Source organism: Brevibacillus sp. (genome assembly GCF_003521185.1).
In the GTDB taxonomy this organism is placed as follows: domain Bacteria; phylum Bacillota; class Bacilli; order Brevibacillales; family Brevibacillaceae; genus Brevibacillus; species Brevibacillus parabrevis.
Map to the genome: position 1 here is coordinate 55,406 of NZ_DOTK01000045.1, position 43,881 is coordinate 99,286.

General features: G+C 52.7%; 47 protein-coding genes and 2 riboswitches (1 of these 49 running past the window's edge). Of the genes, 18 read left to right on the forward strand and 29 right to left on the reverse strand.

Features of this window, described 5'->3' with window-relative positions:
* On the reverse strand, positions 1-171 hold the 5' portion of the coding sequence (locus tag DEP07_RS13545) for an ATP-binding protein (protein WP_287102603.1). 2,058 nt of this gene lie to the left of the window's left edge; only the first 171 of its 2,229 coding nucleotides appear in the window; its start codon is at positions 169-171; the stop codon falls past the left edge of the window.
* Positions 168-1,292 carry a metallophosphoesterase family protein gene (locus DEP07_RS13550; protein ID WP_287102604.1) on the reverse strand — a complete coding sequence of 375 codons (1,125 nt, stop codon included), beginning with the start codon at positions 1,290-1,292 and terminating at the stop codon, positions 168-170. The genes DEP07_RS13545 and DEP07_RS13550 overlap by 4 nt, the downstream gene beginning before the upstream one ends.
* A 132-nt stretch (positions 1,293-1,424) precedes the next feature.
* Between DEP07_RS13550 and DEP07_RS13555 the strand changes: the two genes are divergently transcribed.
* Positions 1,425-2,186 (forward strand): LarC family nickel insertion protein, encoded by a 762-nt coding sequence (locus tag DEP07_RS13555; protein ID WP_173596746.1) that lies wholly within the window; start codon positions 1,425-1,427, stop codon positions 2,184-2,186.
* A gap of 74 nt (positions 2,187-2,260) precedes the next feature.
* On the opposite strand, the gene DEP07_RS13560 is transcribed toward DEP07_RS13555, so the two are convergent.
* On the reverse strand, positions 2,261-2,812 hold the full coding sequence (locus DEP07_RS13560) for a DJ-1/PfpI family protein (RefSeq protein ID WP_063227367.1): 552 nt from the start codon (positions 2,810-2,812) through the stop codon (positions 2,261-2,263).
* A gap of 47 nt (positions 2,813-2,859) precedes the next feature.
* On the reverse strand, positions 2,860-3,894 hold the full coding sequence (larC, locus tag DEP07_RS13565; RefSeq protein WP_287102605.1) for a nickel insertion protein: 1,035 nt from the start codon (positions 3,892-3,894) through the stop codon (positions 2,860-2,862).
* Between the two features lie 160 nt (positions 3,895-4,054).
* On the opposite strand from larC, the gene DEP07_RS13570 reads away from it, so the two are divergent.
* From DEP07_RS13570 to DEP07_RS13580, 3 genes are all read left to right on the forward strand, one after another.
* Positions 4,055-5,062, forward strand: coding sequence for a M23 family metallopeptidase (locus DEP07_RS13570; protein WP_122964495.1), 1,008 nt, complete (start codon positions 4,055-4,057; stop codon positions 5,060-5,062).
* Positions 5,063-5,171: 109 nt separating this feature from the next.
* Entirely contained in the window at positions 5,172-5,795 is a 624-nt protein-coding gene (locus tag DEP07_RS13575) for a TetR/AcrR family transcriptional regulator (RefSeq protein WP_281869667.1), read from the forward strand.
* Positions 5,796-5,810: 15 nt separating this feature from the next.
* A complete protein-coding gene (locus DEP07_RS13580) occupies positions 5,811-7,340 on the forward strand; it encodes an aldehyde dehydrogenase family protein (protein WP_429827490.1) in 1,530 nt (509 codons plus the stop codon).
* A gap of 15 nt (positions 7,341-7,355) precedes the next feature.
* Here the strand turns inward: DEP07_RS13580 and DEP07_RS13585 are convergent, their stop codons facing one another.
* From DEP07_RS13585 to DEP07_RS13620, 8 genes are all read right to left on the reverse strand, one after another.
* Complete coding sequence (locus tag DEP07_RS13585) at positions 7,356-8,477, reverse strand: Ger(x)C family spore germination protein (protein WP_274874335.1); 1,122 nt, start codon at positions 8,475-8,477, stop codon at positions 7,356-7,358.
* Positions 8,474-9,562: a GerAB/ArcD/ProY family transporter gene (locus tag DEP07_RS13590; protein ID WP_287102607.1), complete on the reverse strand. Its 1,089-nt coding sequence runs from the start codon at positions 9,560-9,562 to the stop codon at positions 8,474-8,476. Before DEP07_RS13590 ends, DEP07_RS13585 begins: the two co-directional genes overlap by 4 nt.
* Positions 9,563-9,566: 4 nt before the next feature.
* On the reverse strand, positions 9,567-11,066 hold the full coding sequence (locus DEP07_RS13595) for a spore germination protein (RefSeq protein WP_274874337.1): 1,500 nt from the start codon (positions 11,064-11,066) through the stop codon (positions 9,567-9,569).
* A 142-nt stretch (positions 11,067-11,208) separates the two neighbouring features.
* Entirely contained in the window at positions 11,209-11,673 is a 465-nt protein-coding gene (gene ribH / locus DEP07_RS13600; RefSeq protein WP_122964489.1) for a 6,7-dimethyl-8-ribityllumazine synthase, read from the reverse strand.
* Positions 11,674-11,693: 20 nt separating this feature from the next.
* Positions 11,694-12,887: a bifunctional 3,4-dihydroxy-2-butanone-4-phosphate synthase/GTP cyclohydrolase II gene (locus tag DEP07_RS13605; protein ID WP_280648566.1), complete on the reverse strand. Its 1,194-nt coding sequence runs from the start codon at positions 12,885-12,887 to the stop codon at positions 11,694-11,696.
* A 17-nt stretch (positions 12,888-12,904) separates the two neighbouring features.
* Positions 12,905-13,567, reverse strand: coding sequence for a riboflavin synthase (locus tag DEP07_RS13610; RefSeq protein ID WP_287102608.1), 663 nt, complete (start codon positions 13,565-13,567; stop codon positions 12,905-12,907).
* Between the two features lie 97 nt (positions 13,568-13,664).
* Positions 13,665-14,762, reverse strand: a complete 1,098-nt coding sequence (gene ribD / locus DEP07_RS13615) for a bifunctional diaminohydroxyphosphoribosylaminopyrimidine deaminase/5-amino-6-(5-phosphoribosylamino)uracil reductase RibD (RefSeq protein WP_287102609.1) — start codon at positions 14,760-14,762, stop codon at positions 13,665-13,667.
* 129 nt (positions 14,763-14,891) lie between these two features.
* Positions 14,892-15,039, reverse strand: a riboswitch (FMN riboswitch).
* 113 nt (positions 15,040-15,152) lie between these two features.
* Positions 15,153-15,299, reverse strand: a riboswitch (FMN riboswitch).
* Positions 15,300-15,388: 89 nt separating this feature from the next.
* A complete protein-coding gene (locus DEP07_RS13620) occupies positions 15,389-16,039 on the reverse strand; it encodes an HAD family hydrolase (protein ID WP_122964485.1) in 651 nt (216 codons plus the stop codon).
* A gap of 112 nt (positions 16,040-16,151) precedes the next feature.
* Between DEP07_RS13620 and DEP07_RS13625 the strand changes: the two genes are divergently transcribed.
* On the forward strand, positions 16,152-16,286 hold the full coding sequence (locus DEP07_RS13625; RefSeq protein ID WP_256436777.1) for a hypothetical protein: 135 nt from the start codon (positions 16,152-16,154) through the stop codon (positions 16,284-16,286).
* A 98-nt stretch (positions 16,287-16,384) separates the two neighbouring features.
* On the opposite strand, the gene yunB is transcribed toward DEP07_RS13625, so the two are convergent.
* Positions 16,385-17,110 carry a sporulation protein YunB gene (yunB, locus tag DEP07_RS13630; RefSeq protein ID WP_122964484.1) on the reverse strand — a complete coding sequence of 242 codons (726 nt, stop codon included), beginning with the start codon at positions 17,108-17,110 and terminating at the stop codon, positions 16,385-16,387.
* A gap of 45 nt (positions 17,111-17,155) precedes the next feature.
* Positions 17,156-18,340, reverse strand: a complete 1,185-nt coding sequence (locus DEP07_RS13635; protein WP_173596736.1) for an MFS transporter — start codon at positions 18,338-18,340, stop codon at positions 17,156-17,158.
* A 334-nt stretch (positions 18,341-18,674) separates the two neighbouring features.
* Here DEP07_RS13635 and DEP07_RS13640 point away from each other — a divergent pair, with 334 nt between their 5' ends.
* Positions 18,675-19,154 (forward strand): cysteine dioxygenase, encoded by a 480-nt coding sequence (locus DEP07_RS13640; RefSeq protein WP_173596735.1) that lies wholly within the window; start codon positions 18,675-18,677, stop codon positions 19,152-19,154.
* A 64-nt stretch (positions 19,155-19,218) separates the two neighbouring features.
* On the opposite strand, the gene DEP07_RS13645 is transcribed toward DEP07_RS13640, so the two are convergent.
* The gene (locus DEP07_RS13645; protein ID WP_122964481.1) at positions 19,219-20,535 is read right to left on the reverse strand and encodes a globin-coupled sensor protein; all 1,317 of its coding nucleotides are present in this window, start codon (positions 20,533-20,535) and stop codon (positions 19,219-19,221) included.
* Positions 20,536-20,716: 181 nt separating this feature from the next.
* Positions 20,717-21,505: a hypothetical protein gene (locus tag DEP07_RS13650; protein WP_280648568.1), complete on the reverse strand. Its 789-nt coding sequence runs from the start codon at positions 21,503-21,505 to the stop codon at positions 20,717-20,719.
* A 216-nt stretch (positions 21,506-21,721) separates the two neighbouring features.
* Here DEP07_RS13650 and DEP07_RS13655 point away from each other — a divergent pair, with 216 nt between their 5' ends.
* Both DEP07_RS13655 and corA read left to right on the forward strand, forming a co-directional pair.
* Positions 21,722-21,907 (forward strand): hypothetical protein, encoded by a 186-nt coding sequence (locus tag DEP07_RS13655; RefSeq protein ID WP_141254221.1) that lies wholly within the window; start codon positions 21,722-21,724, stop codon positions 21,905-21,907.
* Positions 21,861-22,796 carry a magnesium/cobalt transporter CorA gene (gene corA / locus DEP07_RS13660; RefSeq protein ID WP_122964480.1) on the forward strand — a complete coding sequence of 312 codons (936 nt, stop codon included), beginning with the start codon at positions 21,861-21,863 and terminating at the stop codon, positions 22,794-22,796. The genes DEP07_RS13655 and corA overlap by 47 nt, the downstream gene beginning before the upstream one ends.
* A 9-nt stretch (positions 22,797-22,805) precedes the next feature.
* On the opposite strand, the gene DEP07_RS13665 is transcribed toward corA, so the two are convergent.
* Both DEP07_RS13665 and DEP07_RS13670 read right to left on the reverse strand, forming a co-directional pair.
* Positions 22,806-23,900, reverse strand: a complete 1,095-nt coding sequence (locus DEP07_RS13665; RefSeq protein ID WP_122964479.1) for an HD-GYP domain-containing protein — start codon at positions 23,898-23,900, stop codon at positions 22,806-22,808.
* A gap of 947 nt (positions 23,901-24,847) precedes the next feature.
* Positions 24,848-25,759, reverse strand: coding sequence for a LysR family transcriptional regulator (locus DEP07_RS13670; RefSeq protein ID WP_173599641.1), 912 nt, complete (start codon positions 25,757-25,759; stop codon positions 24,848-24,850).
* A gap of 208 nt (positions 25,760-25,967) precedes the next feature.
* Between DEP07_RS13670 and DEP07_RS13675 the strand changes: the two genes are divergently transcribed.
* Positions 25,968-26,432 carry a DinB family protein gene (locus DEP07_RS13675; protein ID WP_287102610.1) on the forward strand — a complete coding sequence of 155 codons (465 nt, stop codon included), beginning with the start codon at positions 25,968-25,970 and terminating at the stop codon, positions 26,430-26,432.
* Positions 26,433-26,490: 58 nt separating this feature from the next.
* Positions 26,491-26,880, forward strand: a complete 390-nt coding sequence (locus DEP07_RS13680) for a nuclear transport factor 2 family protein (RefSeq protein ID WP_370641083.1) — start codon at positions 26,491-26,493, stop codon at positions 26,878-26,880.
* A gap of 168 nt (positions 26,881-27,048) precedes the next feature.
* On the opposite strand, the gene DEP07_RS13685 is transcribed toward DEP07_RS13680, so the two are convergent.
* The 5 genes from DEP07_RS13685 to DEP07_RS13705 all read right to left on the reverse strand — a co-directional run bounded on the left by DEP07_RS13685 (position 27,049) and on the right by DEP07_RS13705 (position 30,863).
* Positions 27,049-27,351, reverse strand: coding sequence for a YunC family protein (locus DEP07_RS13685; protein WP_063227347.1), 303 nt, complete (start codon positions 27,349-27,351; stop codon positions 27,049-27,051).
* 70 nt (positions 27,352-27,421) lie between these two features.
* Entirely contained in the window at positions 27,422-27,661 is a 240-nt protein-coding gene (locus DEP07_RS13690) for a DUF6154 family protein (protein WP_122964475.1), read from the reverse strand.
* A 17-nt stretch (positions 27,662-27,678) separates the two neighbouring features.
* Positions 27,679-29,136 (reverse strand): bifunctional metallophosphatase/5'-nucleotidase, encoded by a 1,458-nt coding sequence (locus tag DEP07_RS13695; protein ID WP_287102611.1) that lies wholly within the window; start codon positions 29,134-29,136, stop codon positions 27,679-27,681.
* Between the two features lie 28 nt (positions 29,137-29,164).
* Entirely contained in the window at positions 29,165-29,989 is an 825-nt protein-coding gene (locus tag DEP07_RS13700) for a sulfite exporter TauE/SafE family protein (RefSeq protein ID WP_122964473.1), read from the reverse strand.
* 22 nt (positions 29,990-30,011) lie between these two features.
* Complete coding sequence (locus tag DEP07_RS13705) at positions 30,012-30,863, reverse strand: DUF72 domain-containing protein (protein ID WP_242774449.1); 852 nt, start codon at positions 30,861-30,863, stop codon at positions 30,012-30,014.
* Positions 30,864-30,973: 110 nt separating this feature from the next.
* Here DEP07_RS13705 and DEP07_RS13710 point away from each other — a divergent pair, with 110 nt between their 5' ends.
* A complete protein-coding gene (locus tag DEP07_RS13710) occupies positions 30,974-31,420 on the forward strand; it encodes a M67 family metallopeptidase (protein WP_287102612.1) in 447 nt (148 codons plus the stop codon).
* Here the strand turns inward: DEP07_RS13710 and DEP07_RS13715 are convergent.
* Complete coding sequence (locus DEP07_RS13715; RefSeq protein ID WP_287102613.1) at positions 31,342-32,754, reverse strand: aspartate kinase; 1,413 nt, start codon at positions 32,752-32,754, stop codon at positions 31,342-31,344. The two genes, DEP07_RS13710 and DEP07_RS13715, sit on opposite strands and share 79 nt — an antisense overlap.
* Before the next feature lie 175 nt (positions 32,755-32,929).
* On the opposite strand from DEP07_RS13715, the gene DEP07_RS13720 reads away from it, so the two are divergent.
* Positions 32,930-33,685, forward strand: a complete 756-nt coding sequence (locus DEP07_RS13720; RefSeq protein ID WP_287102614.1) for a polysaccharide deacetylase family protein — start codon at positions 32,930-32,932, stop codon at positions 33,683-33,685.
* 55 nt (positions 33,686-33,740) lie between these two features.
* On the opposite strand, the gene DEP07_RS13725 is transcribed toward DEP07_RS13720, so the two are convergent.
* From DEP07_RS13725 to DEP07_RS13735, 3 genes are all read right to left on the reverse strand, one after another.
* On the reverse strand, positions 33,741-35,327 hold the full coding sequence (locus DEP07_RS13725; protein ID WP_122964468.1) for a flotillin family protein: 1,587 nt from the start codon (positions 35,325-35,327) through the stop codon (positions 33,741-33,743).
* Positions 35,328-35,346: 19 nt separating this feature from the next.
* Positions 35,347-35,868 (reverse strand): serine protease, encoded by a 522-nt coding sequence (locus DEP07_RS13730; protein ID WP_287102615.1) that lies wholly within the window; start codon positions 35,866-35,868, stop codon positions 35,347-35,349.
* A 109-nt stretch (positions 35,869-35,977) separates the two neighbouring features.
* Positions 35,978-37,333, reverse strand: a complete 1,356-nt coding sequence (locus DEP07_RS13735; RefSeq protein WP_122964466.1) for an Nramp family divalent metal transporter — start codon at positions 37,331-37,333, stop codon at positions 35,978-35,980.
* 214 nt (positions 37,334-37,547) lie between these two features.
* Between DEP07_RS13735 and DEP07_RS13740 the strand changes: the two genes are divergently transcribed.
* The 5 genes from DEP07_RS13740 (at position 37,548) to DEP07_RS13760 (ending at position 40,955) form a co-directional block, all read left to right on the forward strand.
* A complete protein-coding gene (locus DEP07_RS13740) occupies positions 37,548-37,697 on the forward strand; it encodes a hypothetical protein (protein ID WP_173599649.1) in 150 nt (49 codons plus the stop codon).
* A gap of 112 nt (positions 37,698-37,809) precedes the next feature.
* Positions 37,810-39,219 carry a helix-turn-helix domain-containing protein gene (locus tag DEP07_RS13745; RefSeq protein ID WP_287102616.1) on the forward strand — a complete coding sequence of 470 codons (1,410 nt, stop codon included), beginning with the start codon at positions 37,810-37,812 and terminating at the stop codon, positions 39,217-39,219.
* Positions 39,220-39,387: 168 nt separating this feature from the next.
* Positions 39,388-39,723, forward strand: a complete 336-nt coding sequence (locus DEP07_RS13750) for an aspartyl-phosphate phosphatase Spo0E family protein (RefSeq protein ID WP_217365631.1) — start codon at positions 39,388-39,390, stop codon at positions 39,721-39,723.
* Between the two features lie 75 nt (positions 39,724-39,798).
* On the forward strand, positions 39,799-40,428 hold the full coding sequence (locus tag DEP07_RS13755; protein ID WP_287102617.1) for a hypothetical protein: 630 nt from the start codon (positions 39,799-39,801) through the stop codon (positions 40,426-40,428).
* Positions 40,425-40,955: a hypothetical protein gene (locus DEP07_RS13760; RefSeq protein WP_173598502.1), complete on the forward strand. Its 531-nt coding sequence runs from the start codon at positions 40,425-40,427 to the stop codon at positions 40,953-40,955. The genes DEP07_RS13755 and DEP07_RS13760 overlap by 4 nt, the downstream gene beginning before the upstream one ends.
* A gap of 68 nt (positions 40,956-41,023) precedes the next feature.
* On the opposite strand, the gene DEP07_RS13765 is transcribed toward DEP07_RS13760, so the two are convergent.
* Both DEP07_RS13765 and DEP07_RS13770 read right to left on the reverse strand, forming a co-directional pair.
* Positions 41,024-41,215, reverse strand: coding sequence for a hypothetical protein (locus DEP07_RS13765; RefSeq protein WP_287102618.1), 192 nt, complete (start codon positions 41,213-41,215; stop codon positions 41,024-41,026).
* Between the two features lie 59 nt (positions 41,216-41,274).
* The gene (locus DEP07_RS13770; RefSeq protein ID WP_287102619.1) at positions 41,275-42,711 is read right to left on the reverse strand and encodes an aminotransferase-like domain-containing protein; all 1,437 of its coding nucleotides are present in this window, start codon (positions 42,709-42,711) and stop codon (positions 41,275-41,277) included.
* A 235-nt stretch (positions 42,712-42,946) separates the two neighbouring features.
* On the opposite strand from DEP07_RS13770, the gene DEP07_RS13775 reads away from it, so the two are divergent.
* Positions 42,947-43,846 carry a DMT family transporter gene (locus DEP07_RS13775; RefSeq protein ID WP_173596772.1) on the forward strand — a complete coding sequence of 300 codons (900 nt, stop codon included), beginning with the start codon at positions 42,947-42,949 and terminating at the stop codon, positions 43,844-43,846.
* The last annotated feature ends 35 nt before the right edge of the window (positions 43,847-43,881 follow it).

The window sequence follows — 43,881 nt, forward strand, 5'->3', positions numbered from 1 at the left end:
CGTCTTCACGTAGTCGCGCTTCATCCCGTACAGGGCGGCGAAAATCGCTTGCAGCAGCGTGGACTTTCCCGCTTCGTTGGGGGCGTAAAACAAATTCAGCCCGGGAGCGAAGCGAAAAGCAGCTCCTTGCCATTTTCCGAACCCGGTTACGGTCAGCTCCTCGATTCTCATCGCATGCTCCCCCCAATCCGCGCAAGCGCTTCTTGCTTCGCCAGTCTCGCTATTTCCCGCTCTTCTTCGCTGCGGGCATTCGCCTCGATCTGCGCCAGCTTGGCGAGCCATTTTCCCCAAATGCTGTCCTCGGCCATCAGCTTCTGCGCATCGATGTCCGGCCACGTCTCATCCGTAATTGCAAACAGAAAAAACCGCGAAAATCGCTGCTCCAGAACGGGAATCGAGGGAACAAAATGCGCCGCTCTCTCTCCTGTCAAAGTCACATACACGAGATCACGGTCGGCGATCCTGCCAAGCTGTGCCTCCATCCCTGCGATTAGCTGTTCCGCCGTTTCCGCTCCTTGCGCGTGAATGGTCAGTTTATGAATCTGCCGCTGACTGACCGGGATCGCTTGCAAGGTCAATTTTCCCGCGTCGTCCAGCTCGCCGTGCAACACGCAGCGCTCTCCCGTTTCCTTATTGGTCAATCCTTCCGGCGAACCGGGATAGGCGGCAAGCGGCTGCTTTTTGAGCGGATGCACGAATTGTTCCGGCTTGTGGATGTGCCCGAGAGCGACGTAGTCTACATCCGCCTGGACAAGCTCCTGCAAGCTCATAGGTGCGTAAGGCTGGTGCTCGTCTTTCGTCGCGTTCAAGATCGTGCCGTGCAGAACCATCAGGTGATGCCGATAGCCATCCAGCTTGCCCGGAAAAGTCGCAAGCGGCGATTCGTAGACGTGCGGCTGTCCAAAGCCCCAGCCGTAGATGACACACGACTTTTCCGGAAATTCGTATACGCCCCATTCCGGGGTAAACCAGTAGACGTTGCCAGGCCAGTCCATCGTCTGGTAAAACGAATCCGCGCGCCACGGATCGTGGTTGCCCGGCGCGATGCAAACGGGAATCGGAGCGACACTTTCGAACAGATCGCGCAAAAATACAGCCGTCGCTCTTCTGCCCCCGTGGTATTCCAGCAAATCTCCGGCGATCAGCCAAAAGTCGACCTGTCTGGACACGACCAGGTCGCGAATCGTTTGCAGCGTGCGGCGAACATCATCCTGCCTAAGCTCGTAACGATCCGCCAGCATATGTAAAGGCGCGTCCAGATGGACGTCCGCCGTATGAATGAATGACAACACGAAGCGCTCAACTCCTTGCATGACAAACTGAATCGGCAAATGGTACACTTTGGACAAACAATCGCCAATCAGACGAACATACTTTCCCTATATGATACAGAGGAAATCATTGGTTGAAAAGGAGTGTTTCTTGTGCGCATCGCGTATTTGGACTGTTTTTCGGGGATCAGCGGAGACATGCTGCTCGCCGCATTGGTGGACGCAGGAGCCAATCGCGAGCGGATCGAACAGGAGTTGCGCAAGCTGTCTCCGGGAGATTTTCGCCTGGAGTGGAGAACCGTCGTCAAAGCTGGCGTTTCCGCTTTGAAGCTGGACGTCATCGATGAAAGCCACGCTCCCTCGCTGCCGCAGAAGCCTTTGAAAGTGCTGGGAAACGACCACACACACCGCAGCCACAAAGACATTGTGGCGATGATCCAGGCTGCCGGACTGGCGCCGCGCGTAACTCGCCGCTCTCTGGCTATTTTTGAAAAAATCGCGATCGCCGAAGCGAAAATTCACAATGTCCCTGTGGATACGGTCCATTTTCATGAGGTAGGCGCACTCGATTCCATCGTCGATATCGTCGGGATCGCTTTAGGACTGGAAGAGCTGGACATCGAGCAGCTTTACTGCGGGCCGATCCCGACCGGAAACGGCTACGTGCGCTGCGCTCACGGACTGTACCCGGTTCCCGCTCCGGCGACCATGGAGCTGTTGCTCGGCATACCGCTGCGCGAGACGAGCATCCAAAAGGAATTGACCACCCCTACCGGAGCAGGAGTGGCTGCCGCCCTAGTCGAACAGTTCGGTTCGTTGCCGTCGATGACCGTGGAGTCCATCGGCTACGGCGCAGGCACACGCGACCTGCCCGATCAGCCAAACGTGTTGCGGCTGTTGGTCGGACACAAGTAAACGAAAAAAACTTCCGCCGCTGTGCTTTGTCGGCGGAAGTTTTTATTTAGGCAAGGGCAAAGGCTAGGATAGGCTTATCGCAGCAGACGCAAAAACTCGCGCATAAAGCCGGGCAAATCCGGCCACGCATGACCAGAAACCAGGTTGCCGTCTACGTGAAGGGTTTCTTTTTCGTAAATCGCACCCATCGCCTCGACGTCTGGTCTGCATGCCTGATAGGCCGTCAGCGTACGGCCAGCGAGATGCTCGGAGACGATTGCCAGCACCTGTGAACCGTGGCAGATCGCGGCAACAGGCTTGTTCGCTTCAAAAAAGTGCGAGACGATCGGCTTCAAGTTTTCGTTCAGCCTGATGTACTCGGGTGCTCTACCGCCCGGAATGATCAAGGCGTCGAACGCTTCCGGATTGATGTCGGCAAAAGCGGCGTGCGCAGGCAGCTGATAAGCCGGCTTTTCCGTATACGTCTCGCTGTGTGCTTCAAAATCGTGGCAAACGGTGTGCAGCGTCTTCACGCTGGGCGCAGCAATCACGGCTTCGTAACCCTCTTCCAGCAAACGGTAATACGGGTAGAACACCTCCAAGGCTTCTACGGCATCCCCTGTAACGATCAACACTTTTTTGCTCATCACACAGCCACCTCCATACGGTTTTGGGGTTTGGATACTCCACGTTTTCAATTCTTTGGCGGCTCGGCTTGCTCCTGCTTGTCTGCCCATATTTTTACAGAACTTTTACGGGCGGCCAGTTCCACAGCTTCCTGATAAACTTGCTGCAAAGGTACGCCGTTGGCTCTGGCAAGCTGCGCGCAGTGCTCGTATTCCGGCGCAATCTGCACCCGCTCGCCCCTGTGATAGCCGAGTTTGACCGCAACATCTCCCCAACTCGTCTGGACGGTGATGAATCGCCTTGCCAGACGGTGACACGCTACAGGAAAAGAGCGAATGCCAAACGTCGTCGTCTCCTTGAACAAAATCGTTTTCATCGCCTCAAGCTGGCTCTGATAGCACATGACTTGCACCAGTATCGCGGCTCTGCTCTTTTTCATCGTCACCGGCAAAAAATGCACATCGTTCGCCCCTGCCAAAAAGCATTGCTCCATCAGATAGGAAAGCCACTCCGGGCTTGCGTCATCTATGTTCGCTTGCAATATCACCATGCCTTCGTCGATATGCTCGTCAGCGTGCTGCCTTTGCTCGTACCCGACAGGTATGCCGTCTGCTCGCGCTGTTTCAACGCCTGGCTTCAGCAAAATTGCTGCCACGTTGTTTTCGCCTTCCACCTGCACCAGTTCGCCTGCAAGCCCGCGCATCGGCTTTGCTCCCACTTCCTTCAACCAGAGCACGGCGAGCGGCGAAAAGTCGCGACGCGGCTCCAACTGTTCCGTCTCCCGAATCGCCAGCCCGGACAGAAGCGACAGGGCGGCGAGCGGCAAACCGAACGGGACGGCGATTGTTTCCACATACAGCTTGCCCCGGCACCAGTCAGTCAAAGGGCTTGTCATCAGCTCGCGCAAGGCTGCTGCTTCCCGTTGCCAGCGTTCCTGATCCATGCCCTCCCGATACCACTCCGCCAAATCGTGCATGCACCCGGCGAATTTCGCGGCGGCAGGCTCAGCTGCACCGATCCCTTGCTTGCTCGCAATCCGTTGCAGCGGCTTCACCAATGATTCCAGCATGATCGGACCTTCTGCCCGAATGACCAGCTTCATTTTTTCCCCTCCGAACTTTGCTTGTTTCTTCTTGCATCATACATCAAATGCCCGTGCCTCCGGAGAAAAGTTGCTCGCCTGCTTCCAAAAAGTATCGTGGATAATCCGCTCAGACTGGCAGAAACTACAACGGAAACTACCCTGGCTGGAGGGAGTCGGCATGCGAGTTTTCCGCCTAATCATTCAGATCAGCTTGTGCGTGGCAGCAATCGTTTTGCCGCTGGAATCAGGCTTTGCCAAAGGCTCTGCTGCCAAACAGACAGATCCTCTGCTAAAAGAGCGCCTGCAGCTTTTTTTGCGCATGGAGTCTTTGTACGGCATTCCGTGGAACTATTTGGCCGCGATTGACCAGTACGAGCGCACGATGAAAATACGCAAAAAACAAGCCAATACGCAAGAATCGAACGCGCGGCTCACGGCTGTTGATATCCCGCAGGAGCGCTGGTCAGGCGTGATGAACCCCGATCCGGAAGATACCAACCCGGCATCGATTCAGTTTTTTGACGGGCTGGGAATGGACGGCGACGGAGATGGGATCGCCGACCGCAACAACGATTTGGATGCACTCACTACGCTTATTCATTACCTGTCCGCTTACGGCTTTTCGGCGGATGACTGGCAAATCGGCGTCTGGTCTTACTACCAGCGCGATCGCTCGGTAAAAACGATCCGGCAATTCGCCCAGGTGTACGACAAATACCAGCACCTGCAACTGGACGAGCGTCATTTTCCCATTCCTGCCCGGTACGACTACAGCTACCGCAGCACATGGGGAGACGCTCGCGGCTGGGGAGGACGCCGCATTCACGAAGGCACAGACATTTTCGCCAGCTACGGCACGCCCGTCCTGTCGACCGCCTACGGAGTCATCGAGGTCATTGGCTGGAACCGCTACGGCGGCTGGCGAATCGGCATGCGGGACATGGGCAACGTGTATCATTACTTCGCGCATTTGTCCTCGTTTAAAAAAGGGTTGAAGCCAGGCGACATCGTCGAGCCAGGGCAATTGCTCGGGTATGTCGGCAGCTCCGGCTACGGAAAGCCCGGGACGGCGGGTAAATTTCCGCCCCACTTGCATTACGGCATGTACCGGGAGACAGGGGGAGCCGATTGGGCTTTTGACCCTTATCCGTATCTCAAGCGTTGGGAACGTCAAAGGAAGCGGTGATGCAGCCGCTTCTTTTTGGCATGTTCTCGATTTCCATTGACAGAGCGCACAGCAGCGAATTACAATCAAATCAAAAATTGGACGATCGTCCAAAAACGAGGTGCACAGCATGACTCCCCCTTCCAAAAGCCAAGCGAAAGCAGAGGCGAAACGAGCTTTTCTGATCGAACAGGCAACGGCCTGTCTGGCGGAAAAAGGCTACGCCAACGTGTCTTTGCGCGATATCGCCAAGGAATCCGGCGTCTCGCTCGGCATCCTGCATTACTACTTCGCCAGCAAGGAAGATTTGCTGCTCGCTGTCATCGCAAGCTACAAGGAACGCTTGATCGACGAGTTGGAACGCGAAGTAGTCGCTGCTCCCCTGGACAGTTGGCTCCCCGCACTCGTAACGGTTCTCGGGCGCAGTCTCCAAGAAGACCGCAAGCTGCATCGGCTCTGGTACGATTTGCAAGCGCAGGCTTTGTACACCCCCGTCTTTCTCGAACAAGTCCACCGCATTCGCGCCCGGCTGCACGACTTGATTGTGCGCATGCTCAGACGGCTGCAAGCGGAGCGGCAAGCATCACTCGCAATGGACGAGAACGCTGCCAGCTCGATCGTTTACTCCTTGATTGACGGCATGATCTTGCAAAGCTTGCTGGACGAAGACAAACCCGCAGCCGAAGCTTTGGCCCTTTTCCAGTTTGCAGTGCAGCATTTTCTTGCGTCGCTTTTTCCGCTTGATCAAAAATGAATGAGGTGATCCATGATGTCCGTCCTCTCTTTGCGCAATCCTGCGACTGGCGAAGTTTTTGGTTCGGTAACGGAGGCCAGCCCGGCCGAGGTTGATGCCGCCGTAGCAAAAGCACGGCGCGCCTTTGCTGCCTGGTCCGCTACATCCCTCGCTGAGCGGCTGCGCTATCTCGCTTCCCTGCGTCACTATCTCGTCGAGCACGGCGAGGAGCTGGCGCAAAAAATCAGCCAGGCAACGGGAAAAGTAACGCTTGAGGCGTACATGACCGAGATTTTTGTCACCGCTGATACGATCCGTTTTTACGAAAAGCACGCACAGCAAATGCTGTCTCCCCAGCCTGTTCCCACCCCGCTCGTGCTCTGGCCGAAAAAATCGTACATCCACTACAAGCCGATGGGCGTTGTCGCGGTCATCTCGCCGTGGAACTATCCGTTTCAGCTTGCCATCATTCCGATGCTGTCCGCGCTTGTCGCCGGAAATACCGTCATTCTCAAGCCGTCGGAAGTCACGCCGTCCACTGGCCTGTTGATCGAAGAACTGTTCGAGATTGTCGGACTGCCTGAAGGCGTCGTCACTGTCCTGCACGGCGGGTGGGAGGTCGGCAGTCGGCTTGTATCCGCCCGGCCTGACAAAATCTTTTTCACAGGTTCGGTCGCCACTGGCAAAAAAATCATGGCAGCCGCAGCGGAGCATTTGATCCCCGTAGAATTGGAATTGGGCGGAAAAGACCCGATGATCGTTTTCGACGATGCCCATCTGGAGCGCGCCGCAAACGGAGCCGTCTGGGGTGCTTTCACCAACTCCGGTCAAGTATGCATGTCCGTCGAGCGCCTGTATGTCCACGAGCGCGTGTATTCCGAATTTTTGCGCTTGGTCACCGAAAAAACAAAAGCGCTGCGCCAAGGCTTTCCCGAGCAGGCAGAAGTCGGTTCGATGACGTCGCCGCAGCAAATCGGGATCGTCCGCGCGCACATCGACGACGCGCTCGCCGCGGGAGCCACAGCTGTCACTGGCGGAGCGATCCAAACGGACAGCATGTTCCTTGCCCCGACCATCCTGACAGGCGTCACACCGGAAATGAAAATCATGCGCGAAGAGACATTCGGCCCTGTCCTGCCGATCGTCACCTTTTCCGATGAAGCAGAAGTCATCCGTCTGGTCAATGAATCGCCCTACGGCTTGAATGCCTCTGTCTGGTCAGCCGACAAAGCAAAAGCGCAGCGCGTGGCGGAAAAGCTGTTGAGCGGAAACGTGTGCATCAACGACGTCATCATCAGCTATGCCAATCCGCACCTCCCTTTTGGCGGGGTCAAGGATAGCGGCATCGGCCGTTACCGCGGCCCGGTTGGACTGCAAGCTTTCACCCACAGCATCTCGATCATTCACGATCCCGGCTCGAAAAAGCGCGAGTTCAACTGGTATCCGTACACGCCAGACCAGCAGCTGATGTTTTCCGGGCTGACCCATCTGCTCTACGGAAAAAGGCCAAAATGGAATCTTCCCACGCTGAAAGCCATCTGGCGGGAGCTGAAACGACTGCGTTAGCAAGCCTGCTCCCCCTTATTTGATGGTTCCGTAGCCGAGAATGTCCAGTTTGACCTTGATGTTGAGATCGGCCTTCTTGTAGAGGGCCAATCCTTTTTCCCGCGTCCATTTCCCATGGTATTTCTGCCGGAGGCTTTCCTCCAAGCCAGCCGGATCGACGCCCCATTTTTGATAGTTTTTCAGCATGGTTTTCGTTTCACTTTGAATCCGCTTTTCCATTTGTTTGACCAGCTTGGTGATCTGCGGACGCTTATCCAAGTTTTTCTTTCCATCATAGCCGACGACCACGCCGCGCAGTTCCAGGTCGATATGAATGACCGGCTTTTTCGTATTGCCATTGCTCCGCACTTTTGATTTCGACCAGACGAAGTCGAAAATGATCTCTTCCATGTCGGCGTTCTCCTCCGCAGCGTCCGGGCCGCCAAACCCGAACTTGACGCGGGGGAGCCGCTTGCGTCCCAACAAGCATTGCACCAGCTTCCCTTCGCGCTGCGAGTACAGGCCAATCATCTTGTCCTTTCGCAATAACGCAACTTGGGCAATCTCGATGCTCCCGTCTTGCTTGACCAAATACGGCAAATTCGGATCGCCTATATTGCTGGTCATCATGAAGACAAAATCGTGAATCGTGGAAAAAGACGAAAACGCCGTCTCCACTCTCGGACGCAGCAAGTCGTTCAAATACGTGTTGATTTCCGGCTTGTTCTTGTACTTCCCTCTGATGACATCCTCTACTTTGCCTTTGACGATGGCGATAAACACGTTTTCGCCCACAATCGGATTCCGGTACAAATCGAGCACGACTTTGCCAATCCCGCTTTTTCGGGCAAGTTCCTCGCTGAACAAAATGACGCGCAGCTGCGATAAAGTAATCGTCCGCTCCACTTTGGGAGCCAACGCCAGCATCGCTTCACTGGTCATCGAAGCCTGGGTCGCATAAATTTGCGTCGTTTCCTTGCCTTTTGCCGGAACCGGAATGGAGACCAGCACCTTCATTTGCGTATCATCGACATAGTCGAACCCCATCACGCCGATCATCGCCATGTCTTCAAGCGCCGGACGTTCATATTCGGCGGCACAGCCCGCAAGCGTGCAGGAAAGGAGTGCGATCAAAAAGAGCCAGCTGCCCCATCTCATGACACCTTCTCCCCCTTTCCTCGCCGCAAAGCGTGCAGCATCAGCAAAAAGATCGGCCACAAGATCAAGCCGTACGCGAAGTAAACAGTCAGCTGGTCATACAGGTAGCGTTGCGCTTCCACGGACAGAGGGCCGTGAATCATAAAGTAAGAAATCGCGGACGGCAACAAGAGATGCCATAAGCGACGTTTCCCCGCCAATTGTTCCATCCCCGTACGCGCCATCCACAAGTACGCGGTCGACGTGCTGAGAATGAGAAATACCCACAGACCGATTCCCAAATTTTCTACCCGCTCCAAAAAGGACAGCTCGACAGCCTTGAACAGATTCAAAATCGGGTAGACGAGATTCGCCACCTGCCATTCGGAAAAATACGCCACACTCGTGAGCAGCACCAACACGTAGAAGAAAACGACCGTCCATACGCCGATCAACACATGGCGCCGCGCTCTGTTCTTTTCGATGATAAACGGGTAGTAAATCAACAAAATTTCGTACCCCAGCATACTGCCTGAGGATTGGTTAAGCGCATCAAGCACACTGGCCAGATCGGTATTGAAAAGCGGAAAAATATGCGACAGCCCGCCTTTTTGAAAACCGTAATGCAGCAACACCAGCATCCACCCCGTAAAAAACAGGGCCAGCAGGCAAAACCTCGCTACGAGCTTGATTCCGCCGTTCGTAATGTACATCATGACGAGTGTCAAACCAAGCAACGGCATGGTGATCGTCTGGTTGTTGAGCATCGAGGTTTGCAAAAGCCGGACGTATCCTTCATTCGCTGTCGATGTGTTCAGGATGGCGTAGACGATGACCAGGACGTTCAGGCAGCTACCCAGCCACTTCCCCAGCAACTTTTCATGAATCCCGAACAGCGTATCTCCCGGGTAGCGGCTGCACAGCGCGATCATCGGAAAGACCGTCAGCGTCACAATGATTCCGAGCAAAATCGGCGCCATCCACAAGTTATAGCCCATTTTGCTGGCAAAATGAGAAAGCGACAGCAGGTTGACGCCGACCATTGAATTGATGATCAGCCCGATTACATGGATCGGATTCAGGCTGTGAATCTTTCCTCTGTCCATCTATCTACTCCTCACCAACGGGCCGCGCCTGTTTGCGTTTTGCTCTGGACATGCGGTTGCGATAGACGATGAACTTCATCGGCGCGCGCACCAGGCCATTAAACAAATCCGTCCACTGGCGCGGCACACCCGGAGCCATGTAAGGAGTGCCCAAAGAGGTCAGGTTGAGCAAATGCGCAAACAAAAAAGCAAGCATCAGCATCTGACCGTACATCCCCATCATGCCTGCCATCAAAATAAAACCGTAACGAACGAGACGAATCGCGTTGCTCATCAAAAAATTGGGCGGAACAAACGAAAGCAGGGCCGAGACGGAGACGAGAACAATCAAGATGTTGCTGGCCAATCCCGCTTGAACGGACGCTGTTCCGATGACAATCCCGCCCACGATCCCGATCGTCTGACCGATTTTCGTCGGCATGCGTATCCCGGCTTCACGCAAAATCTCGATAACCAGCTCGATGAAGATCACCTCGATGACCGGAGGAAAAGGCACCTGGCTGCGCGATTCAGACAAAATCGTCAGCAAGGCGGGAGGGAGCATTTCCGGGTGAAAAGTCAGGACGGATACGTAGCTGGAAGTAAGCAAAATTGTCACAAACAGCCCGAAAAAGCGGATCATTCGCAGCAAGCTCGCCGTTGACCAGCGATTGTAGAAGTCCTCGGGGCTGCTGAACATCTCCAGAAAAGAGGCCGGGCAGATCACTGCTTCAGGGCTTCCGTTCAGCATAATGATGATTCTGCCATCCAGCAGTGCCGCTGCCACATTGTCTGGGCGACTGGTCAGCCCGAACTGGGGAAACGGCGAGTACGGCTTGTCTTCGAGCATTTGTTTCAAGACAGGCAATCCGACGAAGCCTTGATACTCGACGTTTTGGATGCGTGTCTTCACGCGTTCGACGTTGATCTCGTTCGCGATATTTTCCAGGTACAGGACCGCTACCCGGTTTTGCGTCTCTGTGCCGATCGTGTAGGCGACAATTTTCAGGTTGGGCGTCGTCAATCTGCGGCGCAAGAGCGACAGGTTGATCTCCAGCATCTCCACAAACGAATCCTGCGGGCCGAGAACCGTCGCCTCGCTCTCCGACTTGGTAATCGCACGATGCTCGACCTGAAACGTATTGACGTGCAAAATAAGCTCCCGTTCCAGAAAAAACAGGATCGTATGGCCGCGCAGCAAATTGGCAAGCAGCAAGTCCAGGTTGCCTTCGCGACACGGCTGCGCGTAAGGAAGCACGGTCAACGGATCTCTGCCGTCCGAGCGCTGCAACGGCAAAAACACGTTTTCATACAACTGCGCCAGTTCCACCATCGTATCTAGAAAAAAAACGTGAACCTCTTCGTCATTGATCGTCAAAGCCAGGCTGCTGAGGTCATCCACGTTGTGCATTTGCTGTTTGATCATTTCCGGCGTGATTCGCTCGCCACGCGAAGGCGACGCGCCACCGCTCTTGGCTTGTGCCACTTTGAATACTTGCGCTCTCCACCAATCTGTCGGCTCCATCTTGAATCCCCCGATCTACAGGAAAATCCTTCTTACTTTGACCGATAGGTGGTGATTTTATCCATCCATAGGCGTTTTTATCCATGCAAAAACGGGAGCCTCAGCCCCCGCTTCTCGCCTTCTCATGCTATACTGTTCTCGTTTAGGCAAACTGCTTCGACAGATTCGCCATTTCAATCGCAGCCGCAGCGGCCTCCCAGCCTTTGTTGCCTGCTTTCGTTCCAGCACGCTCAATCGCTTGCTCAATATTGTCTGTCGTCAGCACGCCGAAAATAACCGGAATCCCTGTGGACAGCGACAAGGAAGCAACTCCTTTGGCCGCTTCGTTGCACACGTAATCAAAGTGCGGAGTTGCGCCGCGAATCACGGCGCCCAGCGTCACTACCGCGTCGTAACGGCCGGATTCCGCCATTTTTTTGGCAATCAGCGGAATTTCAAATGCGCCTGGCACCCATGCCACATCGACGTTTTCCTCTTCCACACCGTGGCGCTTCAAAGCATCGAGAGCGCCGCCAACCAGCTTGCTGACGATCAGTTCGTTAAATCGCCCTGCTACAATCCCTACGCGCAGTCCTGTCCCTACCAGATGTCCTTCAAATGTTCTCATTCCGTTCACTCTCCTTTGCATTATAGGTGGAGCAAGTGCCCCAGCTTCGTTTGCTTGGTTGTCAAATATCGCTGATTGTGCGGTTGCACCTGCATTTGCAACGGCACTCTTTCTTCTACTTTCAGCCCGTAGCCGTCCAGCCCGCGAATTTTGCGAGGATTGTTGGTCAAAAGGCGCATCCTGCGCACTCCGAGGTCGCGAAGAATTTGCGCACCAATCCCGTACTCTCGCAAATCGGCCGCAAAGCCCAGCTTTTCGTTTGCTTCCACCGTATCAAGCCCTTCCTCCTGGAGCTTGTACGCCTTGAGCTTGTTAATCAGCCCGATGCCGCGTCCTTCTTGGCGCATGTACAAAAGAATGCCCGCGCCCTCCGCCTCGATTTGCGCAAGCGCAGCATGCAGTTGCGGCCCGCAGTCGCATCGCTCGGAGCCAAAAATATCCCCGGTCAGGCATTCGGAGTGCACCCGGACGAGAACCGGCTTGTCCGAGTCGATCTCGCCCTTGATGAGCGCTACGTGTTCTTTGCCATCTACTTCGTTCGTATAGGCCGCGATCCGAAAATCGCCGAAGCTCGTCGGGAGATTCACTTCGATTTCTTTGTGCACATGCGATTCCGTGCGCATCCGATACGCGATCAAATCGGCAATCGTGATCAGCTTCAGCTCAAACCGCCGCGCAATCTCTACCAACTGCGGCAACCGGGCCATCGAGCCGTCTTCATTCATAATCTCGCAAATCACGCCTGCCGCAGCACTGCCAGCCATCTCCGCGAGATCGACGGCCGCCTCCGTGTGACCAGCCCGGCGCAACACGCCGCCCGCTTTTGCTATCAACGGAAAAATATGCCCCGGCTTGCGGAAATCTTCGGCTGTCTTCTGCTCATCCAGCATCGCCAGCACTGTCTGCGAACGCTCATGGGCTGAGATTCCTGTATGCGTGCTCGCCTCATCAATCGAGACGGTAAAAGCCGTCCCTTGCTTGTCTGTGTTGTCTTCGACCATCGGAGCAAGCTTCAATCTGGCCGCGCGCTCTTGCGTAATCGGCACGCAGACCAGCCCGCGCCCATGCGTTGCCATGAAGTTGATCATCTCCGGTGTCGCCGCTTCCGCCAGGCAGACGAAATCCCCTTCGTTTTCCCGATCTTCGTCATCCACTACGATAATCGCTTTCCCTTGGCGCAAATCTTCCAATGCCTCTTCTATCTGATGAAACATGGGACTTCCCTCCTCGTTCAGACAAATCCATTTTCCTGCAAAAAAGCCATGCTGATCGTCGAGCCTGCCGCTTGCCCGCTCCTTTGCTGGCCGCGATCTCCCAAAAGCCGCTCTACATACTTGCCGATGACGTCTGTCTCCAGATTCACCTGATCGCCTGCACGCCGATCCTGCAAGCTGGTCTGCGCCAGCGTGTGCGGGATGATCGACACGCTGAAATGCGTATCCGCAGCTTCCACCACAGTGAGACTGATGCCATCCACGCAAATCGAGCCGCGCTCGATGACGTATTTCAACAGCTCCGCGCTCGCTTCGATCTTAAACAGCACAGCGTTGGCGTGCGGCTGTCGCGACACGATCGTGCCTGTCCCGTCCACGTGCCCGGAGACGATATGCCCGCCAAAACGGTCGCCCAAGCGCATCGCCCGCTCCAGGTTGACTCGCTGGCCCGCTCGCAGATGGCGCAGGCTCGTCTTTTTCATCGTTTCCGGCATGACGTCGACCTGAAAATGCCGCTGCGTAAACGAAGTAACCGTCAGGCAAATCCCGTTGACTGCGATGCTGTCGCCCAGCTGCACACCTTCGAGCACCCGCTGCGCCCGGATCACGAGCTGACTCGCCTGATCGTTGCCCGTGAGCGATTCCACCGTGCCCAGCTCTTCTACCAGTCCGGTAAACATCGGCTTTCCTCCTCTTTTTACACGGTTTATAACACCGGAAAGCAGCCATCGGCCTCGGTGAAACAAAGCCGTCTGTCTCCGATTCGCTTTTTTGTCCTCACTCCCACTGTGGATAGCCGCTGATCCGCAAGTCCAGCTCATCCAGTTGCTCAACGGTCGGATTCGCCAGCTTGACCGCCTGATCCATCGTGGAAAAGCCTTGTCCTCCAAACGGTGTCGGCGCCTGGCCACCGCCAATCATTTTCAGCGACACGTAGCTGATCACTTTTTGAATCGCCCGCGCCTGCAAAAACGCTCCGTTGACCGCGGCCCCGCCTTCGACGAGAAGCGAAGTGATTCCCCATTCGCCCAGCGTGTCCAGCACCTCGTCCACCCTAATCTGCTCATCTGCCACGAACAGCCGGATACCTTTTTCCGCAAAAGCCTCCTGCTTCGCTTGCGCCGCAGCTTTCGTCGTAAAAATCCAGGTGGGCGCATCCGTATTTTGAATCACGTTGGCCCCGAGCGGCGTGCGCAGCTGACTGTCCCAGATGATACGCACAGGCTGTCGCCCATGCGCTTGCCCGTCCAGTCTCGCCGTCAAAAGCGGATCGTCCGCAAGCACCGTGCCTACTCCGACCAGGATCGCGTCGTGCTGTCTGCGCAGCTCGTGCACTTCCCCCCGCGCCCGCGCACCCGTTATCCAGCGGCTGTGCCCGCTTTCGGTAGCGATCTTGCCATCCAGCGTGCTCGCTGTTTTGATCGTCACAAACGGACGCCGCGTCTTGATAAAGTGGAAAAAGACTTCATTCAGCTTTTTCGCTTCCGCTTCATGCACGCCGACAACCACTTCCACGCCTGCTGCCCGCAGCTTCTCCGCGCCTTTTCCCGCGACGAGCGGATTCGGGTCCAGCGTGGCGATCACGGCACGCCGGATGCCAGCCGCGATCACCGCCTCGGCGCACGGAGGCGTTTTGCCGTGATGACTGCACGGCTCCAATGTGACATACAGCGTAGCGCCAGCCGCTTTTTGCCCTGCCATCCGCAGAGCGTGCACTTCTGCATGAGGTTCGCCTGCACGCAAATGCGCTCCCATGCCTACTACCTCTCCGTTGTTTACCAGGACTGCACCGACGAGCGGATTGGGGCTCGTCTGACCGTTTGCCGAGCGCGCCAAATCCAGTGCCAGTGCCATGAACCGCATGTCCTGCTCCATGTAAACCTCCTCTTTCATGCACGGATTCCAGCCAATGCAAAAAGCCCTCGAAACCACTAGCGGCTCAGGGCATAAGGAAAGAAGCCTTATCGCATCCGTTTTTTGCAAAAGGGATGCCAAAAAGCATGGTCAGCTCTTCTTCCATCCGGACTTTACCGTCGGCTCTGGATTTGCACCAGATCAGTCGCTAAACCGTAACGATCAGCGAGTCGCGGGCTTTAGACGTACATACGTCATTACCGCCGGTCGGGAATTTCACCCTGCCCTGAAGATTTTGCGCTATGCAGTTTTCCAATAAAAAACGCCCACGAGCAAACGATACTCAGGGCGTAGGGAAAAAAGCCTCGTGACAGTTCTGTTTTTGAAAAAACAGCCGCCGAAGCTATTGTAAGACACCTTCTCCCATCCGGACTTTACCGTCGGCCTTGGATTTGCACCAAGTCAGTCGCTATCCATACAGCAATAGCGAGTCGCGGGCTCAGACGTGCGTTCGTCATTACCGCCGGTCGGGAATTTCACCCTACCCTGAAGGCTGGTATTCAGTTAGGCACAGTATAGCACACATTTCTCGTCAACTGTCACTTTTTTAGGTGGAAGTGTCCTTTTCCTGCTCTCCGCGAGCGCGGCTACAAAATGTCCAGCAGCTCGCGCAAGTCCGTGATGTACGCTCGCGGCGACACTTCGTTGCGCTCCATGTCCGCCCGCTCTCCCTGATACGCGATAAACGCCACTTCCCCGCCGTGCGCCGCTTTTCCGTCAATCCAGGAATCTCCGACCATCGTCCACGCCGTAGCAGACCAGTTGGGGTATTGGGCGCGGATGTAGTGAATCCCGGACGGATGCGGTTTGAGTGTCGTCATCTGCTCGCGCGCGACAATCTCCTGGAAACAATCGGCGATTCCCGTATGATTCAGCGCTTCCTCGGCGGCTGCGTAGGCATTGTTGGTCAAAATGAACAAATGATACCGTTCCTTTAGGTGGGCGAGCACTTCCTTGACGTGGTCTTCCAGGACAGCCTCGTGCATCCCTGCTTTTTCAATCGCGGTCACGGCTTCCCACATCGTTTGCTCAAGCTGACTCGTCATCCGGCCCGACTTTCTGCCCATTTCGATCAATTGCGAAGCGGTGTGGCTGCGCCAGTCAAAAGTCGGCTCGCACAGCCCGTGCTCAGCCCATAAGGTAAAAATGGCCTGCTTCATTTCCAAAAAGTTGATTTTGGATTGCAGCAACGTATTGTCCATATCGAAAATGATGCCTTTTATCGACGCTCTGGTCATTGTCGGATCTCTCCCCCTTTTGCCAATGATTATTTGGTCAAGTATACCAAATTAAGAACGTTCGACTAGATACGAAAACGGGAATCAGGACTTTTTCCAATCGCAAAAGCTCGTGAACGACGCCCAGACGATCGACGATAAAAACATCATCATCCAGGGACAGGACCAGGAGAAAAACACCTCATGGAGCATGATCGGCGGCACGCTCAGCAGCCAGGAGGGCGTGATTGAGCTGACCGTCACCTGAGGTGAGCCGTAGATTTCCCCGACACCTTTTCACGGAACGAAAAAAGCGACAGCCCGCTGCTGCCGCTTTTTTGTTGTTCCCGCCATTCGCCAAGTCCGCTATGGCGCATCGTCTGCCCCTTCCATTTGCGCCCGGGGCACATCCGGCTTGCCCTCCGGATTGTTGTACAAATACTGCGGCACATCCCCGATAATCAGTGAATGCGTGATCGGGATTTTCGTGGTGATCGTCTGCTCCTCGGTGGCAAACGGGATGACAATCTGCAAATCGACCTCCACGAAAATGTAGACGGTTGCGAGCACCATGTTGATGCCCGCCTCCTTCAACTCTGTCTCCAGCTTTGTTTTCACAGAGCCGATCGGTACAAAAGTGACAGGCAAATTCGGTCCCATCTGCGCCAAAAACGTATTTCCTGTCGCCAAGCCAAGCGGAATGGTGCGATCGACTTTTTCCGTCTCAAATTCCTGAAGCTTGTTCTGCACTCGTGAAGTTGTCTCGCCGACAATTCTCGCGTATTCCCTAAAGTTAAACTGGTACGCCTGAATCTGCCCTTCGTTGTTCTTCTCGATCTTGACGATCTGGTTGAAATCGACGCCCTGCTGGGAAATTCGTTTGGTGACTGCGTCCGTAATCGCTTCTTTTGCCAATTGCTCTGCTTTTTGGGTTGCTAGGATCAAGAGCGTCGGTTCCAGCCGTTGCTGCAAAAAGACGAGTGACTGAATCGACAAAACCACAAAAATAACCAGCGCAATCAAAAACGCTTTCGTTCGAGAAAGCGGGTTCCTCCAACGCCGACGGGGTCGAAATATGGCCAATCCCGTCACCTCCCAATTGGTACATCCTATGGTAGGAGAAGGGAAAAAAGACTATCAGCGACGAGAGTCGGCAACACCCCCGCTTTTCTGCACGTACACGCCCAGTCCGACGAGCGCAAAAATCAGCAGCACCTGTGCACAGACAACCAATCCGAACAAGCCGCACGCCGCCGTTAACAGCGGTGCGCCAAGAAAACCGATAAAAAAGCCGCTGCGGCCGAGAAAGCCCTGCACCCCGAGCACCTTGCCGCGCACTTCATTTTTGGCCAGCTGCAAAAGCGTGCCCTCGTACACCTGTGCCGCCCCGCTCAAAAGCCCGGCGCATCCGAGCAACAACAGCACCCCCGCCGTCCAATCGGCAGCAAACGCCGCCACGACCAGCAGCGCCATCAGCCCGTATGCGCCAAGCAAGCCACGCCAAAAATCAACGGAAAAACGGACGGCGAAGTAAGCGCCAACCAGCCCGCCTGCGCTCATCGCGGACCACATCAGCCCGTGCAGGGTAGCATCGCCACGGCTTAGCCCATCGGCCAAAAACGGCAAGCCGTAGTTGTGCGCGGCCGTACTGATCGCCAGCGGCGCAGCCAGCAGACTGACCGCGAGCAGCACGGGCGCTCCTTGCAAATATACGAAAGCTGCGCGCATCCCGCCGCTTGCCGTTTCTTTCCCTTCGGCTTTTTCCGCCTTGTCCGGCGTAGCTCTGCTCTCCCAGCGCATCCGCGTCAAAATTGCTGCCGAAAACAAAAAGCTCGCAGCGTCTGCTCCAATGACGAGTGCATAGCCGACATGATCGGTTAACAAGCCGCCCAAAAGGAAGCCGACAATGCCGACAAACGATTCCAGCCTCACCTTGAGACTGTTCACCCAAGCCAATTTTTCCGGTCCAAACATCTGCGGCAATGACGCCTGGAAGCTGATCGCAAACAGCGTGTACAGCATCCCTTTGAGAAAAGCCGCCGCGACGACAACGTATGGATGCGGAATGAGCAAAATCGCCAGCAAAGCCAGCCCCGCTCCGATGTCGCTTGCGATCATCGCCTGTCTTCTGTCCATCCGGTCTGCCAATATGCCAGCAAACGGGCTGAACAGCATTCCGCCCACCTGTCTGGCGACAAAAAAAGCCATCAGCCAAAACGCGCTATGTTCAAACGTAAAAATCAAGGCGCTGCACGCGATCAAGTCCATTCGCGATCCGAGCGAGGACAGCGCATTGACGTACAAATACTTTTTCATGTTCATGTGTACCAAACCTCCTGTTGATCACAGGCGGTTCAGACTGACGCCCCCATCTACGGGGTGCGTACACTGATTATGGCAGTTGACATGCGCATGCCTCCTCGTGTGTAAGTGTGTAAAATCATGACTCGTTTTTGTTCTGTCACTTTCGACGGGGGCCGTTCCTTAACCGTCTATGTGCGGCAACTCATGCCGTACTCCCATCATAACGAGACGCTCCTATCTTGTCATGAAAAACGGGAAAACCTTTGCAAAAAAATGGCGCTTCTCCTACGTCAGACTGCATCTGTCTTTCATATGGTAAGGGGGAAGATCTTTTTTGCCCTGGAGGTTTGTCATGAATCTGGAACGATTGGAACGTGCCTTTGGCTCCCTTGTTTGCCCCAGTCCTACCGAATTGAGGCAGGCTGTCGCTTCACTCGCGCTCTGCCCAGACGATATCGCGTCACTCGTTCCCCAACCGGAACAGCTTCCATATGGCCGCAAAATTTTGTATCTCACGCCTCACGTAGAGGTCGTTCTCATCCATCTTCCTGCCAGGCAGGAGTCCATCCCGCACAACCATGGCGACTCGTTTGGCTGGGAGTGGGTCATATCCGGCACGCTCACCAATGTCGTCTACCTCCCGGCTGACCGCGAAGACGAAGTTTTTCGGGCACAAACGACCCATGTCAGCGCAGGAGATTGCTATTACGTCGCTCCCGGCGAGATTCACGCCATTCGCAACAACACAGACGGACCTGTCCTCTCGCTCAATGTGTATACGCCCCCGCTGCAAAACTCCCGTCAGTACCGCGCCGTCCAATCCCCCACGTAGGATTGGAAAAGTTACAAAAAAACCAGTACACCGCCAAAAGAGCGGTCGTACTGGTTTTTCGCGTCTACAAATTTTCCGTAATCTCGGACAGCTCATCAGCAGAGCTGGCTACTTGCGCCACTGCCTGGTTCATGTCTTCCATGACTTTGAAGAAGTTTTCCAGTTCTTTTTGAATGTGCGTGCTTTGCTCCTTGCTGTCTGCTACAGCGCCGATAATTCCTTCGAAAAACGCGTTCGTCTCATCCGTCATTTTGCTGCTCGACTGAACAAGCCCTTGAATTTCCAGAACGACCGAAGACAGCACTGTTGTTTGCTGGTTCGTTTTCTCAATCAGCTCCCGCACGCCGAAGACAGACTTCTTCGTCTGCTCCGCCAGCTTGCGCACCTCGTCAGCCACGACCGCAAAGCCTCGTCCCTGTTCGCCCGCTCTCGCCGCCTCAATCGCAGCGTTTAGGGCAAGCAGATTCGTCTGCTCGGCTATCGCCGTTACCACATCGACGATCCCGCGAATTTTTTCGGCATTGTCCTCCAGCGTGTTCATTTCCCCGGAGATTTGCCTCACGCTTTGCTGAATCAATCCCATCTGTTCTTGCTGCTTTTCCAGCTTTTCCTTGCCCTCCCGGGACAGCTCCTGCGCCTTGCTGGAAAATCCGGTGCCGTTTTCGGCATAGCGCAGCATCTCACGCGACTGCTCCGTCAACTGCTCGACGGACGCGCTGTTTTCTTCCGATACCGCTGCCAGCTCATGGGCGGAATTGGTCAGCATGATCCGCAGCTCATCTTTTTTGTCCTGCTCGGCACGCCGAACACGCTCATGCTCGTTCTCGTACTCTTCCAGCACAATTTGCTGCTCGATGTTGAGAATTTTGGTCACCGCCGTAAGGGCCACCATCAGCTCGTTCTTGTCGGCAATATGCTTGTTCAAGATGTCCATAATCGAAACGAGCAGATTTTGGAACGCGCTCATGTACCATTTCGGTTCCAGTCCGATTCGCATATGTATGATGGCAATCTTGCTGCGCTGCTCGATGTAAGCAGCATCTATACAGCCATTGAACATTTCGGTGATGTGCCGGGTCAGTGTCCCTTTCAGTCTTTGAATCGTGCTGTTCTTGTCCACAATGTCCATGAGCAATGGCTCAGTTTCGATATTCGAATAAAAGAAATCTACAATTTTGTCAATATTTTGAATGATGAGCGGTTGAAGCGCTTTGACGATCGACAAGTCCTCCTCTGTCAGATGAATCAGAGCCAGTTGCCTGGAGAGGGTGTTTTGTCCTTGAAGCTTTACCTTCCCTTGTTCCTTGTGATCCTGGAAAAACGACTCCTTTTTGGCTTTTCCTTTTAATCCAAACAGGCTGGAAAATGGACATGTACTCATACGCCGAACTCCTTTTGACCGATTAAAAAATGGCTGGAATTACCATATTAGGTAGAGTAAACGAATTATTTCCAATTGGCATATCCTTTCAATTATATACCCGTTTGATCTAGAGTGTAAACCAAATGAGCAAGAAAAGAGGGCAACCGCGCTTCCGAACGGGAAGTCGGCGCCCTCATTTTTACATCTCTGCTTTCTTCACTTCCGCTTTTTGCAGCTTCCAGCTCGTCTTGTCCCATTTCCAAAGCGACTCGACGTAGGCAATCGTGTCAGCATTCGCGACACCGCTCACCCGCTGCACACCTTTCAGCTCGCAGACGCCATCGCGGTTTTCGTCGACAGGCGCAAGCACGCTGAAACTGTTCGGCATCACGTCTGTGGGCGTCACCAGCTTGCCGTTTTTGTAAACGCCGTTTTCTTCGTATATTTTTTTGCGATCGGACAAATCGAGAACCGTGGTCTGATTCGTCTCTTTGATCAAAATCGGAACCTTGTAGTTGTCCTGATACGAGCCGGAAATCGTCAAAGGCTGCGGCACGGGCAGCACAACAGGCTTGTTGTCCTTGTTGCTGAACAAATAAAAGTCGGACGTTCCCCCGCTTCCGCCCGTAGGCGCTTGCACCAAAATTTGTTTGGTGCCGTTTCCGATAAAATCGCAAAAGGCCATGTCCGGCTGATAACCGCCGTACGCCGTCGTGAAAAAGGTCGTCTTTTTCGCGACCGGATCTTGGACCATGACCTTCAGCTTTTCAAAATACGGGCTGTCCGCAGCAAAGCGTTGACCGAGCAGCGTCACGACATCCGGCTTTCCGTCTCCGGTCACGTCCTGTCTTTTGATCTGGATTTCCTCAAAAACGCCTGGTTGCTGCTGAGGCTGGCGCACTTCCTCTGCCAGAGCAGGCCCCCCTCCTCCCGCGATCAATACACAGGCCAAAATGACTGCCCAGCCAAATCGTTTTCTTTTTTCCATATCCATCCACCTTTGCTTTTTTGAACCTTAGGCGTAGTATGCAAAAAAAGCTGTGCTGCCATGCCTTTTTGTTGCGCGCATCGGCTGGTCAAAATGGCTAGATGAATTTATGGAAAGTGCGGTACACTATTCCAAGAATGTTGACCGTTTAGGCAAGCAGACGAGCATGTTTTCATACGTATGAGAATGACAGTCCAATCAGGAGGCGATGCAAGCGTGAGTACGCCAGAAAAACGGCGGGTCGCACAGGCTCCGCCCAGCCGCGAAGCGCTGCGCACGGCTTATGAGCTGATTCTCACACGGATTTTGCCGCGTCTGCCGCCGACCTCTCAATCTACTGGCAGGAGATGCGAACATGAAGATACGACTGATCGAAAACGGGATCATCACGCAGATCGATGACATAGAGGACGCTACCCAAGCACCCGGACAAGGCTTTTTTTGGATTGACGCTTCTCCGTTTGATCTGGATATTTTACAGCCGCTGTACGATCTCCACCCTCTGGCAATCGAGGACTGTATCGACGAAGAAGAACAGCGGCCCAAGCTGCAAATTTACGACGATCATTATTTTCTCGTGCTAAACGGCATTGCTTTTCACAACCAGGATATTTTTTTGCGCGAGATCAATATTTTTTTCGGCAGTCATGCGATTATTACGGTAACGAAGCAGGAAGCTCCCGAATTTGCCTCCATGCTTCCGATTATCAGGGAAAAAGAAGTGAATCACCCGGACACGTTTTTGTATCACCTGATTGACCAAATTGTCGATCGTTATTTTGATGTGACGGAAAAAATCGAGGACTTGATTGAAGCGCTGGAAGAGGAAATATTGATGAAGACGCGCAAATCGCACCTGGAACAGATCATCGGGCTGCGAAGCGAGATTTTGTACGCGCGAAAAATGCTGTTGCCGCAGCGCGATTTGATTGACGCTCTGCACAAAAAAGAACTCCCGCTGATTCGTCCGAAGCTGCGGAAGTTCTTTGGCGATATTTGGGAGGACGCGAGTAAAATCGTGGAAAACTTCGAGACATTCCGCGACCTCATCGGGAACTTGCGCGAAGCTTATCAGGCGGCCCTCGCCGGACGGGCAAACGACATCATGCGCGTGTTTACGGCTTTGACCACCATTTTCATGCCGCTCACGATCGTGACGGGCATTTACGGCATGAACTTCGACTTCATGCCAGAGCTGCATTCGCCCTACGGCTATTACGTCGTGCTCGGGTGCATGGCGCTCATCGGGCTGACGATGTTCATCCTGTTCAAGAAAAAAGAGTGGCTGTAAACGAACAGGCTAGACGAGATCACCGCAGGCGACGATCATCAGCGAAAGTATTTTAGACAAGTCGCACTCATACGGCTGTGCCAGCTCCTGCCCATCTTCATCGACCAAAATGCGAATGAGCGGGCGGCTTGGCATGCCTTTGTTGAAATCAATCACGATGCCTGACACCCCTGTATTGAGCGTGACGCTCAACCCGACCGGGTACAGAGCGATGGTGTCGCGCAGCGCTTCTACATAAAACTGGTCAAACAGTCTTCCCGAGCCGGAATAGAGCACTTCCATCGCTTCGTGGGGCAGCATTCCCCGGCGATAGATGCGATCGGAAGTCAAGGCGTCGAATACATCCGCTACCGCCATCAGGCGACCGAACGGGTGAATTTGATCTTGCTTCAGATGGCGCGGATATCCGGACCCGTCCCAGCGCTCGTGGTGCTGAAAAGCGCAGTGGGCAGCAAGCAACGGGATGTCGTCTTGCCTGCGCAGCATTTCAAAACCGATTTCGGTATGTTTTTTCATCACTTCAAACTCTTCTGGCGTCAGGCGGCCCGGCTTTTTCAAAATCGTGTCCGGAATTTGCACTTTCCCGATATCGTGAAGCATGCCGCCAATAGACACATCGAGAATCTCCCGCTCTGTACAGCCTGTATTAATCGCCAGAGCCGTACTGTAGAGGGCGACGTTAAAGGAATGGCTGAAAATATAATTATCGAAGGCGCAGGCATCCGCCAACAGGTTGATCGCCGATTTGCTGCCTTTCAGCTCGTCGGCTACCGCAGCCATGACCTGTCTGAGCTGACGGCCCAGGTTCTTGTCCGTGAACAGCTGCTGCCATTTTTGCGGTACCTCCTGGACACTGCGAAACGTATCGTGAATAATGGACATCGCCTGTCTGCGCGTGCCCTCGGAAATGACTGTATCCACCATGATATCGTCCGTGCGTTCATCTTGTATGTACAGGCTGTTGATGTTCTTGCTCATGAGGCGTCCGATCATTCGCTGGGTCAGTTCAACTCCCGCCCCAACGAGTACCGTTCCGTTTTCTGCATAGATGGAACGGGCAAGCTTGTCGCCCGGCTGGCATTTTTGAATGGATTTCAGTCTCATTTCCAACCTTCGCCTTTCATCAGAGTATCCCTATTATAGCGTGATTCGACGTAATTCTACATGAAAAATTTTCAAGTCTTTCAATTAGACATATGGACGGGAGACACAGGTGAAATAGCTTGGAAGAAGCTGCGGTATGTTTTTAGGTTATCGGTACTTCCGGGGGGAATTTTGAGGAAAATGCGGAATGACAGAAAGCTTGCTTGGGGTGACGCTTGGGAGATTGCGTTATCGGTAGGTACTTTTTGCTGTGGCAGGGAAAGATTGAATGCAGGAAGCTTGTTTGGGTGACGCTTTGTAGAACGCGTCATCGGTAGGTACTTTTGCTGCGGCGAAGAAAGATTGAATGCAGGAAGCTTGCTTGGGCTGACCCTTTGTAGTCCGCTTCATCGGTACTTTAGGCGGGGCGAGGCAAGGGCTGGTGAGTTGGACGTAAGTAACAAAAAGACATGAAAACATGATGAAGTTTTTTCATGAAGTCAATTGCTGAATGCACCTCATCCATGCAAAAGATCGTTCATTAGCCGCACTGGATTTCCCCCAGATCATCCCTCAAAAATCCCAATCCGACCAAAGCCTAACGTTGACCAAGGAAACAGGAGAAACTAGCGGCAGAGCTTTCGGACTCCTACCCAGTCGGAGCAAAAAAAGGAAAACACGCCTTTAAGCAGCAACTTGATTTCGCTTCCATAAGCCATCTGCTTTTGTCGCGGTTTTCCTTTTTTACTGGCCGGAGACGGACTTTCCAAACTTCCCGCAAGATGCCAGTTGTTCTGAGAAAATAAAGTTTTCAACTGAAAATGATCAACACCTAATTTAAGAAAACTATATAAATGAAAGCCTCAAACATATTGTGTACATCTAATATGTTTGAGGCTTTATGTGTTGGATTGGGCATTTATTTTGTATAGAAACGCTTTTTAGGAATCTAATGCTGTCAACTACGTTCAGCCTAACGATCGGTTGCTGTTTTCCATGACTCTCTGAATATAAGACTCCAGTACCTCGATGAACAATTTGGCCGCTTTCCCCATAAACCTGTCCGCATGGTAGATGATACAAATATCCTGGCTTGGCGTAGGATTCAAAAGGGTGACGGCGGTGATCGTATCGCGATTGAGATTGTCCACTAACAAGCGGGGAAGAATGCAAGCTCCTACGCCTTGCTCGACCAAGGATAGCAATGTCGAAAGGGTGGAAGTTACAATCGGGCTATCGATCTTGATCCCCTTTTGCTGGCAGCAGGCATTAATGACCTTTGAAATTTGATGTTCCGAACCGAACATGACCAGCTTCATATTCTGCAATTGCTCGAAGGGAATGGCTTTCGCTTTCGCAGCGGGGTGATCCGAGCGTAGTGCCAAGACGAACTCCTCATGGAACAGCGGTATAACGGTGATACGATCATCAGGTTTGTCAGGAGTTGTGGTAACGCCAAGATCCCGGATACCGTCGACAACCTGTTCGTACACATCTGTCGACTCCGTGACTTTAATCGACAACTTCGGGTACGAGCGATGAAAGTCGATAAGAAGGGCGTCAAACAAAAGGTCTCCGTCACCAGGAAGAATCCCGATATCCAGCTTGCCACCATCTACCTTCTTTAAGTCCGCAATGGCCCCCTGAATGTAGTCAATGCGTTCGAAGATGATCTTGCTCTGCTCCAAAAGGATTTGCCCCGCATCAGTTAAAGCAATCCGTCTCCCAATGCGATCAAATAGCGGAAGTCCCAGTTCATTTTCCAAAAACTTAATTTGTTGACTGAGGTTCGACTGAGTCGTACAGAGATTTTCTGCCGCTTTGGAGAAGTGCATCTCCTTGCAGATGGCAGCAAAATACTGGAGTTGTCTAAGTTCCATACCGTCATGCCCCTTTTCCATTTTTTGCACGTCTTAGAAGCGAATGACTCCTTTACAGTATACCCACTATATGGATGATTTGCACGAATCGGTAATCGATCGATTAGTGAGACCGATCAATTGCATCGGAATCGTGTGATTGTTGCGTATTCAGGGGAGAGCTACACTTGCATTAAGAGAGCAGCAACAAAAAAGGAGGCATGATCTTATGAGTCAAACCATTATCCACACTGCTAACGTACTTCGTCAGGTTGTCATTGGTCAGGTTCAAGCCATTTCCGAGGAGCAGTTCGACATACAACCGATGGGCTTCCACAACACAATCCGCTGGAATGTCGGTCACATCATCTTTTGGATGGATCGGTACTCCACGCTCTGTTTCGATTCTCCATCCTTGATTCCGGATCAGTATGAAGCGCTGTTTACGTCCGGTACGAAGCCAGCTTCATGGACGATAGCTCCCCCGAGCAAGGAAGAATTGCTTCAATTGCTGACGATGCAGCTTTCCCGGCTATCCGAGCTGACGCCTGAGCTGCTCGATGCACCATTGAAATCGCCGTATGTCATGGGGCCATTCCAATTCGATACCGCAGGCGAGCTGTTCAACTTTGCTCTGGTCCACGAAGGGATTCACCTTGGTACAGTTTCAAGCCAGCTTAAGCTTATAAAATGAAGCCCTGCATCTAGATGCATAAAGCGATGGATCACACAATGAAATGAGGAGGCTTGTTATGACGAAAATCCATGAAGTATTTGCTGCTTTTAGGCGTGCTTTCGAAACAGGGAATACAAGCGATTTCCTGAAAAAGGTTACGGATGATTTTCATTTCTTCGTTCCGCTGCCGCTGGAAGGCTGGAATCAGAAGCAGCAAGGCCAAGAGCGGTTCGAGGAATTAATCAGGTTTGAGCGCTCGGTATTTCAGATGAGCCTCACACCGCTGATCGAGCTAGAGAATGAGAGCTACGGGATGGTCGTATTTCGCTCGGAAGGATTGCTGTACGGCAGGCCTTTCCAAAATGAGCTTTCGGTCGTCTTCGAGTTTGAGAAGGATCGGGTCCGCTCCTTCCGAGAATACGTAGGAATGCCGTTAAAAAATTACGAGGCACCGATGGTTGATTAATCTAACGAGAGCGATAGTTCAATAAAGCAGCGGCGAGTCTAAGCTTTCTTTTCCGGTCTTAGGTCGCCGCTGTTTCATTTATTGGGGTCAGTCTAAAAACAAAAAACACCTTCGTCTCATCGACAAAGGCGTTCCGTTGTCCATTTCTGAACCGTTAATTCATCATCGCTACAGCATTTTGACGACCGCTTCCCGTCCGATCATCCCCGCTGTGATGCCTTGCGCCTCCGCTGTTGTCGTCACCGATTCCAGCGGTGCATTCAGCAGCTCCTCAATCGTTTTCACGCCGACAGCCCTGCCAGCCAAAATCTCCCGGCTCGCCAGCCGCTCATTCAACAGACCCACGTCCAATGCTCCGCACATGATGTACCCTTTGTCTGTCGTCACCGCAAGCAATGTCGTCTTGGGAAGCCGTACCGTGACGGCAATCGCCGTCCCTTCCGGAAAGTGGATAGGCAATACCTCGACCATCCTGCTCCCTCCTTTTCTCTCCTGCCTTTTGCGTTACCATCCTATGACACAGGAGCGAAAAGTGTGTGAATCAGTGCAAGTTCACAGCCGGGAACTGCTCGTCTTCCATTGCGACCTTGCGCTTCATCACTTCAATCATATAAGTAGCCATCATGTGAAACAGCTCTTCCTCGTCCATTTCTTCCGCCAGTCCGAGCAGGGCGTCGCGGTCCTGCTCGTGCAAAACGCCAACCACCACGGCCGTAATGTCCTCTTCGTCACCGTTGAAATGACCTTTGTACAGTTCGTATACTTCGTCGATAAATCTCATGGCTCATCCCCCCTGCTTCATTCGATAGCATGCCCAGAACTTTCAGGGGACACCTTTTCCCATCTCGGCAAAAAAGCGCTTTGCACCAAAGTTCGGTCTGTGATCGTACTGGCAATCACTTCGCGAAGCATTTCCGGGTGGAAAAATTCAATCTCCCGCCCTTGCAGCAAGTCGGGAAACAGGCGGTTGTACATGAACATGTCAACCGTCCCGACACGATACTCCCGTTCGCGAATCAGCGGTTGCCCGTTGACTTCGATCGCGAGGATGTGCGGCTGCCCCGACTCTTCATAACGAATCCGCAGCCCGTCCACTGCCATCCAGCCTTCGATTTGGCCGCGAAAACCGCAGCCGCGCAGCTCGCGATGCACGATTTGCGGCTGGATCGCCTGCTCCAGCACACTGGCGAGCTGCTCCCCCGTCAACGTGACAGCGCAGGCGTTGATCGGGTGCGGCACGCTTTCCAAAAGCTGGGCAAACGTCAGACGGCCCTGATGCAAGTCGGACAGCAACAGTCCTCCGTTGGCGATCCCCACTTCTGCTTTGGTCCATCTGCGAATGCTCGCCGCCAAAAACGAGCCAAACGGCGTCTCCTCCGTCCAGTTGACGTGCAAATCCTGCTCCAGCTCAGCAATCGGCTGAAACAGACTGGCATCTGCCGCTGCCTTTTCCTTTTGCAAAAAATCGCGCAGCGCCTCATCCGGCGCGTAGCTGGCGGTGTCAAACAACTCTGCCGAGACATCCGCAATCTGTTTGCCGTCGCGATCCCACACAAGCCGGATGTGGCCTACGTGCTCGCCAAAACGCCCGGTCTGGGCAATCAACGTGTTTCCGACCCGTTCCCCGTGCGGAAGCGTATGGTGCGTATGACCGCCCAAAATCACGTCCAGCCCTTCGACTTCCGCGGCGATCCGGCAGTCCGTCTGATAACCGAGATGAGACAGCAAAATGAAAATATCCGCCGAAGAGCGCAAGGCAGCAACCTGCTCACGAATAAGCGGAAGCGGATCGAGAATTTCCCAGCCCAGGCTCTGATAAGTAGAAAAAGGAATCGTCATGCCAAGCAAAGCGACCCGCAGCTCTCCAAGCGTATGGATAGCATAGGGGACAGCCCACTGTGGAGGTGCCGAGGTAGCCTTATCCAGCAAGTTGCCGACGATGACCGTGAAGTCCGCTTGCTCGTACATCTCGTCGAGCTTCTCTTTTGGCAGCGTGATGCCCTCGTTGTTGCCGATCGTCGCATACTGGTAGCCGCATCTGTTCATGACTTGGACATTCGCTTTTCCGAAGCTTGCCTCCGAGCGGACATCCATGCGATCCATATGATCCCCGATATCGACTGTCAGCACATGTTCCTGTTGGGCCTCCCACAGCTGGCGGCTTGTTTTCAGGCAAGTCGCAATCTGCGGCATTTTTTCGAAATGACTATGCAGGTCATTCGTGTGCAGCAAGTGCAAGGTCCAGGTGTCCGCCACGACTTTCCCCTCCCTTTTGTCTCTAAGGTCAACCGATGATCGCTTTTATGATCATTTGTACAGCTATCGCCAAAATCAGGATGCGCAAGAACAGCACAATCGTGCGTCCTTTCAGCTTGCTGGCTATGACAGCGCCCAGCTTGCCGCCCGCCCATGCGCCAGGTGCCAGCATCGCCGCATACAGCCAGTTCACATGATCGTGAAAAATGTTTGTGACCGAGCCGATCACCGCCGAGAAAAAAATGACCAGCATGGAGGTCGCCGTGGCAATGTGCGGAGGAAACCGGAACAACAGCATCATCGCCGGAACCATCAACACTCCGCCACCCACGCCAAACAAAGAAGACGTGATCCCGACAAAAAAAGCGATCGTAATGACACTCACCCTGCTATATCCATACTCGTATTCATTGCCCTCGTTGTCGACAAACTGCCGCTTGATTTCCCAGTTGATCTGGCGCGGCCGGAGTTTGTCCTTGACCATCAGGATGACGAACATGCACAACTGAAACAAGCCAAAAAGCAGTGTAAAATCTTCTGTTGCTAGTAATGTATTAAGGTAGACACCCACGATAGCACCAGGCGCGCTGCCAATAAAAAAAAGCAGGGCGCTTTGCATATCGACTTTTTTTTGCTTGATATACGATATGGACGAGGACAGCGCCGTCACCGCAATCACAAGCAGCGAGGTCGCTGCCGCTACTTGCGGAGACATGGAGTTCGGCTCATACCAGTTGGCGAAAAACAGCAACGCCGGAACAAAAAAGATGCCGCCGCCAAGCCCGGCGATACTGCCAATGACTCCGGCGACCACCCCGATCACCAAAAACAAAACAGCGATGGCTACAAGCATGTCTCCCCTTCTTTCTTCCTTGTTAAAACAACTCCATCTGTCTGGGATTCAAACCGCTCGGATCAAGTCCCAGCATGTCTGAAAACTGCTTGGCGTTCGCTGCCGCATCGCCTCCAGAGTTATTGTTGAACAAAATGCAAACTTCATCCGCTTCCTGCTCAATCTGCCGGATGTGGACAAGCCACTCTGCCAGTTCTTCCTCGCTGTAGCGGTACAAGTAGCGCACATCGCGCCATTTTTGACCTTCTCCCGGATCGCGCCACCCCGATTTGTTGCGCCCGTGAAACCGGACGAGAGCCAGCGAAGAATGCGTGACGGCGGGCACAATCGGAACCGATCCTTGCCCCGCCTGTGGTTCATCGCACAAGACGTGCACGGCTTCGATTTTATGTAAAAAGTCCAGCGTGCGCTCTCTAAACCGCGCTTCGAACCAGCTCTGATGGCGAAACTCCACCGCAAACGGATACGCCTTCATCGCTTGCCGGCAAGCTTGGACATAATGAACATGTTCCCTGGTGCAGTCAAACCAGGGCGGGAATTGAAACAGAAGCGACTTCAGCTTCCCGGCCTCGACAAGCGGCTGGATGCTCTCCTCAAACTGTTGAAACAGCTCGCGCCGGTTCACAGGCGCATCTCCCCGCTGATGGCCCGTCATCGCCTGGTGCGGCTTCACGATAAATCCAAAACGGTCCGGAGTGTCCCGGACCCACGACTCGTAGTTTCGCTGTGGTAAAATGGCGTAAAAAGAGCTGTCTACTTCCACAATCGGAAAATGGCTGGCGTACACCGCCAATTTATCGCCGCTGCGCACCCCTTGTCCGTACAGCGTGTCATGATCGCCCCAGCCACAGACACCCACATGTATCGTACTCATGGCAAACACCCCTAACAAAATCAAGCGAAATCAAACAGGAGGAGTCCCTTCGCATGAAAACAACTGACTGGTTGGGTGACCCCTTTGCGTTTAAGGATAACAAATTATACATGGGCCGAAAAGTAGCGAACCGCCTCCTGCGTGACGCTCAGGAGGCGGTTCCTTATGAGTTTTCCGCTCTGCTTGCGGGCAGAGACGCGACGATTACCGATGCGGTTGCCATGCCGATCTCTTCGGACACAGGCAACTTTTCCTGGGACGGCCCTGCCTTTCTCCAGGCGCTTCACTCCATTCGCAAGCGCCAGCTGCAATGGCTGGGCGTCCTGCACACGCACCCGCATACCGCTCCCATCCCGTCCAGACAAGACGTTTTGGGCTGGCACTACCCTACGCTTTCCTACTGGATCGTCAGCTTGGCGTCTGAGACACCGGAGTGGCGCGTCTATCAATGGAAGAACGGGGCATTTCTGTTGCGCGATTACACCGTGACAGAAGCGGCGGACGAAGCAGCCAACAGTTCTGCTGCTGTCTCCCCTTCGTCTCCAAAAAACTCCTGATACAAGGCGATTACGGCGCGGTCGGCTTCTGCCGCTTTCACCCCGAACATCATGCTGACTTCAGAAGAGCCTTGATTGATCATCTCCAGATTCACCTTCGCCGCAGCCAAAGCAGTAGTCGCTCTGGCTGTGGTGCCCACCGATTGGCGCATTCCTTCCCCGACGATCATGACGAGTGCGAGACTGTGCTGCACCGCGACGTCGTCCGCTCCCAGCTCGCGAAACATGCGCTCGATGATCCGCTTTTCCTTCTCTTCTGTCAGGTCTTTCTCGCGCAAAATGACCGAAATATTGTCGATCCCGGAAGGAGTGTGCTCGTACGAAATCCCTTCCTCCTCAAAAATTTGCAACAGCTTGCGGCCAAAGCCGATTTCTTTGTTCATCAAATACTTGCTGACGTAAATGCTGCAAAAGCCGCTGTCGCTGGCGATTCCCGACACCCTGTTTGTCGCAAACGGACGCTCGGCAACGATCATGGTGCCTGGCGCAGACGGATTGTTCGTATTTTTGATGCACACCGGAATGTCAGCCTCGTAAGCCGGAATTAGCGCTTCCTCATGAAACACGCTGAATCCCGAATAAGACAGCTCCCGCATCTCGCGGTACGTGATTTCCTTCACTTCCTTCGGGTTGGCAATCAAGTTCGGATTCACGACGTACACCGAGTCGACATCGGTAAAGTTTTCGTACACTTCCGCAGTCACCGCTGCCGCCAAAATCGAGCCGGTAATGTCCGAGCCGCCACGCGAGAACGTCACCAACTCACCGCTTTTCGCATACCCGAAAAAGCCGGGAAAGACAGTAATTCCGCTACGTTCCCGCAAAGAAGCGAGCTTCGCGTAAGCTTCCGGCAAAACGTGGGCGTTGCCCGCTTCGTCGGATACGAGCATCCCCGCGTCCTGCGGATTGACGTAGCTCGCTTCCTCGCCCAAGCTTCGCAAGTAGTGGGCCACGATTTTGGCGCACGTATCCTCTCCCGCTGCTTTGGCAGCATCCATGAAGCGCTCCGCTGACAAGCCTTGCCGATTGCTCAGCACGTCATCCAGCTCGCTTTTGATTTGCTCTGCGACAGCTTCTCCCAGCCCCAGCTCAGCGATGATCTCCTCGTAACGCGCAAAAACAGCCTGCTTTTCTTCCTCCGCCTGCTGCTCCTGCAAAAAACGGTTCGCGTAGCCGATCAAGAGGTCTGTTACTTTTGTATCTTCCTTATGTCTTTTGCCAGGGGCTGAAACGACGACGAGACGTCTGTCCCGATCCGCCAAAACGATGCTGCACACTTTTTTTATTTGCTCGGCATTCGCCAGGGAAGTGCCACCAAATTTTGCTACCTTCATTCTTTACTCCTCCATCTATCCGCTCTTGTCCGGTCTTTTTCTTTACATGAATTATGTTACTAGCTTAATGTATCCACCCAAAAAGTACAAGTGTCTTTTCCACAAGTACACAACAGAATAATTTGGACAAGTTGACGCATAGTAACGGGTGAGAGATTCCACAATGAGGTGTGTTATGAAAAAACATGTACGCTTGCTCCTCCTCACCTGTGCCGTGTTCCTGCTTCTCTCCTACAGCCAAACGGTGTCCGCGATTCGCGAAAAAAATCGCGAATACTACGAGACGCGCGGGGAGATCGTCTGGGAAGTTCCCACGAAAAGCAAGATCATTGCCCTCACTTTTGACGACGGGCCGGACCCGGGCTACACCCCGCAAATTGCCGCCCTGCTGAAAAAGTACGAGGCCAAGTCTACCTTTTTCGTGGTTGGCTCACGTGTAAGCCAGTACCCGGAAGTCGTTCGCTCGCTGGCTCAGGATCAGCACGAGATTGCCAACCATACCTACAGCCACCCCGATATTCGCCGCCTTTCCCCGGAGCAGTTGCGAGAGGAAGTCGAAAAGACTCAGGAAGCGATTCATTCGGCAACAGGAATACGGCCTGCGCTGTTCCGTCCGCCTGGGGGATACTACAGCGAGTCCATCGTGCATACGGCGAAGCAGTCCGGCTTTTTGGTCATCATGTGGTCGTGGCACCAGGATACGCGCGATTGGGCAGACCCCGGCGTCAAAAAGATCGTCGACAAGGTGCTGAACAACGCCCGCAACGGCGATATTGTCCTGTTCCATGACTACGGCGGAAACCGGAAACAGACGGTGCAGGCGCTGGAACAAATTTTGCCCGAGCTGAAAAAACGCGGCTACAGCTTCGTTACCGTCAGTGAGCTGATGAAGCACTCCGGTAGACTCAAGCAAGTAGACCGAGCGGATTAAACAGCACAAATCCCCCTTGTGGCTGAAGGGGGATTTGTGTTTTGTCACCTTCGCATTATGCTTTGTGATCCGTTTTGTTTGCTGGTCGTGCCTTGTCATCTGCGGGATTGCCCGCGAGCAAGTGGGAGATAGACGGAGCAGCAGGCTGGCTTTGGTTCGCCGTTGGAACAGACTGCGCCGCACTGCCCTTTTGCATGAAATCGGAAATCATTTTGTTCATATCAAGCCCGGATACGTCTTTGAGCATCTCTGGCAGTTGGGCCATCAGCTTCGTGACATTGCCGCTCAGTCGGTTGACGCCGTCTCCCTGACCGCCGCCCGCATCCACAATCGTTACTTTGTCGATCGCCCTCATCGGCTCGGCAATTTTTTCGGCCAGTTCAGGCAGCATTTTGGCGATGATGTCCAAGATGGCGGCATGACCGAACTTCTCGAACGCTTCCGCGAGCTTTTCCTTCCCTTCCGCTTCGGCTTCCAGCTTGAGGCGCGTTACTTCTGCCTCTGCGCTTCCTTTCGCCTTCTCGGCTTCGGCAATCGCCAGACCTTCCAGTCGCTTCTGCTCCGCCATCGCTTTCGCCTCTGCCTCGATCCGGTATTTGAGCGCATCTGCTTCGCGCAGTTTTTTCGCCTTTTCCGCTTCCGCCGCTTGCTCCACGGAGTAGCGATCCGCATCGGCTTTTTTCTTCACTTCCGCGTCATATTGCTTCTCGCGGCGCAAAATTTCTTTTTCTTCCAGCTCGATCTCTTTTTGCTTGCGCACCAGATCGATTTTCATTTCTTCTTCCGTAACTTGCTGCTTGGCGACAGCTTCTTGCAGCTTGTAGGCTTGGTCCGCGCTTGCTTTCGCCCGGTCCTGCTCCTGTTTGAAGGCAGCTACCTTCAGCTCTTTATCTTTCTCCGCTTCCGCGATGTTCGTTTCTTTCAGCAGCTCGGCTTTGCGCGCCTCTTCTTCGGCCTGGGCCTGTCTGATCCGCGCTTCCTTGTCTGCGTCGGCTTGCGAGATCGTCGCATCGCGCTTGACTGCCGCGATCTGCGGAATCCCCAGCGCTGCCAAATAACCGTTTTTGTCGCGCACATCCTTGATCGTGAAGCTGACCACGGACAGCCCCATTTTTTTCAAATCTTTGGTCGCGACCGATTGAACTTCCTGGGCAAAGCGCTCGCGGTTTTTGTAAATTTCCTCCACCGTCATGCTGCCGAGAATCGCCCGCAAGTAGCCTTCGAGCACTTCCTGCGCCTCGGCACGCAGAGCCTCATCTTTTTTGCCCATGAACTGCTCGGCAGCGGTGGCAATATCCTCGATCGAACCGCCGACCTTGATAATCGCCACACCGTCCGCCATGACAGGTACACCTTGCTCTGTATATACTTCTGGCGTGGACACGTCGAGCTTGTGGGACAGAAGACTCAGAAAATTTGCTTGTTGAAAAATCGGGAGGATGAACGCACCGCCGCCGCGGACGATTTTCATTTTGCGGCCAGACTCGTCGCTCAGCACATTTTTCGTGCCCAAATAACTCCCTGTCACGATCATCGCTTCATCGGCACCAACGGTTTTGTACCTTGCCCAAAATGCGATCCCCAAAACGAGAAAGACTGCGACTACGATACCGACCGTTACTAAAATGTCCGGTTCAAACATGCACTCTCAGCTCCTTTTTCTATGATTCAGGCTGGAAAGGAATAACGTACAAGACATGGTCGCGCACTTCTACCACTACGACGCGCGTTCCTTGCGGGATGCTTACCCGCTCCAGACTGGCAGCCATATGGTAGGTCGTCCCGCTGAGCATGGGCAACAGCACTTCGCCCAAGCCCTCTGCCGGAATCGTCGTGCCCACCTCGCCCAGCTTTCCGCCCAGTTGGGTCATGGAATAGCCTGTTGAGTTCTCTGCCTGGCTCATCGGCTTTACCCAGAGAAAGTACGCGAAGACTGCCAAACCCGCACCGATGACCGCGGACAACACAAACACGACGAGGTCAGACAAACTGGTAAAACGGGACAAAATATACCCGGCGCCGCCAAAAGCGGTGAGGCCGCTGACAAAAGTGATTGGCTGAAACAGCGGCAAATGAAAATGATCGAGCCAATCCGAGACCGCATCGCCGAATAAAAGCGATAGGACGGTATAAATAATGCCACTCACAAGGCAGACCATGTAGACGGTTTCAAGTACGCCCACGCTTGTCACTCCTTTCCAAGATTGCATCTATTTTTCATACGTTTCAGCTCGGAAAAGGTTTCATAATTAAGGAAAATCCTCCCTGTATACAGAGAGGATTTTCTCGCTTTTATCCGATAAATGTTTGCACGAGCAAATACAGATTCAGCCCCATAATGATCGTCGCCACGATCCAGGCCAGCCATTTCAGCCACCCGGCGTTGGCAAACTCGCCCATTTTGGCCTTGTCGCTGGTGAATTTAACGAGCGGCACGACAGCAAAGGACAGTTGGAGGGACAAAATGACCTGGCTCAAAATCAGCAAGTCGGTAGCCCCGCTCTCGCCGTACAGCGCGGTGACGATGACGGCTGGCACGATGGCAATCAGGCGGGTAATCAACCGGCGCAGCCATGGGGTGATTCGCAAGTTCAAAAAGCCTTCCATGACTATCTGGCCTGCGAGCGTTCCCGTCAATGTCGAGTTCATCCCCGCCGCCAACAGAGCGACCCCGAACAAAATGCTGCCAAGCGTCGTGCCGAGCAGGGGAGCCAGCAGGTGATAAGCGTCTGCAATGTCGGCCACATCTGTCATCCCCGCCTGGTGAAATGTCGCGGAGGACAAGATCAGGATCGCTGCATTGATCGCCATGGCGAACACCAGGGCAATCGTCGAATCGAGCGTTGCGTATTTGATCGCTTCCTTTTTCCCCAACGTCGTCTGGTCGTACTGTCTCGTTTGCACGATGGACGAGTGCAAGTACAAGTTGTGCGGCATGACCGTCGCCCCCAAAATCCCGATCGCAATGTAGAGCATCTCCGGATTTTTCACAATCTCTGTGCTGGGGATGAAGCCGCCGAGAATCCCGGCGATGTCCGGCTGCGACCAAAACATCTCGAATGCGAAGCAAGCACCGATCGTCGCAATCAGGGCAATCACGAGCGCTTCAATATAGCGGAATCCTTTGTTTTGCAAAAACAGGACGATCATGACATCAAGCGCGGTAATCAACACACCGTACACGAGCGGTATTCCGAAAAGCAAATTCAGGGCGATTGCCGCCCCGATGACTTCTGCCAGGTCGCACGCCGCGATGGCAAGCTCGCACAGTACCCACAGTCCCATGGCTACCGGCTTGCTGTAGTGATCCCGGCATGCCTGCGCCAAGTCTCTTCCTGTCACAATCCCCAGCTTTCCAGCCAGCGCTTGCAGCAAGATCGCCATCAGGTTCGATAGCAAAATAACGGAGAGCAAGGAGTAGCCGAAAAGGGAGCCGCCCGCAATATCCGTCGCCCAGTTGCCCGGGTCCATATAGCCGACCGCCACGAGATAGCCGGGGCCAGCGAAAGCTAGAAACTTGCGAACCCACGAGCCTTTGGTCGGAACTTTCATAGAGCGGTGGACTTCCGGCAACGATGGCCCATCCGCCTCTTTTCTCCATGCTTGCTGATTTTGGGCAGCTTCGCCTGAGTTTGATCTGGATAGCATAACCCTTCACCTCAATTTGTGGATCAAGTCACCTTTTTTGCCCCAAGGCAACTCTTGGTCAAAAAAATATAGAAATTTGCCTCCACCAAAAATGTTTACCTAGCGAAATATATGTTTTATTATACTCCGATTCCGCCCTTTTGCAATGGTTGCCCTGCATATATTTGGGCGCTTGTTGAACACTACTCGTATTCCTTTTCAGGAGGGCTTGATCGTGAATTGGGAACAGGAACTGGCCGAGCAGATGAGCGGCAGCTCCGATTACGTCCAGCAACAGCTGCGGATCGGAGAAAATGTCTACACGGTATGTTATTTAGAGTGTTTGGTCGAGGCCAACTATATTCAGGATGAAGGTGTAATCTAAATGAACAAATATTGAAGGGTGATATTTTTTGTAAAATATTTACATGAGATTGCACCTTCTGTAAAATATAGGAAGTCTGGTGTTACTTGTGTTAAGGAGGAATAGATGTAATATGGGGGAAGGCAAGACAGTTCAACGATCATTACGATCAGAGATTGAATATCATTTAAAAGAACGTGGTTACACACTGACTAGACTTAGCGAGATAACAGGTATTAATCAGGGAGTATTGAGCGACCTCGTAAATCGAATTCCACCACGGGCAATGACGATTGGGCACTTGGATGCATTCGCTCATGTGTTTGAGCAAGCTCAAGGCTGGCTGTACGAATTGTACGAGGCAGAGTGTTTTGTAGAAGGAAGAGTTTCGCGCTCCAGGGTTATCCCATTCCTGGTTCGATGCGCGGAAATTGGTCGGCGGGATTGCATTGATTCGATTGTTTCCAAGCTACTGGACTATCAGAAAAACACATCCATTCTTTTTCAGGTAGCTGAGCAACTTTTTACCAAAGGGAAACGTAAGGAGTCGGTTCTTTTTTATCAGTTCGTCATTGATACGGATAAAGACAGCCACAATGAACGTTTTGTCATCGCACAGTATCGATTATTTCGAGTTCTACAAGGCACCGATTCCGAGAAAAATTGGAGGGCAGTTATACAATTTGACCCATATCGAAAGAGACTGCCTGAAAACTATCAATTGGATGCCCTATTACAGCTTGCCAATGTATGCTTTTCGCTTCACAAATGGAAAGAGGTAGAGCGCTATGCAGATGAGCTAAGAGAGTTGGCAACTGCTGTTTATCAGAATGAGTTGCGTGGGCGAAAAATCAACAGAAAAACCCTTCCGCTGAAGACAGAACGGCATTTAGTTGTATACTACGGTCAGGGATTCCTTTTGAAGAGTGCTGCCCTGGAAAAACAAGGATTGTATGAAGAAGCGAAGGAGTATATCTCTGGTTATGCTGATCTGAGTGGGTTTGAACTATTGGATGAAACTGGACGGATAGAGGTAGAAAAGTTTCGACTGTGGGCAACGGCTAATCGATATACGTTAGAGGTCCTTCTGGGTGACATCGATGTTCTGCCTATATACACTCGTTTCCTTATCGATCACCCCAACGAACTCCTTTCTGGCCTAATAGGCATTATGGAATCAGCCAATAAGCATAGATTTAAAGTGGATGAGATTCTCAAACAATTTTCAAATCAGATTAATGATTTTAATGATTACAATGATCCCATCCAGACGGATCGTTATTTTCGTTTTCGATATGAGCTAGCTATGTATCGACTTCACAATGACCAGTACGTAAGCGGAATGGAGGATACTTTACGTTGTCTGGTTTTATCGGCTATCATGAAGAATGACAGTAATTTCATTCGTTGCGTTACACTATTTGAAACTTTCCGATCACATGCAACAGATCAACAACAAAGGGAGTACAAGCGAATCATGGAGGGGATACGAAATGAAGAGGTCGATTTTGCTATCAATAGCTCTAGTTTTGGGACTGTGTAGCAGCGTCGCGAGTGGACAAACAGCAATTCCTAAAGGAACCGTTATACAATATGAGCACGGTGTTGGTGGATAAACACTAAAAGTAATCATCCTCTTTTGAGGATGTTTTTTTTTACTATTCAAATTTTATCAATCGCTAACTTTTTGAATGTTAGTATATAGTTATAAATGTACTTTATTGTAATAAAAAGGGAAGTGATAACCATAGGAGCTATTGCCTATAAAAAGGGCGTTCCACCCCTTCACCAGGTTAAAGGAACGCCCACAGGAGGAGCAGTTACAGCTCCTATAAGTAAAAGTACCATGCTACCTTTAGATCGGGAAGGAGAGACTTATCACGATGTAGATCATTTGAAAAACATTGTGGAACAATTAAGGGAACAACTGGTGCAATTGTTTTTGGAGAAGAATGATTTGTTGGATGATGAAGTCGTGGAATTAAGTCAGCAATTAGATCAGTACATTCTGTTAATTCAATCAAGAATGATATTTGAATCGAAGTAATCACAACCTTAATTGAAAATATATGTTGTAATCGTTTTGTATTTAAAAATTCTGATAATATACAGGAGGATAAAAATGAATATTAAAAAACTTTCTTTCGCAACTCTCTTACTTAGCAGTTTAGTTGTATCTGGAGCTGGTTCTGCCTTCGCAGTATCTCAAAGTGCGCCTATTAAAATAGGTAACCTACAGATCGTTGAACGTGTATATGAGAACCCAGTAGAGTACGATTTTACAGATGCCCTTACAAAGAACGATTCATCTAAATTTAGGCCTTTAGGAAATGATATGACTGGAAAAGTCTATGAAATTTCTTCTAAGGACCTATACAATTCAAAATCCTATGAGGCTGATATTGAAAATGATAGTAACGAAAACGATTCCTTTTCAAGAAAAGTGACAAGAAAAACCTTTCTGACTGGAAAAATAGGTGCGTCTGCCGAGACAAAAGTCAACTGGAGGATAATAGAGGGGAAAGTAGGCATTAATGCAGAAGTTTCATTTGGAAGTGAAGATACTGTAGAAACAACCCATACATGGGTCATACCAAAGCGTACTCTTACAACTGTTGAATACGGATCGAAAGCCGTAAAAACAACCGGAAGCTTAGTCGAATATTTTCAAGGCAGAGTAAAAGATTCTCACTATGTTAACGTGAAATACTCGTACAAAGAGTATTCTAGCAAAAAATCAAGAGATCTATGATCCGCCCTCTCTATAGTTTTCTCCTTCTGTTCATAGTTCTCCTTAGCGGTTGCAGCGAGGCTAGTTCATCTGATACAGTCCCTAAAGAGAAGTCATATGTAAGCGTTTACGAATATTTTGATGAATTTACAGGTGAGAATTTAAAAACATCCGTGCTTCAGATAACAAAAAACGGTAATTCGGTAGAACTCACGTTACGAATCTTACTTTCGGACCATTTGAAAGAAAAAATGATGCATACTGAAAAACCCATTTACTTTACGTTTGCAGATTTGCCAGGGAACGAGACAATTAAAAATTTGCTTGTTGAGACTCCTTCACTCGTTCAAATTGAGTTAAACAGCAAAGAGAATCGGTATACGATTTCGCAACGGCTAAAGCTAAAAGAAAATGTAACAGAAGCTGATAACCAGGCGCTACTGTCTCCTGCTAGTTACCGATTTCAGGTCATAAACGAAGAAAAGCTCTCTGTAGCTAGTTTTATGGGTTTAGAATATTCGCTACTTCCAGAAGATAATCCGAAGTAGCAGATCAATTGTTAATGCCAGTAATCCTTAGCGTACAGGATACCGGCATTTTTTCTGTTATCCATGCCTCAGCGTACAAAATCCGCATCTTGTTGGCGGTCCCCCTGAAGGTCTCGTACAGCCGCATCACGGGTCAGCTGCCGATTGCGGTAGGCGACATAGTACCGAAAACGCAAAATCAGACCGACCACAAAAAGCAAAATGACCAAATAATAAGAGGTCAGGGATTCGAGAAATCCGATAACAAGCGAAAATCCCATCGTACTCCCCCTTTTCCATCCTGATGTGATTTTCCTAGTATGGTCCAGGGGTACGTTCCTTATCGCTTGCTCATTTGAAGCACCTTTTTCAGGCGGCGAATCCCTTCCCTGATTTTGTCCGGCTCTTCCCACGAATACGTCAGCCGGAGCCACCCCGGCTCGGCACCATACACCCCGCCCGGAGTGAAGACGACTCCCTCCCGGATTGCACGATCCAGCAGCTCCTGTTCCTCTAGCGGCTCATGCAGTTGGCACCAGATGTGATAGCTGCCCGCTGGTCTGTTCCAGGCAGCATATTGTTGCAATTCGGTTTCCAAAGCAGCGTTCATCGCCTGTTGCTGCTCTCGCAAGTAAATGGCGAGTTTGTTTATTTGCTCCTGCCAGCTTGCTTCCTGCAAAAAATGACGCGCAAGCTGCTGCGAGATACTGCTTGTGCCGAAGTCCATCTGCTGCTTGGCGTCAGCAAGCCGCTCCACGACAGAGCGCGGCCCCACCAGCCAACCGATCCGCAGCCCCGGAGCTACCGTCTTGGACACACTGTTGACGTAAAGCACATGTCCCGCTTGGTCAATCGCCTTGATCGGTCGCGGAGGAAGTGCCGCTCCTGCCAGACTGAGCGCCCCGTAGGCGTCATCCTCCACCAAAGGAATCCGCAATTCCTGGCACGCGGCCAAAAGCTGCGCCCGCCTCGGTTCACTCATCACAATTCCGGTCGGATTATGGTATGTCGGATTGGCGAAAACCATTTTGATCCGCTGTTCTCGATGCAAAGCAACCAGTGCCTCCGTGATGATCCCTTGCTCGTCTTGCGGCAGCCGAAACAGCCGCAGCCCGGCCGAGCTGAACAGCGGCAAGGAATACGAGTAAGACGGCCCTTCCATCGCGACCGCATCGCCCGGATTCAACAGGCACTGCGTAATCAGATGCAGCGCCTGCTGCGCCCCGGAGGTCACCAAAATTTCCTCGCTGTCCGCTTTGATCCCGTAATGCTGCGCCAAATGCTCGGACAGCACGGCCCGCAGTCCCGGATCTCCTTTTGGCTGCGCGTAGCCAAGCTCCAGGTGCATATGCTTCAAACCGCCCAACTGCTCGGCAGACATAGACGGAATCATCGACGTATGCAGCTCTGCTTTCGCCAGGTTAATGATCGAGGAATCCAGGCAAGCATCCTGGATGCGTTTGGCAAGCGGATAGGCAGGCAAAAATGCGCCTCCGTTCGTGTATTTGTACCAGTTCGGCATTTGCTGGACTCCCCACAAATGTCGGCTGACCCATGTACCGCTTCCTTGCCACGATTGCAACAGCCCTGTTGCCCGCAATTCCTCATATGCCGCTGATACCGTTCCCCGGTTTACGCCGAATCTTCTCGCCAATACCCGCTCGGGCGGCAAAGAAGCGCCTGGCGGCAGCTCCCCGGATACGATTTGCTGCTCCAATCTTTTCGCGATTTGCTGATACACCGGAATCCCCGCAAGCTTGTCAGGCTTCCACTCCATTTCGCTCCCGCCTCTTCACCGTCTTTTTTTCCATTAGCTTCGACAAATTGGCCTACTCATCCTGCTGCCAATTGGCCCTACCGTTCCCATCCGTCCTCTACTAAGCTGAAAGCACACTGTTCGCATTTCTCATCAACAAAGGACGGGATCACAAATGAAAGCAGACTCTCTACCGGAGGAAGCACACACAAAACGGGCGCAAGACACGCCCGCACAAGCAAAGCCTGACGGCGGCATGACCTTGGAAAAGGCGGGCATGCTATACGGCTTGCTCGGCGTATGCAGCTTCAGCCTCACCCTGCCTGTGACAAAAGTGGTCGTCACTGCGCTCTCGCCCGCATCGGCCGGACTTGGCCGTGCGCTGATCGCTGCCATCTTGGCTGCATTGGTTCTCGTGTTCAAGCGCGTTCCGCTGCCGTCCTTGGCCCAATTCAGCCAGCTCGTCCTCGTTTCCGCTGGCGTGGTGATCGGCTTTCCTTTTTTCTCCTCATGGGCAATGGAGCGCGTGCCCGCTACCCACGGCGCGGTCATTATCGCCCTGCTGCCGCTCGCAACAGCAGGCGCAGCCGCCTTTTTTGCCGGAGAGCGCCCGGGAAAAACGTACTGGCTTTCCAGCATAGTCGCGTGCCTGACGATTATCGGCTACGCTGTTCTCTCCGGGTTTGGCGCCTTGCAATGGGCTGACCTCGCGTTGCTCGGAGCCGTCGTGTCCGCTGCCATCGGCTACGCCGTCGGCGGGCAGCTCTCCAAAACGCTTGGCGGCTGGCAAGTGATCAGCTGGTCGTTGATTATCGCTTTCCCGTTTCTCGTCGTGCCGATCGCGGGTCCGCTCCTGACGGAATTGCAGCGTGCTTCCTGGACCGTCTGGGCTGGCTTTGGCTACATCAGCGTCGTCAGCATGTTTCTCGGCTTTTTTGCCTGGTATCACGGCCTTGCGCTTGGCGGCGTCGCCCGCGTCAGCCAGACCCAATACTTCCAGCCGTTTTTGTCGATTATCGCCTCCTGGCTGCTTCTCGCCGAGCCTTTTACATGGGGAGCCGTGCTGGCGACCGTCATCGTCGTGCTCGCTGTTGCCAAAGGAAAAAATGCCTCTGTCACCGAAAAACAGCCAGCGCCGTCCACGCCTGGCAGATAACAACTGCTTCCTCCAAGCTCACAAGCATCTTGTCT

Coding starts and splice junctions, on each gene's coding strand:
- DEP07_RS13560 (WP_063227367.1), bottom strand. CDS start 2,812: ATGAGCAAAAAAGTGTTGATCGTTACAGGGGATGCCGTAGAAGCCTTG.
- larC (WP_287102605.1), bottom strand. CDS start 3,894: ATGAAGCTGGTCATTCGGGCAGAAGGTCCGATCATGCTGGAATCATTG.
- DEP07_RS13570 (WP_122964495.1), top strand. CDS start 4,055: ATGCGAGTTTTCCGCCTAATCATTCAGATCAGCTTGTGCGTGGCAGCA.
- DEP07_RS13575 (WP_281869667.1), top strand. CDS start 5,172: ATGACTCCCCCTTCCAAAAGCCAAGCGAAAGCAGAGGCGAAACGAGCT.
- DEP07_RS13580 (WP_429827490.1), top strand. CDS start 5,811: ATGTCCGTCCTCTCTTTGCGCAATCCTGCGACTGGCGAAGTTTTTGGT.
- DEP07_RS13585 (WP_274874335.1), bottom strand. CDS start 8,477: ATGAGATGGGGCAGCTGGCTCTTTTTGATCGCACTCCTTTCCTGCACG.
- DEP07_RS13590 (WP_287102607.1), bottom strand. CDS start 9,562: ATGGACAGAGGAAAGATTCACAGCCTGAATCCGATCCATGTAATCGGG.
- DEP07_RS13595 (WP_274874337.1), bottom strand. CDS start 11,066: ATGGAGCCGACAGATTGGTGGAGAGCGCAAGTATTCAAAGTGGCACAA.
- ribH (WP_122964489.1), bottom strand. CDS start 11,673: ATGAGAACATTTGAAGGACATCTGGTAGGGACAGGACTGCGCGTAGGG.
- DEP07_RS13605 (WP_280648566.1), bottom strand. CDS start 12,887: ATGTTTCATCAGATAGAAGAGGCATTGGAAGATTTGCGCCAAGGGAAA.
- DEP07_RS13610 (WP_287102608.1), bottom strand. CDS start 13,567: ATGTTTACCGGACTGGTAGAAGAGCTGGGCACGGTGGAATCGCTCACG.
- ribD (WP_287102609.1), bottom strand. CDS start 14,762: ATGGAGCAGGACATGCGGTTCATGGCACTGGCACTGGATTTGGCGCGC.
- DEP07_RS13620 (WP_122964485.1), bottom strand. CDS start 16,039: ATGACCAGAGCGTCGATAAAAGGCATCATTTTCGATATGGACAATACG.
- DEP07_RS13635 (WP_173596736.1), bottom strand. CDS start 18,340: ATGAACATGAAAAAGTATTTGTACGTCAATGCGCTGTCCTCGCTCGGA.
- DEP07_RS13640 (WP_173596735.1), top strand. CDS start 18,675: ATGAATCTGGAACGATTGGAACGTGCCTTTGGCTCCCTTGTTTGCCCC.
- DEP07_RS13645 (WP_122964481.1), bottom strand. CDS start 20,535: ATGAGTACATGTCCATTTTCCAGCCTGTTTGGATTAAAAGGAAAAGCC.
- DEP07_RS13650 (WP_280648568.1), bottom strand. CDS start 21,505: ATGGAAAAAAGAAAACGATTTGGCTGGGCAGTCATTTTGGCCTGTGTA.
- corA (WP_122964480.1), top strand. CDS start 21,861: ATGAAGATACGACTGATCGAAAACGGGATCATCACGCAGATCGATGAC.
- DEP07_RS13665 (WP_122964479.1), bottom strand. CDS start 23,900: ATGAGACTGAAATCCATTCAAAAATGCCAGCCGGGCGACAAGCTTGCC.
- DEP07_RS13670 (WP_173599641.1), bottom strand. CDS start 25,759: ATGGAACTTAGACAACTCCAGTATTTTGCTGCCATCTGCAAGGAGATG.
- DEP07_RS13675 (WP_287102610.1), top strand. CDS start 25,968: ATGAGTCAAACCATTATCCACACTGCTAACGTACTTCGTCAGGTTGTC.
- DEP07_RS13680 (WP_370641083.1), top strand. CDS start 26,491: ATGACGAAAATCCATGAAGTATTTGCTGCTTTTAGGCGTGCTTTCGAA.
- DEP07_RS13685 (WP_063227347.1), bottom strand. CDS start 27,351: ATGGTCGAGGTATTGCCTATCCACTTTCCGGAAGGGACGGCGATTGCC.
- DEP07_RS13690 (WP_122964475.1), bottom strand. CDS start 27,661: ATGAGATTTATCGACGAAGTATACGAACTGTACAAAGGTCATTTCAAC.
- DEP07_RS13700 (WP_122964473.1), bottom strand. CDS start 29,989: ATGCTTGTAGCCATCGCTGTTTTGTTTTTGGTGATCGGGGTGGTCGCC.
- DEP07_RS13705 (WP_242774449.1), bottom strand. CDS start 30,863: ATGAGTACGATACATGTGGGTGTCTGTGGCTGGGGCGATCATGACACG.
- DEP07_RS13710 (WP_287102612.1), top strand. CDS start 30,974: ATGGGCCGAAAAGTAGCGAACCGCCTCCTGCGTGACGCTCAGGAGGCG.
- DEP07_RS13715 (WP_287102613.1), bottom strand. CDS start 32,754: ATGAAGGTAGCAAAATTTGGTGGCACTTCCCTGGCGAATGCCGAGCAA.
- DEP07_RS13720 (WP_287102614.1), top strand. CDS start 32,930: ATGAAAAAACATGTACGCTTGCTCCTCCTCACCTGTGCCGTGTTCCTG.
- DEP07_RS13725 (WP_122964468.1), bottom strand. CDS start 35,327: ATGTTTGAACCGGACATTTTAGTAACGGTCGGTATCGTAGTCGCAGTC.
- DEP07_RS13735 (WP_122964466.1), bottom strand. CDS start 37,333: ATGCTATCCAGATCAAACTCAGGCGAAGCTGCCCAAAATCAGCAAGCA.
- DEP07_RS13745 (WP_287102616.1), top strand. CDS start 37,810: ATGGGGGAAGGCAAGACAGTTCAACGATCATTACGATCAGAGATTGAA.
- DEP07_RS13750 (WP_217365631.1), top strand. CDS start 39,388: ATGTACTTTATTGTAATAAAAAGGGAAGTGATAACCATAGGAGCTATT.
- DEP07_RS13755 (WP_287102617.1), top strand. CDS start 39,799: ATGAATATTAAAAAACTTTCTTTCGCAACTCTCTTACTTAGCAGTTTA.
- DEP07_RS13760 (WP_173598502.1), top strand. CDS start 40,425: ATGATCCGCCCTCTCTATAGTTTTCTCCTTCTGTTCATAGTTCTCCTT.
- DEP07_RS13765 (WP_287102618.1), bottom strand. CDS start 41,215: ATGGGATTTTCGCTTGTTATCGGATTTCTCGAATCCCTGACCTCTTAT.
- DEP07_RS13770 (WP_287102619.1), bottom strand. CDS start 42,711: ATGGAGTGGAAGCCTGACAAGCTTGCGGGGATTCCGGTGTATCAGCAA.
- DEP07_RS13775 (WP_173596772.1), top strand. CDS start 42,947: ATGACCTTGGAAAAGGCGGGCATGCTATACGGCTTGCTCGGCGTATGC.